Annotated in this window: 19 protein-coding genes (1 of these 19 only partly in view); 14 read left to right on the forward strand and 5 right to left on the reverse strand. The window is 71.9% G+C overall.

Annotation, left to right across the window (positions count from 1 at the left end):
* Positions 1-346 carry the 5' portion of a hypothetical protein gene (locus tag ABZ642_RS21390; RefSeq protein ID WP_360486158.1) on the reverse strand. 380 nt of this gene lie to the left of the window's left edge, so only the first 346 of its 726 coding nucleotides appear in the window; the start codon lies at positions 344-346; its stop codon lies off the left edge, out of view.
* Between the two features lie 203 nt (positions 347-549).
* Between ABZ642_RS21390 and ABZ642_RS21395 the strand changes: the two genes are divergently transcribed.
* From ABZ642_RS21395 to eccCa, 5 genes are all read left to right on the forward strand, one after another.
* Complete coding sequence (locus ABZ642_RS21395) at positions 550-3321, forward strand: WXG100 family type VII secretion target (protein ID WP_360486161.1); 2772 nt, start codon at positions 550-552, stop codon at positions 3319-3321.
* A 14-nt stretch (positions 3322-3335) separates the two neighbouring features.
* Positions 3336-3806: a WXG100 family type VII secretion target gene (locus ABZ642_RS21400; RefSeq protein ID WP_360486164.1), complete on the forward strand. Its 471-nt coding sequence runs from the start codon at positions 3336-3338 to the stop codon at positions 3804-3806.
* A 14-nt stretch (positions 3807-3820) separates the two neighbouring features.
* Positions 3821-31189 carry a lonely Cys domain-containing protein gene (locus ABZ642_RS21405; RefSeq protein ID WP_360486167.1) on the forward strand — a complete coding sequence of 9123 codons (27369 nt, stop codon included), beginning with the start codon at positions 3821-3823 and terminating at the stop codon, positions 31187-31189.
* A 97-nt stretch (positions 31190-31286) separates the two neighbouring features.
* Positions 31287-31697, forward strand: coding sequence for a YbaB/EbfC family nucleoid-associated protein (locus ABZ642_RS21410; protein WP_360486170.1), 411 nt, complete (start codon positions 31287-31289; stop codon positions 31695-31697).
* 22 nt (positions 31698-31719) lie between these two features.
* Entirely contained in the window at positions 31720-35733 is a 4014-nt protein-coding gene (eccCa, locus tag ABZ642_RS21415) for a type VII secretion protein EccCa (RefSeq protein WP_360486173.1), read from the forward strand.
* A 1218-nt stretch (positions 35734-36951) separates the two neighbouring features.
* Here eccCa and ABZ642_RS21420 read toward each other — a convergent pair.
* Positions 36952-37506, reverse strand: a complete 555-nt coding sequence (locus ABZ642_RS21420; protein ID WP_360486176.1) for a sigma-70 family RNA polymerase sigma factor — start codon at positions 37504-37506, stop codon at positions 36952-36954.
* A 307-nt stretch (positions 37507-37813) separates the two neighbouring features.
* Here ABZ642_RS21420 and ABZ642_RS21425 point away from each other — a divergent pair, with 307 nt between their 5' ends.
* Together ABZ642_RS21425 and ABZ642_RS21430 are read left to right on the forward strand one after the other, a co-directional pair.
* Positions 37814-40648: an AAA family ATPase gene (locus ABZ642_RS21425; RefSeq protein WP_360486179.1), complete on the forward strand. Its 2835-nt coding sequence runs from the start codon at positions 37814-37816 to the stop codon at positions 40646-40648.
* 383 nt (positions 40649-41031) lie between these two features.
* Positions 41032-42261, forward strand: a complete 1230-nt coding sequence (locus tag ABZ642_RS21430; protein WP_360486182.1) for a cytochrome P450 — start codon at positions 41032-41034, stop codon at positions 42259-42261.
* Between the two features lie 52 nt (positions 42262-42313).
* Here the strand turns inward: ABZ642_RS21430 and ABZ642_RS21435 are convergent, their stop codons facing one another.
* Together ABZ642_RS21435 and ABZ642_RS21440 are read right to left on the reverse strand one after the other, a co-directional pair.
* Positions 42314-42592: a cytochrome P450 gene (locus ABZ642_RS21435; RefSeq protein ID WP_360486185.1), complete on the reverse strand. Its 279-nt coding sequence runs from the start codon at positions 42590-42592 to the stop codon at positions 42314-42316.
* Between the two features lie 7 nt (positions 42593-42599).
* A complete protein-coding gene (locus tag ABZ642_RS21440; protein ID WP_360486188.1) occupies positions 42600-43586 on the reverse strand; it encodes a methyltransferase in 987 nt (328 codons plus the stop codon).
* Between the two features lie 402 nt (positions 43587-43988).
* Here ABZ642_RS21440 and ABZ642_RS21445 point away from each other — a divergent pair, with 402 nt between their 5' ends.
* The 7 genes from ABZ642_RS21445 (at position 43989) to ABZ642_RS21475 (ending at position 54588) form a co-directional block, all read left to right on the forward strand.
* Positions 43989-45323 carry a glycosyltransferase gene (locus ABZ642_RS21445; protein WP_360486191.1) on the forward strand — a complete coding sequence of 445 codons (1335 nt, stop codon included), beginning with the start codon at positions 43989-43991 and terminating at the stop codon, positions 45321-45323.
* A 342-nt stretch (positions 45324-45665) separates the two neighbouring features.
* Positions 45666-46844, forward strand: a complete 1179-nt coding sequence (locus tag ABZ642_RS21450; protein WP_360486194.1) for an acyl-CoA dehydrogenase family protein — start codon at positions 45666-45668, stop codon at positions 46842-46844.
* Positions 46845-46853: 9 nt separating this feature from the next.
* On the forward strand, positions 46854-47699 hold the full coding sequence (locus ABZ642_RS21455) for an oxygenase MpaB family protein (RefSeq protein WP_360486197.1): 846 nt from the start codon (positions 46854-46856) through the stop codon (positions 47697-47699).
* Positions 47700-47818: 119 nt separating this feature from the next.
* Positions 47819-50041 carry a serine/threonine-protein kinase gene (locus tag ABZ642_RS21460; RefSeq protein WP_360486200.1) on the forward strand — a complete coding sequence of 741 codons (2223 nt, stop codon included), beginning with the start codon at positions 47819-47821 and terminating at the stop codon, positions 50039-50041.
* Positions 50042-50201: 160 nt separating this feature from the next.
* Positions 50202-51767, forward strand: coding sequence for an NAD(P)/FAD-dependent oxidoreductase (locus ABZ642_RS21465; RefSeq protein WP_360486203.1), 1566 nt, complete (start codon positions 50202-50204; stop codon positions 51765-51767).
* Between the two features lie 161 nt (positions 51768-51928).
* Positions 51929-53038, forward strand: coding sequence for a nitronate monooxygenase family protein (locus ABZ642_RS21470; RefSeq protein ID WP_360486206.1), 1110 nt, complete (start codon positions 51929-51931; stop codon positions 53036-53038).
* Positions 53035-54588: an acyl-CoA synthetase gene (locus ABZ642_RS21475; protein WP_360486209.1), complete on the forward strand. Its 1554-nt coding sequence runs from the start codon at positions 53035-53037 to the stop codon at positions 54586-54588. Before ABZ642_RS21470 ends, ABZ642_RS21475 begins: the two co-directional genes overlap by 4 nt.
* Positions 54589-54600: 12 nt before the next feature.
* Here ABZ642_RS21475 and ABZ642_RS21480 read toward each other — a convergent pair whose 3' ends face one another.
* Positions 54601-57510: an AAA family ATPase gene (locus ABZ642_RS21480; protein WP_360486212.1), complete on the reverse strand. Its 2910-nt coding sequence runs from the start codon at positions 57508-57510 to the stop codon at positions 54601-54603.
* Positions 57511-57671 lie beyond the last annotated feature (161 nt).

Here is a 57671-nt window from a genome sequence, read left to right on the forward strand (position 1 = left end):
CCGCGGCCCGCAGCGCGCCCAGGTCGATCGAGAAGGCGTTGGTGTCCGGAAGCGGGGGTGGACTGTCGCCCGACCCGCCTCCCGGCCCGGTGGGCACCAGGTCGGGGGACGTGGTGTAGGCCATGCTCAGCTTCGGCATGGTCACCATCTCGTCCGGCGGTTCGTCGTCGTCCGAGTCGTCGGACGGGTCGGTCGTCGCCGTGACTCCATAGATCTCGGAGTAGGTTTCGGCCGCGTCTTCCTGGTCGCCGTGATCGCTCGCGTCCGGGTCCACGTTCGGTACCCAGGGGTCGCTCTGGTATTGCGATGCGTGCGGGCTTACGTCGTCGCTGTCGCTGTCGCCCATGGGACACCCCGCATTCTTCGGTCATCGGCCTTCTGATCGGCCTTTCCATGGTGCCGGGATATCGAGCGCCGCTCGACGTCCTCATTCCAGGACGTCCCCCTGGTCAGGAACAAGGATCTACGAAATCTCCTGCCATTCCACGAGCCTTAACGTGCGGACACATATGAAGTCGCCGGCGGGGCGGGGAGAGGAGAAGGGGCGATATGACCGACGCGCACACCGACGGCGAGGCGTTGATCTCCCTGGACCGGGGGCTGTTCGAACCCGCGACCGTGTCGACGGACCAGGAGAGTCAGTCGCCGGATGCATCGGATGCACCGGATTCCGGGAGTTCCACTCTGGCGGAACCGGTGGTCGACGGTCACGGTTCTTTTCCCGACGCGCCCGGTCAATCGCCTGACGGCAGCCAACTGATCGACCTGGACAGGTCATTCTTCGCCCGGGCGACCGGCGAGACAGATGCGACAGCCAACCCCGGCGATGAAGACCATGCGGACCATGGAGTTCACGAGAGCCATACGCCACCGGATCACACGGACGCGGGCAACAGGGTGTGGGTCCGCGACAACACCCGGCCCGATCACGGCACTTCGCAGCCTGAGCCGACGTCCACCGCGAACGAGGGCGAGACCCATTCGGCCGAGTCCACGTCACCACAACCGGATGCGACGACGACCGCCACGGGCGCCGGCGGCACAGATCCCGGCCAGCAGGCACCGGACGACCAGCCCCTCACCGAACGCACCATCGACGGGGAGCATGTCCTGGGCTCCGACACCCAGGACGGCGGCTGGATCTCCCAGGACGGGACGGTCTACGTCTCCGGCGACGGCACGGTGGAGCACGGCTTGACGGCACCGGACGGCGCGTTTCTGGCACATGGCGAAGTGCAGCAGATCGACGGTCAGGCCGTTTACGGCACGCGGTTGGATGACGGGTCGTTCCTGTCGGAGGACGGGACGACGATGGTCACGGCCGGTGGGGTGGTCGAGCACGGGCAGACGACGTCGGACGGGCAGTTCGTCACGGAGCGGGTTGTCGATGGCCAGGATCTGTGGGGTTCGGACACCCAGGACGGTGGCTGGATCTCCCAGGACGGGACGGTCTACGTCTCCGGTGATGGTGCGGTGGAGCACGGCCTGACGGCGCCTGATGGTGCGTTTCTGGCGAATGGTGAAGTGCGCACTGTTGATGGTGCGGAGGTGTATGGGACGCAGCTGGATGACGGGTCGTTCTTGTCGGAGGACGGGACGACGATGGTCACGGCCGGCGGCGTCGTGGAGCATGGGCAGACCACGTCGGACGGGCAGTTCCTGACCGAGCGGACCGTCGACGGTCAGGGTCTGTGGGGTTCGGACACCCAGGACGGTGGGTGGGTTTCGCAGGACGGGACGGTCTATGTCTCGAGTGAGGGCGAGATCGAGCATGGGCTGACGGCGCCGGACGGTTCGTTTCTGGCGAACGGCGAGGTCCAGCAGATCGATGGGCAGACGGTTTATGGAACGCAGTTGGATGACGGGTCGTTTCTGTCGGAGGACGGGACGACGATGGTCACCGCCGACGGCGTTGTCGAACACGGGGAGATCTCGTCCGACGGGCAGTTCCTGACCGAGCGGGCCGTCGACGGTCAGACTCTGCTGGGCTCGGACACCCAGGACGGTGGGTGGATCTCCGAGGACGGGACCGTCTATGTCTCGGCGGACGGTGAGGTCGAGCACGGGCAGACCTCGTCGGACGGATCGTTCGTGGCAGACGGCGAAGCGTCCAGTGCGGACGGCACGACAACGGTCACGGATGACGGCACCACGACGGTCGCGGACGACGGTACGACCACGGTCTCGGATGACGGCGCCACGACGGTCGCGGACGACGGTACGACCACCGTCGCTGATGACGGTTCCGCCGATGGCCAGACGACCGCGTCGGACTCGGTCGAGGTGACCGGCTCGGACGAGTCCGAGGAGTCGACGTCGGACAGCACTTCCTCGCTCACCGCGCGAACCGTCGGGGGGCAGACGCTGCTGGGCACCGGTACCCAGGACGGCGGCTGGATCTCCCAGGACGGCACGGTTTACGTCTCCCCCACGGGTGAGGTCGCGAACGGGCTGACCTCGTCGGACGGATCGTTCCTGCCGAACGGCGAGGTGCGGACCGTCAACGGTCAGCAGGTGTACGGAAGCGTCCTGAGTGACGGCACGTGGGTGTCGGAGGACGGCACGGTCGAGATCCAGCCCGACGGCACGATCCTGAACGGACAGACCACGGCGGACGGGCAGTTCCTCGTCTCACGGACCGTCGACGGCCAGACGCTGCTGGGGAGCGCCACCCAGGACGGCGGCTGGATCTCCCAGGACGGCGCCGTCTACGTCTCGGCGGACGGTGAGGTCGAGCACGGCATCAGCACTCCCGACGGCAGTTTCCTGAAGGACGGGGTGACCAGGACCCTGCCCGACGGCACGGTTCTCTACGGCTACATGTCGGGCGGCGACTTCTACTCCTCCGACGGGACCACCGTCGTCCTGGCGGACGGCACCGTGCTCACCGGCACCCTCGACACCCAGACCGGCATCTTCACCGCGTCCAACGGCTCCACCTACCTCGTCACCGACAACGGAATCGACAGCGCCACCCTGCAGAGCGACGGCTCCTATGTGCTCGCCGACGGCACGACGGTGATGACCCCCGGAGCCTGGACCGTCGACATCGGTCAGTTGGGTGAGTCCATCACCCTGGTCCGGAACCGGGCCGATGTGATCGAGGACAACATCAACACCATCCAGGATCAGTATCGCGTCGTCGAGGACGCCTGGAAGGGCCCCGCCGGAAATTCGTTCAGCGATATCTCCACCCAGGTCAACAAAGTCATGAGAGACCTCCAGGATCTCCTCACCGACATGATCGAGCGCATGATGACGAGCAAGGAGAACTACATCTCCGCCGAGAACGCCAATGTCTCCAATTCGCAGGGCTCCTGAGGAGGTATCAGCCAATGTCGCACATTCCCCACGACTACAACGCCGTCACGCTCTCGGTGGATCCGAACAGTCTCACCGCCGCCTGCGACCAGGTGTCCTCGGCCGGTCAGAACATCAGTGACGCGCTCGCCGACATCATGAACTCCCTGAGCGAACTGCGGCTTTCCTGGACCGGAGACGCGGCGGACGTCGCCAACGATTTCAATACCCGCTGGACGACGGTGACGGAACAGCTCTACGGCACGCAGGCGGAGCCCTCCAAGGGCGTCCTCAACATCCTGACCTCGGGCATCGCCAAGGCCGCGCAGAATTACGCGAACTGCGAGGGCGCCATCAAGGCGATGTTCGAGCAGTTCCACACCGGGATAGTGCAGGCCGGCAGTGGCTCGGCCTCCTCCGGTTCGCCGACCGACGTGGTGGACCAGCCGAGCGGCGCGCCGGACAAGAACTACCACACCACCGCGGTCAACGAAACCGGATTCTGAGGTAGCCCCCGATCATGTCTGACTCGTTTTCGCCCAATAAGGACTGGGACCCCAATCCGGTTTACGAACTCGGCAACGCCCTCATCGACTTCGGTGACTACCTGGACGAGCAGGCCGCCAGGATGACCAGCGCCGAGTTCGATCTGAACCTCGGGGCATGGCAGGGCGACGCCGAGATGTACATGACCCAGGCCTTCGCCGACCAGCGCGAAGCGGTGATGGAAATCATCGAAGAGTTCTGGGACACCGGCGAGATGATCAACTATTACGCCATGCTCCGTACCGAGCAGGAGGCAACGCTCGCGAAGCAGGCACTGTCGGAGCTGATCGCGGGCCTCGTCGGTGTCTTTCTGGGCGCACTCCTGTTCGTGGCACCGGAACTCCTCGGCCTCCTCGGCGCGGGGCTCGAACTCCTCGCGAACGTCGGCGGGTGGGTGGCGACCGCCGCCTCCTGGCTGCTGAGTGTGGGGACTCGCGTCGGCGAGTTCGTCGGCAGCGCTGTCACCGCAGTCGGCAACGCCCTGCCCGACTGGGTGGTGACGATGGCCGGCGTCACCGGGAACGTCGCCCGGTTCGGCATCGAGTTCATGGGTGTCAACGCGGCTTCGGTGGCGGCGGGCAACGCCGCCGCCGGTCTGCAGACGACCGCCCAGCAGCTCATCCCCGTCCCCACCTCCCTGGAACAGATCCCCGGCTTCATCTCGGACCTGGTGCTGTGGGGCGGGATCGGCGTCGCCGTGGCCTCCGCCGCCAAGGGCCTGGTCAATGTGGCCAGGGAGAAGCTGGACATCCTCAAGGCCGATCTGAACGTCGGCGACGTGAACGTCGGCGCCGGCGACGTGGGCACCTCGGTCGGCAACTCGTCGACGGGCAACGGCACCGGTAGCGGTACGGGCCTGACCCTGCCGTCCTCGGTCACCTCCGTGACCTCCGTCAGCGGGACGATCGCCGACTCCTCCAAGGGCCTCACCAAGTCCGACCTGACGCTGTCCTCGGACATCGAGGTCAACTCCGCCGTGACCCGGACGCTCACGGGCACCACGGTGCGCACGTCGGTGGACACGACACCGGCGCCGACGCCCGTCAAAGTGACGCCGACCGGCGCCCCCGACGGCCCGAGCGCCGGCGACGGGACGGCCGTACCGAACAAGGTGACCCCGGTGGACGCCGGCACCTCGCCCGGGAGCTCCTCGGCGGTCAGGACGGTCACCGACGGCGCCACCCAGTCCGTACAGCCCGCTCCGAAGACCGAGACGGCCGGCGGGAACACGAACACGATCACGAGCGGCGTGACGGACGCCTCCACCGGCCAGAGCGTCCTGCACGACGTGGGCTCCGGCCTCAGCGGTGTGGCCAGGACGGCACAGGCCGCGCAGCGGACCGTGGACGCCTCGACGGTAGGACAGTCGACGGGCGGTCAGGAGTCGGTGGGCGCGTCCGGCGCGGAGCGCGTGGTCCGGACGAACCTGGATGCCCAGCCGGCCACCGCCGCCCCGCACGAGGTGGCTCCCCAGACGCCGAGCCCGACGACGGACGCCGCCGGCGGCACGGCGCAGGACACGAGTGGCAACGCGATACCTGGCGTGGGAAAGGCGGTCGACGCCGGGGCGAGGCAGGCGCAGAGCGCGCTGCGGGCCATCGGCGACAACCATGCCGCCACGCCCGGCACGGGCGCCCGCACCGCGGGTGCCGAGGAGGCGGTGTCTGCGGTGCAGTCCGTCGCGTCGGGGAAGCCGGAGGTCGTCCATCCGGCCGGCCCGGTGCGCGAGACGTCGGTCGGGCGGATCGAGGGCGGCACCCGTACGGGCCCGCCGGACGCGACGGGAAGCACGGCTCCCAAGTCCGCGGTAGGAGAGCAGGGTGCCCGCGGAACGGCGGACGGCAGCGCCGCCGCGAAGGGGATCAGCAGCCAGGCCAACCTCGGGGACACGGCGGTACGTTCGGGGGCGGACCAGGGACAACGCGCCTCCGGTGCCGTCGAGGGGACACGCACGGTTCCGAACGCGGGACGTGAGCCGCTGAAGTCGGCCGCCGGTCTGGGCGGTCGGCAGGTGCGGCCCGTGGGCCGGGCGGACGCCAGGTCCGGGTCGGGCGACGGCGGCGACACGGCCGCGTTCGCCGGGCCGGCGAAGGACAGGACCACGCCCGTGGAGGCGGCCGAGGGGATCGTGCGGGCCGACGGAACGCTGCACGGAGCGTCGGCCAAGGCCACGTCCGAGGCCGACGGGGCCGGGCAGACCCGGACGGGTGCGCCCGGCGAGACGACACACGCCCAGCGGGGCGCGGCGGAAGCGCGGTCGGCCACCAGGTCCGAGGAGGCCGGCTCCGGGCGGACGGCGTCGGACGGGAAGTCCGCCGACGGCAGGTCCGGGCCCACCGCCGCGCAGGCCACCGACGCGACCGACGCGTCGAGGGCGGCGCAGGAGACACAGGGGCAGGTCCGGGACCACGGCTCGGCGGATCAGGCGGCGCGGCACGAGTCGGCCGCCACCGGCGCCGAGGCCGACCCGGCACATGCCCAGTCCGGGGACAGGGCCGGGGAGCAGCTCGGGCACGAGCAGGTTTCCTACGACTACCGGCACGACGTGTCGGACGCGAAGAACGCCGCGTACGAGGAATCGCAGCGCCGGCAGAACGAGACGTATGAGGGCAGGCTGGCAGAGGAGGCGGCACGGGCCGAGCAGCGGCTGCAGCACAACCAGCGCCTGTGGAACGCCTTCGAGGACGTCCGCGGCGATCTGTCGCACGAGTACCCCGCGGTCAGGTCCGAGGCGGTCAGTGACATCGAGGCCGTCGTCAGGAGCGAGGGCGTCTCGGACCGCTACGCCGAGGGGATGGCCGGCGCCTATCGCAAGGCGATGGAGGAGCACCGGGACTACCTGAAGGAACATCCGGAGAAGCGGGCCGACGAACTGCAGGTCGGGATGGACAGCGAGACCGGCGCCGTGTCGCACTCCCCGTTGCAGGCCAAGCTCGTCAAGGCACTGGAGTCGGTGCTGGACGACAGCTACCGGGGTCCGTCCCCCACCGAGCTCGTCGAGGCGATCCAGCGGTCGTCGGACGAGAGTTCCGGGCCGAAGGACTGGGCCCGCAAGCTCGGTGTTCCGGAGAACCTCGTCTCCACTGTGGCCAGTGCCTACCACGAGGCCCGCCACGAGCAGCACCGAGCGGGAGAAGCCGACCTCGGCACCGTCGCGTTCGAGCAGTCACTGGCCGCCAAGCTGGAAGACCACCTCGGGAACCTGGAACACGGCCTGTCGGCACGCTCGTTGGCCGACCAGATGATCCGTGAGGAGAACAGGGTCCAGAGCGGTCAGCCGCGGCCATGGCGGGAGGAGGTCAAGCAGCGGCTCGAAACGCGGCTGGAGGGCATCGAGGACGCCGTCCGGCAGGGTGACATCAGCGCCCGGCAGGGCGAAGCCGCGAAGCAGAGCCTCTACGAGGGACTTCCCCAGGAGTTCGCGCTGGAGGCCGCGGTACGTCAGCTGCGCGACGCGGCGTCGGAGGCCTTCGACCGCGCACTGACCCATCCGGACCGCCCCGGTGAGAACCTGTTCGTCTCCGAGGCACTGTTCGACCGGCGGCCGTTCTCGGCGAAGGACGAGGCGAACTTCCGCACCGACTTCCTGGACGAGTTCACCGCCGATCTGCGCGACATCACCCAGCAGGTGGAACTGGACGGGAACCTGGTCCACCGGGACTTCATGACGGACCTGGTCAGCGGGGCCCAGCCGCGGTTCGACGCCATGGTGCGCGGCCTGGAGACCCGGCTGACGCTGGCCGAGGACGCCACGCGCACCTTCGACGCCATGGCCGACACCAGAGGCCTGGACCGTACCTCGGACGACATCGCCACGGTACGCAAGGACTTCCTCGACGAGTACGCCCAGACCACCGGCGAACTCTCCGACGGCCGTTCGGTGCGCGAGCTCACCAGCGCCGAGTACGCGGACGCGGCCCACCAGTTCGACCGCGCCCTGAGTGAACTGACGGACCGCTGGGCGGCCCGGCTGGACGCGAAGGCCGCCGAGCGCGCCCTGCGCGAGCAGGCCGATGAGCTGCGTGGTAATCGGTACGTCGCCTCCGAGAACGTCGCCGACAAGATCCTCGCCGACCACGGCAAGGCCTTCGACGACGAGATGACCGGGATCCTCGGCTCCCGCAGGCCGGAGGAACTGTCCGCCGAGGACTGGGCGACGTACACGGCCGAACTGAGTCAGGCGCACATTCAGCTGATGCAGAAGATGGCCGCCCGGCACGACCTGCACACCGGCCTGGAGAAGGCGCTCACGCAGGCGGACGACTGGCTCCACGCGGCAGCCGGCGTGCGGAAGGGGACCGAGCTGGGCCCGCAGGCCAGGCGGGTCCAGGACGACATGCACAAGACACTCACCGACGCCTACCGCGAACGTGTCGGGATGCCCGAGGAGGGCCAGTGGTCCGCCGACGAGCTGAACGCACGGGAAACGGCCTTCGGCGATGAGGTCCTGGATCCGTACACCCGGTCCCTGGGCGACCGCCTTGCCTACGAGGGCGCCTTCGACGAGGCCCTGGCCGCCGGAGGCCGCCGGTTCAACGAGCTGACCACCAAGGTCGACGAAGAGGCCGGAACGGTCTCCGGGCGCTACGCCCTGAACGGGTACGACCTGGGCAAGGTGGCCGACGACTTCCGCAACGATGCCGCCCAGGCCCACCAGGAGATCTACGGCCCGAACGGCCGCGACGTCGAAGCCGCGCTGGACACGGAGCGGGCGGTGGGCGACGTCTTCGGCACGGCACGCGGTCAGGCGTGGCGCGACCTCGTGCACGAGGTGGAGATGCCCCGCCAGCGCGCCGAACAGGAGGCGTGGCGGGCGCAGCTGCGGCAGAGGTTCACCTCGCTGGAGGCGGAGTCCGACGTGGGCCGGCAGGTCGAGACGCATGCGTCGGCCATCGGCTCCCAGAGCGTTCGCGAGACCTTCCGGCAGGACAGCCGGCAGGTCCTGGACTCCTTCAAGGAGGAGATGACGGGGGCCCGGACGCCCGACGACCGCGGTACGGCGGTGCGCACCGCGCAGGAGAGGATCCAGTCCCTCTACGACGACGCCGCGAAGCTCGACGCGGAACACCGGCAGTGGCGGCAGAACCCCGAGTGGAAGGCCGACCTCTCCCGGCTCACGATCGAGCGGACCCCGTTCAAGCAATCCGACCGACCGCAAGAGCAGGCCGACGTGACGGCCACTCGGGGCACCGAGTCCCCCGACGCGCAGACGCAGCGCGTATCGCTGCCGATGGAAGGCCCGGGCAGGGCGCTGGCGGACCTCCGTGCCGGGATGGCGCTCCGCGCACAGGTGTACCAGGAGTTCGAGCAGCGGTTTGCCGACACCCCGGTGTTCCGGCAGACCATCCCGTACGCGGAGCAGGTGAAGTCCCGGGAGTGGTTCGCCGACCGGTGGACGCAGGCGGCACAACACCAGGACGTCGACCACGACGCGCTGCGCGCCGAACTGGACGCGAGGCTCACGCAGGAGTACGGCCAGGCGCAGGCCACGGCACAGGTGTACGAGGTCTTCGACCGCGAGGTCGCCCAGTCGTCGGGGAAGCTGCGCCTGGCGAACACGTACTTCGGCAGCTCGCCCGTGGCCCAGTCGATCCGGGAGGACTTCCGCCAGGCGATGGCCGCGGCGATCACCACAGGCAAGGAGGACTCCGCCCCGGAGCTGGTGGAGCAGTTCCGGCAGCAGTACCGGCAGGCGTCCAAGGACTGGTGGGCAGAGGAGGTCTCGCGCGAGGAGTTCCGGAAGGCGCTCTCTCTCCCCGACGGGGTCGACCTCGCGCACGGGCGCCCGTCGTGGGCCCAGGCGCAGCGTGCCTGGTACGGCAGCCGGCTTCGGGAGCTGCGCGACCAGTACACCGCGGAGTGGCTCGCCGCCGGCCAGGGCCGGCCCCCCGCGGAGACGGTGAACCGCCTGGATGCGGCTGTCCGCCGCGCGGCGGCGCGTCTCCTGATCCGGGCGGAGTCCATGGGCGACGTCGTCCAGCAGGCCGCCGAGCTGACCCGGGCCCGGAGCGTGGACTCCGACTGGTCCGAGGAGCTGGCCTTCTGGCACAGGACACAGCAGGCGGCGCTCGTCGACGACTTCGTCGCGTACGCGGCAGGCCCCGAGCCGGACGCCCGCATCCCGGCCACGGCGGAACTCGCCTTCGCGCTCGACGCGTTGCAGGAGGCGGCCCGCGTCCGTCATCTCGCGCACCAGGACCTGGCCGGCGCACTGTCCGTCGTGCGGATCGAGCCCGTGACCGTGACTTCGGACGCGGTCGCCGGCTGGGCCCGCCAGGAGATCGAACGTATCCGTGAGGAGCACGTCCGGGCGTTCGAGCAGACGTACCAGAACACGACGGCGCCGGTGCCGTCGCAGCAGGAGCCGGAACAAGAACAGGTGTCGTTCGACCACGGGCTGTCGGCCTTCAAGCTTGCCGCGCTCGAGGCCGGCGTGAACAGTGAACTGCGTCGGCAGAACTGGCCCAAGGGCCCCGTTAGTGCCGCGAAGGTGGCGCGGGTGTACGCCGCGCTGCCGTCGTACTGGAAGAAGGATCCGCAGTCGACCGCGGACGTGATCGTTCGCGCGGTGATGGCCATGAAGTCCGACGAGGAGATCGTCGACCTCGCGGAACTGAAGCTGGGCATGGGACCCGGCGGTGCCCCGCGTGGGCCTGAGCCGATGCAGGCCCGGACCGCGATCCCGGACATCGTCATCACCCCACCGGCCGAAGACGTCCCGTCCCCGCCGGTCCAGCGGCCCAGGTTCCCCGGTGCGCGGATCGACGAGGAGCTGGAGCTGCACCGGCCGGCCCGGCTGGACGGGGCCCTGCTGCCGCCGCCCGTCCACCAGGGCCCCCACCGGTTCGAGGACGGCAGCAGGATGCCGGACTACCTCAACCTCCTGACGTTCATGGCCGAGGGCGATCCGGACGTGCTCACCGACCCCGACCGCCTGGCCGTGCTCGACGACGCCGTCGCCTTCGGCCAGAGCGAGGTGACGCTGCGCGGCGCCGACCAGGTCACGGCGGAGATCGAGCGGCTGCTCGGGCAGACCGCGGCGACCCGGCCGCAGGACGCGCAACCGCGCGGAACGCGCCCGTCCCGCAGCGGCACCGACGACCTGCTCGGCCGGGTGGGACGAGCCCTGGCCAGCGCACCGCGGACCTTCGCCGGAGACGGGCGTGACTTCGTGTACCGCACCGCCGAGGGGCGGATCCGCACGCTGCACGTCAGGACCCGCAACTACGGGGAGTGGGAGCGGTTCGGCGACGGTGCGGGAAAGGTCACCAAGGTCGACAACCTGAACCGCAGCCAGGTCACCACCGGGGCCGGCAAGACGGTCGCCACCACCCGTCAGCTGGCTCCGGGCGTGCCGGCGGGGCCGCCGAGCGCGCTGTTCGCCGGGTTCGGCCGGATCTCCGCGCGGTTCGGATACACGCGGGCCTTCGACTACCTGATGAGCCAACAGGTGGTGCGCCAGAGCGAGAACCGCTCCGCCGGCTCCTCCCACCTGCATCTCGACGATGTGTACTACGAGTTGACCGTCACCGACGGGCCGCTGCGGGCCGCTCGAAAGGGCGTCCTGGGCACCCCCTGGCGGCGCAGGCCCGCCGAGCAGCCCCTTCCGGACCAGGTCTTCGGCTTCGGAGTGCGCGACGGTCTCGGGGTGCGGCTGCCGGACAGCCTCACGGACACGCCGCAGCCGGGCCGCACGCCGAGGACGATGCAGCTCAGCGCGGAGTCCGACTACCGGATGGTGTACACCGAGGACTTCGGTCCGGTCCGGGAGATCCGGGACTGGGCGACGAGCAGGATCGGTGCCCAGCCCGGCAGTTCCGCCTACCAGGAGCTCGACGCGCTCTTCTCCTCCGACAGCTTTCAGCAGTTGTCCGGGCGGCTGAGCCACTCCCGGGTGACCAGCGTGCCGCTGCTGGCCGACGACAGGAAGCGCACACCCCTGGGCGCGTTCGTGATCGACCGGGTGATACCGGGACGGGCGAAGTTCGTCACGGAGACGGACCTCCAGGAACTGCGGGAAACCGGCCAGTTGACGGTGCGGAACGAACGCAGGGAGACCAAGTCGGTCAATCAGGACTTCGCCGCGGTCGCGGGTCCGACCTTCAACCTGCCGAGCCTGTTCGGCCTGACCGACGCGGTGAAACTGCGCCTGCAGTTCGGGCCGAGCGCACGCTATGGACACTCTTCGGGGCGCGCGCAGGCGACGGGCGGTTCCGGCGCGCTCAAGACGGTGGGCCAGGTGAAGGACACCGCCACCGATCTGTACCTGGTCGAGAAGACCGTCCATGTGCGCAAGACCGGGGACGCGCAGGCGACACCGTTCGTCACCTGGAGTCTGGACCGGATGACGCACACCGAGGCGCGCCGACTGGCCGGATGGGACGACGGCACGACCCTGCGCGTGCAGACCGGCGCGGAGCCGTTCGCCCCGGCCTACCTCACCGAGGACCACCCGCCCACCCTGGGTATGAGCCGGGTGGAACAGTTCACCTTCGCCGACGGCCGGTACAGCGGCCAACCCGCCGGAACCGCCCCGGCGGTGGAGGGCGCCGACGGCATCGAGCTCGCCGAGACGGCCGGCGGACCCGGGCGGACCCTGCTCGACACCCTCATCGACCAGGTACTCGAGGTGGTCAGCCAGAAGTACCCGGAGATGGTCGCCCCGCTGGCCGAACTCGGCGATCCGTCCGTGTGGCGGAACGCCGCGCAATACCAGATGGTGCTGTCCAACACCCTGACCGTCATCAACACGCTGTCCCACCACAGCATGGCCGGGAACCTCGAGGCGATGAGCACGACCGGCATCCGGGTCGGTCTGGTGGAGCCCGGCCGGGCCACCCGCGGCTACCGGTACATCTGGCTGGACGCCGAACTGACCGGCCGTCGCTACGAGGGCACCCAGAACGACCTCAAGATGCGGCAGAGCGCGCCGGGCGCCACCTCCGTCGCCGGGCAGCAGAGCACGTCGCAGAGCGCGGGCGGCGGGTTCGAAGCGCTGGCATCGGTGCGTGACCAGGCCGTCGACAACGTCGGCGCTCCCACGCACGGTGGCACCGGGCAGGTGGGCTACCAGGCGGACAGCCGGACGCAGCACGGGACCGGCTACGGCCCGAGCGCGACGTTCGAGCCGATGGCGGTCAGCACCAAGCCGTCCCACCTGTACAGCTACGATTTCAAGATCACCGCGAGCACCGGTGGCTACTGGCGCTTCCGCAGCCTGCTCCGGGGAATCGCCTCGCTCGGCATCCTGGGCACCCAGCCCTTCGTCTTCAGCCAGGCCAAGACCGAGATCCTCGGGGACACCGCCGCCGACCCCGCCACGCGGGGCCGGGTACTGCTCAGCGTCCCCTCGGAGCACATGCCGGCCCGGAACCCGCACGCGGCGGGCGCCGTCAACCCGTACGCGGGCACGGACGCCGACCGGGTCACGCGCGAGCCCATGACCTCCGCCGAGGCCAAGGCACTGACGGAGGGCTCGCTCTCGGCCATCGATGCCGACCGCCAACCCGGGCCGCTCGGACAGCACCCCCACCACACGGTGTCCGTGCTGGCGCTGGGCGGCGAGCCCGGCATCGTGGACAGGGTTCTGAAGAAGGCGTCGGGAGGGCTGTGGCACCTCACCGAGGAGGGCGCGCCCGCGCACGACGCGGCGGTCCGCTCGGAGCGGGCGCAGTTCCTGACGGCGGACTTCGACCAGAGTTCCGGCCCGCTGGGGTCCCGCACCACCGGGCTGTTCGGCAAGGGCCCGTACCTGAACTACCTGGGGACCGTCGTGCACCGGGTGCGGGTGACCGCGCTGCGGGCCCTGGGCCGGCCCACTGCGCTGAAGACCGAGGCGACGGTCGGCGGCAGCACCCAGGCGTCGGGGTCCCAGTCCAAGTCCTTCACACAGTCCTTCGGCGGCGCCCTGATCTACAACCACTCCCACTCGGCCGGCCCGGGGGTCACCGGCGGTTACGGACTGGTGGTCCGTCCGTGGTGGCGCTCCCGGGGGCAGTCGTACCAAGTCGCCCGGACCATCACCTCGGACATCAACCGGGTCGACGCCGGGCACCAGGTGCTGGTCGCCGGTGACGCGGAACACGAGGTCGCCGCGGGGGTACGTACCGCCGGCCTGCTGTCGCCGCTCTCCCGACTGCTGCCGAGCCGGGTGCACGACTGGGCCGGGGAACGGTGGCAGGTCAGCGGCGGCTGGCTCGGACACCTTCCCGAGCGCAGCGCCCACCTGCTGAAGGTCATCAAGGACGCGGCAGGCGCGGTGCCGATGTACGACATCAGCCGGTGGACGCAGCCGGAGTGGTTCCGGAACAACCCCTTCGCCACGTATCCGGTGAACTCCCTGGACACCACCAGGGTGCTGGACGACTTCGACCGGAAGACCCGTGACCTGGGGATCGACGACGCGAGCCGGGAGGCCATCCGGCAGCTGGTCTCGGCCCGGGTCGTCCGCGCGCTGCGCCGCGAGATGGCGGGCATCGGGACCTCGGCGCCGGCCACGATCGGTGGCCCCGGCTGGAAGCGGATCAGGATCGGCGCGCGGACGGTGCGGGTGCGGGCGCGGCTGGTTCCGGACGCGAACGGTCAGGAGTTCACCGGGCTGTGGCCGGGCATCGAGCTGGAGGACCACCGGGTGGCGGTCGAGACCGTCAGCGAGGCGTTCGACGCGACGAAGGGCCGCGACATCGGCGTACTCAACACCGAAGGTGTGCACACCCCCAACCCGGAGGTCAGAGCGGCGGGACCCACGTACGCCGAGACGGGCTCCAACCGGCAGACGACGTCCGGGTCCCGGTCCGCCACCCGCACGAAGGTGCTGTCGACCTACACCAATGAGCCGCACGCCCAGTTCGCCACCCGGTACCGGCTCGAACTCAGTATGGAGATCGAGGGCGACAAGGCGGAGTCAAGCCTCGGGAAGAAGCGGAAGGCGAAGAAGAAGCAGCATGTCTTCACCGACGGCGACGTCGGCACGCTGACCGAACTGGTACCCACCAGCCTGATGCTCCCGGACACCTCGGCGACCACCGCCCAGGACGCCGCCCCCGACCCGCTGGCCCCGCCGGAGCCGGCCGCCGGCCCACCCAGCGTGAACGTGCTGACCGGAGATCAGGTCCCCACGACGCCCGAGCAGCTCGCCCAGTGGCGCGCCACCCCGCACCCCGACGGCACGACCAGGCCGTTCACGATGCCGGCCGAGGGATTCCAGGTACGCACGGTGGTCGGAGCGGAGCGGGTCCAGGCGGCGAACGTCATCGCGCTGGCCAAGGCCTACGACAACACGCTCTCCGGCACCCGAGGAGCGCTGATCGGCGCGGCGCTGGACGGGGTACTGGACAAGGCGACGGTCAACGGCCTGACCGCACCGGGCACCGGCTCCGCGCAGGCACTGGAGGACGGCACCGGGAAGGGCGCGCTGTCCGCGTTCTTCCACGACAGCGCGAGCAGCGACGGCTATCAGGTCGCCGGGCTGACCGAGGACCAGTTCGCGGACCGGTCCGACGGCGCACTGGCCATGTACTCCAGGCCGCACTTCGCCGGTGCGGAGTTGCTGACGGTGGCCGACAACGTCCGCATGGAGGCGGCCGACCGGTACACGGAGAGCGACAACGTGACCGCGTCCCAGGGCGGTACCCAGGACTCGTCGATCGGCGTCTTCCCGGCGGTCAAGACCGACATGGTCGGTCTGACCGGCCCCGGTGCGAGCGGCACGGGCTCCGACACCATCGAGACCGACGGCCGGTTGATCACCGAGGAACTGGCGCAGCAGGACCGGGTCAAGCCGAAGGCGGCCCGCGCGTTCGCGTTCGCCGTCCCGGTCACCTGGCTGAGCGTCGCCGACGTGAACCGGCAGTTCAAGGACGGCTCGATCGCCACCTGGGTCCGGGACCACCTGATGGGCCCCTTCGGCGGGGTCAAGCCGGGCCCGCAGGCCGTCGAGTCCGAGAGCCATGCCATCGCCTGGGTCCGCGAGGACGTCGCCCGCGATCTCGGGCTGATCACCGACGCCAACTTCCCGCCGCAGGTTGCCAAAGCCTGGGACAGGGTGAAGGACGCCGGCAAGGCGTGGTCCGACGCCGACGGGAAGTACTGGAAACTGCGCCGCGGCCTCGCCGATCTGCAGGACGCCCTCGACGCGGCCGGGGCAGCCAGATCCGTCAGCCGCCGTGATCGCGATCAGCTCCGCGCGGCCGCGCGGCGGGAACACATCGCCGCCCACGCCGAACTCGTCGCCGCGATCACGGCCGCCGAAGCCCGGCGCGACCGCCCGCCGTCCGAACAGCTCGCGGAGGCCCGGACCACGGCAGAGAACACCCGGGCGACGGTCGAGGCGCTCGACGCCGAGCGGGAGGCGCTGAGCGCATCGCAACCCGAGCACGACGGCTGGGCGGAGCTCGGACGCGACCAACTCGACGCGCTCGACGGGCAGATCGACCTGGCGCGCAAGGCGCAGGACGTCGCGGACAAGCGGCTCGCCGAATTCGAGAAGGACGAGTTCGAGACGCGGCGGGCCGAACTGTTCCAGACCGTCAAGGCGGCCAGGCAGGCGGCCGGCGCACGGCGGGCCGCGGCGGACCGGCAGGTGCAGGCCGCCGACGAGAACGTGGCGACCGCGGTCCGGGCCTTCCGGGCGGCGCAGGAAGCTCTGGACACCCGTGTCCGGGAGGTGGGCGAGCAGCAGACCGCCGCCGAGGGCGCGGCCGCCGCCTTCCACCAGGTGCGGGCCGAGACCGACCGGCTGACCCGCTGGCACCGGCTGCCGGACGACCCGCGGACCGGTGACGACCCGGACGCGGTCCGGACCCGGGCCGGAGTGCCCGAGCCGGTGCTGACACCCGCCACCGCCAAGGCGAAGTCCAAGGCCGCACCGCGCCCGCGCTACGCCGACGCCGTCACCTCCGACGGCTCGCCCGCGCTGATCGCACCCGAGGACGGCACGGTGCACCGCCTGGTCGACGTGCCGAAGGACGGCAGGTCCTTTTTCCACGCGCTCGGCGCGAGCCTGCGCCCGGCCGGTGACGCGGACACCCTGCGCCGGGAGTTCGCCGACCGGCTGGCCGCGCTGCCGGACGACTCACCACTGCTCGCCTATGCGACCCCGGACACGAAGGACACCTTCACCGACGCCGAGTTGCGCGCCGCCGGAGTCGACCTCGGGGCCGACACCCCGCAGCGGCGGGAGTTCGACGCCCTCGGTGTGCTCCCGCACTCGGCCGGACCGGAGCCCATCCCCGATCAGCGCCATCGGCCACTGACCGCTGCCCAGCGCCGCGCCATCGCCGTGGCGCAGCTGCGCCGCCCGGCCGGCGCGGACGACGAGACCGGCGCCGACGGCGAGACCCGCGCGGACAACGAGACCGGCTGGGACCACAGCGCCGCCGACCTCCTCGCGTCGCTCGCCGCCCAGCGGTTCGGTGTCGTCATCCGGGTCGTCGCGGCGGACGGTTCCTTCCAGGACTACGGGCCGGATCCCGATGCCCCGGCCGCGGCCGACGCCAAAAGGGTGGAGCTGTACCTCGCGGACCGGCATTTCCGCCTCGTGGAGCCGACAGCGACGGAAGGAACCGCCGGCAAGGCCGCGCCGCCCGCGAAGGCCTCGCCGCCCGCGCCCGTGGGCGACCTGCCCGCACACGCCACCCGCCCCTGGACCTGGGAGGGTCTGGACGACGCCGCGTACGAGGGCCGGCCCCGCTTCGACGCGGCGTCGCATCCCGGGCAACTGACCGACCCCGACGGGTATGTCTCCCACCTGGTGGAGCCCCCCGGTGACGGGAACCGCTTCTACGCGGCCGTGACGACGGCGCTGGCGTCCGCCCGGGACCAGGCTCCCGACGCGTCCGCCGTGACCGTCCCCGGGCAGGCCGAGGCACTGCCCGCCACCGCCCGGCTCGCCCCCCGGACGACGTTCCGGCTGCCGGAGCTGACGGCCGCCGGGCTGAAGCTCACCCCGGAACAGCTCCGTGAGTTCCGGCAGAGCGGGGGCCGGCTGCCCGCGTCCCTGACGCTCACCCGCCCGCAGGAGGAGGCCCTGATCCGGGCCCAGCTGACCGCGGCCCGGCGCTGGGACGGGGCCACGGCACTGCTGGCCGCCGAGCTGACCGCGCGGGCCAACGGGATTCATCTGACCCTCGTCCACGAGGACGGCACGGTAGACACCTTCGGCACCGTGGCCGTCCGCGGTGCGAACACGGCGACGGTGTACGAGCGCGGGGACGAGTACCTCGCGGCCGTTCCGGTCGGCCTTCTCAACCCCGCCCCGCCCCTGAACCACCGCTCCGACAGCGGGCGGTCTCCGGAGCAGGACCAGCTCCTGACGCCGGACCCGGCCGCGGAGCGGCGGACCGGCACCACCGGCCCCGACGCCGCGGCACAGCCCCCGACGACCTCCGGGCGCGCCGAAGAGCAGTCTCCCGCCGGGCGCGGCAAGCAGGCCGTGCGCGACGAGCGCCCTCCCGCTGTGCGCGACGAGCAGACCGTGGCGCAGACACCGGAGGAGCGCGCGGCCGCTGTCACCGAGGCATGGGAGGAGCGAGCGGCCGCTGCCGCGGAATGGGAACGGCTGAACGCCGTGCTCCGTACGGCGGAGGAGGCCAGGGGCACCGGTGCCAGTTCGTCCAGCGCACCCGACCCGCGGGTGGCGCCGCGGCAGCGTCAGGACGATGCGGCGGCCCGCATGCAGGCGGCCGAACGGCGACTGGCCGAACTCGGGGTCGACGTCCAGCAGAGCCTCCGGGCCCCGGCCCCCAGGCCACCGGTCATCCGTGACCTGCAGGACGTACCGCAGCCCGAGCCCCAGGCACAGGACACCGAGCCGCAGCCGACGCCTACGGCCGAGCCGCTGGTGCATCCGTCGCAGGAGAACCTCGTCGCCGCGCCGCTCCCGGCGGTCGACGGGCGGACGGTCGTCCAGGTACCCGGCCAGGAGGGGCTGCTTCTGCAGGCTCCTCGCGGCGCGGCTCCGAAGCTGCTGGGGAGCGGTGCCGATTCGGGCTTGTTCACTGTGGCGAACGTGAGCAACAAGGTCGTGGTCCAAGGGCTGGCGGCGGCCGGTGGTCCGGCCGTACACACCTGGACGTTCGCTCGCCTGGGCGGTCTGCGCCTCGCGGAGGAGAACGTCAGGCTCAGCGAGGGCTCCTTCCACGGCTCCGTGATCACGATCGCGGCCGGAAACGTCGGGGACGTACCCGCCGACGGTGCCGAATGGCCGGCCAAGCTGGGCGAGGGCGACGAGATCGTCATCGCCTCGACGACCGGCAACCAGATCTACCGCCGGACCACGGGTGAGTTGGTCAGGGTGTCCGCACCGGATCTCGCCCCACCGGTACGGCCCGCACACTTGCCCGACGCGCAGGGTGAACGCTGGGACGCGGCCGTGAGCCTGGCCCGGACCCATCTGGCCGCGGCCGCGGCCGACCAGCAGCTGATGATGTACATGCGGGATGTCACCGTCAGCGCGTTCACGTCCAAGAAGGGCTACGGCGGTTACGTCACTCCCCGCGCCCTCGCGGACGACACCGACCTGGTGGCCAAGGCCCGGACCTTCAGCAAGATCACCAGGGGTCTGCTGTACGAGGGTCCGAACCAGCGCGTCACCCTGTGGCGCGGTGTGTCCATGGACCCCGATGCCGCACAGGCCGACCAGTTCATCGAGCGGCTGCCCGCCTCCACCTCCAACTCCCGTGCGTTCCAGGCCACGTGGGCCAGGCACGGCATCAACAGCAACCGCGTGATCTTCGAGATCGACGTCCCGGCCGACCACGGCAAGCTCGCCATGGCCTACCCGCCCGGTTACGCCGCGACAGCCGATGACGCACCCCCGATCAACCAGGGCCAGTGGGAGGTGACCCTCGCCGCGACCAGGCTGATCCGCACCGGCCCGTCCTGGCGCGAGGAGGGCATCACCGTCATCCCGGTCCGCGCGGAACAGATCCCGGCCGGTGAGCTGGAGAGCGTGATCACCGAGCCGTGGCCGGGTCTTCCGTCGGCGACCGCGTTCGACGATTTCGGCAGGGCGTTCGAACAGGACTCCCTCCGCAGGTGGCACGGTCTCCAGGACGCGACGGTCCGCGAGGTGGGCACCGACCCGCTGGTCCGGTCGTTCGTGGTGAGCCGCCCCGGCCTCGCCGACGAACTCACCATCACCGTCACCCACAAGCCGGCCGACGACGCGGTCTCCCTGACGTTCTCCGGCGACGGCGTTCGGCTCTCCAGCCAGGAGTGGAGCGGAACCGGCTTCAGCGATCTCGCGTCCGACCTGCGCGGCGACGTTCTGTACAACAACGATCTCTTCCCAACGCTCCCGACCCCCGCCTCCTGGCAGGACCTCGCCGCCGGTCCCGAACTGATCCCCAGCATGTCCGCCGGCCCCCTGACCGGCCCGGGGAAGAGTGCCCTTGCGACCCCCGCGCAGTCGGACGCGGCCGCCGGCGGCACCTTCGCCGGTGGCCGGAGCGCCGTCGATCCTGCCGTCACCGAGGGGACCGCGTCGTCGGAGCCGTGGACCACCGGAAAGGTCACCTTCAAGGAGGGCTCCGAGGACGTCGACGCCCTCCAGCGCGGCTACCTCGCCCATCTGGCCCGCAAGGTGGTGAAGGCGGGGCTGCGCGACATACGGGCGGGACTGCCGGCACCCTGGATCACCATCACCGGGCATGGCAACGGCTCGTGGCTCACGCCGGGGCGCCCCGGTTGGGGCGCCCAAAGCAGGGGCCAAGGGCGCGCGGACGCCGTCGCCACGTTGTTGCGGACCGAGATATCGAACGCCCTCCACCAGCTCCAGCAGAACGACCGGTCGGACAGGCACGTCGATTCCAGTGCCTTCATGATCGTCAGCGACAGCGGGGGGCGGAACGTCGCCGCCGACGGTCCGTCCGGTGGCGCCGACGTGGAGGCCCTGCGGCGGCAGGCGACCATCGAGATCGACCTGGCGCCCCGCTCGCAGGCTGTCGCACGCCTCGACGCCCTACGGTCGGCCGACACCGATCCCGGTCTGCGCGAAGGCGCCTTCGATCCGGATCCGCTCGCCGGGCGGATTCTGCACCTGGACGCGCAGCACACGGTGCAGGACACCGACCGGCACGCGCTGTACGCATTGGTGGACGAGGCGATCGCGGCGGGCCGGGCCACGAGTCTGGCGGCGCTGGGCGCATACGACCTGTGGCGGCGGGGAGCGCTGTCCGACGCGAGCCGGATCACCGGCGCGGACGGCCGGGCCCTGGGCCGCAACTGGACGGGCACCCCGGCAGGGGACCTGCCCACGGAGTCCTACCTCGTGCTGCGCGAGGGCAGCGCCGCCGAGAGCCCGACGGCGTTGTGGCTGCAGCGGGGACCCGATGACAACCGACCGTACGTCGTCGCGGCCAAGGGTGATCACGACCATGTCGGGGTTCGGCTGGCGGACGGATCCCTGACCCGGGTGCCGTTGGAGGAGTTCGCAGAACTGCTGGCCATGGACCCGGACCTGGCCGCGCTCGACGACCAGCTTCCCGTCGTCCTCGCCGTCCCGCACGCGGGCGCCCGGAGTCCGCGCCTGCCGCGCACCGCCGCTGCCCGGACCGGCAGGACCGTGTGGTCGCACACCGGCGAGGTGAGGCTGCATGAAGACCCGTCGACGCGGACGACCCGGATCGCGGTGGTCAACCGCCGGTCGGCGGGGGAGCCGTTGGGAAGCTGGTTCGCCAGCGAGCCGGACCGTCCGGGGCTGGTGGACCGGGCGCCCGGGACCGAGGAGCGATTCCTGCGCGCGATCGATGGGATGCCGGTCCCGGACGACGAGATCATGAGCCACACCCTCGCCACCAAGGGGCGCCCGTACGGCCGTGCCATCCTCACCAAGAGCGATGTGATCGAACGGGAGCGGCACTTCGATTCGGTGCCGCATGCGAACGAGTACATACACATCGACCCCGTCTCCCAGAATCAGTACGGTGACGCGGAGGACGTGCCCTGGTTCGGCCGGGACGCGTACTTCTTCTACCTGCACGGGAACCCGGGCTCGTTCCAGATCGTGAGGGCGGACGGGACTGCCAGGACCACGCCGGGCGACCAGATCGGTGGATATCTGCAGCGGCGCCCGAGTCTGCGGCGGCTTGCCGCCGACGGCGTCGTCGTGCTCATGTCGTGTTGGGTCGGCGCGGCCTCCGACGACATCTCCGTCCCCAGCGAGGCCGCCCGCGCCCCCTTTGTCGCCGACCCGCTGGCGACCGTTTCCGAGGCCCAGCAGGTGGCCGACCAGGTCGACCGCACCGTGTTCGCGGTCGATCGGGTCCACTACGTCTCGCGCATCGGAGGGCAGAGCCGGCAAGGCATCGCCATGACCGCCGAGGGGGAGCGGAGCGGCTGGAAGGAGTTGCGGCCGGAGCCGACCGGGGCGGCGCTCGACGAACTGGCCCGTACGGCGGGCCTGCACACGGGCGCGGACCCGGCTTCGGAGGAGAACAGGGCCTCGACCCTGCGGCTGGTGCGGGCACTGCGACAGGTGTTCGGCGCCGCGGTCGAGGATGACAAGGACGATGCCTACGGGGAGTACCAGCGACTGCTCCGCGGTATCGGCGCACTGGAGACGATGCGCCGCGACGATCCGGACCTGCGGGACAACGGTGCGTTCACCATGGATCTGCTGGACCGGGTCGCCCGGTCGCATCTCGAGCAGTCCGCGGGACGCGCCAAGCCCCCGGGTACGGCCTTGGACTCGACCGAGATCCTGACCGTGCTGGAGGCGGCGGGGACCCAGCCGGCCGGGGTGGCTCTGCGGGACTTCGTTCCGCTTCCGTCGGTGGACGCGGCCCTCTCGTTGCTGGCGAAGGACGATCCCGAGCAGCGGGCCGTCCAGGTCCTGGACCTGGGGTCCGGTCCGGTCACGGCGGTCCACCGGCAGCGGCTGCTGTGGGCGACGGCCAAGGCTGTCGAGGGCCTGCTGGCCGCCGCCGACGTGAACGCCCTGGCGGTGCAGGTCCTGCACCTGGATGGCTCCGCCCTGCCCGTGGACGACGCACGGCGTGGGGAACTCCTGTGGACGATGACCGGAGCGGCCGCGGCCGGCCGTGACGTCCACAACCCGACGGCGCTCGCCGCGTACCACCTCGAACAGGTCGGTGCCCTGTCTCCGGACACGCTGTTGCTGTCGTCCGGTGGCCGGGGGGTGGGCCGCAACTGGACCGGCAGGCCGATGACCGATCCCCTGGTCAGGGACAAGTACCTCGCCGTGGACTCGAACGTCGGTGCGAGCAGCGCCGTGCTCCACCGTATGCCGTGGCGCGTCCGCGGAGCCGGCACAGGTGGGAACGCCTTCTTCGTGCTGGCCGACGGTGGTCGCGACCACATCGACATGCCCTGGCCCGACGGCTCCAGTCGCCCCGTTCCCCCCGAGGAGATCGCCGAACTACTCGCCAACGATCCGGTGTTGAGCGCTCGCCCGCCGGAGGACCCGATCGTGCCGATCATGCCGCACATCCGGCGGAGCGGCCCGCTGATGAGGGCCCTCACGGACCGGGCGGCGACCGGCAGGACCGTGTTCATGCCCGTGGTGAACGTCGAACTGTTCCACGACCCCAGGAGGAACGAGTACGACATCATCGTGGAAGAGCCCACCAACCCGAGCTCCACGACCGGCTGGGTCCGCAAGGACCCTCCGGCTCTGGTCCCACCCGCCTCCGCGTCACCGGCGGCGCCCGTCACCACCGCGGTGTCGGCAACCGACGCGCCCGCCACACCGCTCACGCGGTACGTCGAGGCGAAGTCCGCGGCCGGCGCCATCGGGTCCTCGGACCTCGGCGCGCGTCCCGAACTCCTCCCCACCATGCCCGCCCCGTCCCCGCGGAACCTCCGCCCGGAACAGACGAGCGCGGTCGGCACAGTCGGCTCGGCCACGGGCCAGGGTGCCGTCGATCCGGTCATCGCCGACGCGGCCGCGTCATCGCAGCCGTGGACCAGGGGAAAGATCACCTTCGAGGAGGGCTCCAAGGAGATCGACTCCAGCGGCCGCGGCTACCTCAGTACTTTCGCCCGCAAGGTGGCGGAGGTGGGGCTGCGTGACGTACGGGCCGGGCTCCTGGCCCCCGAGATCACCGTCACCGGGTACGGCAACGGCTCGTGGCTCACGCCGGGACTCGGCGACTGGGGCGCCCTACGCACGGGCCAGGAGCGCGCGGACGCCGTCGCCAAGAAGCTGCGGACCGAGCTATGGAACGCCCTGTACCTGCTCCAGCAGAACGATCCGCCCTCCGCCAGGCGCGTCGGCGACGGCGAATTCGTGATCACCACGCGCAGCCGGGGCCAGGACGTCGTCACCGACGGCTCGTCCGGCGGCGCGGAACTGCGGGCCCTGCGGCGGCAGGCGACGATCGAGGTCGAGGTGGCGGCTCGCTCGTCGGCCTTCGAGCGGTTGGACGCCCTGCGGCTGGCCGATCCCGATCCCGCGCTCAACCAAGGCCTCTTCGATCCGGATCCGCTCGCCCGCCGGATTCTGGGCCTGTCGCCGGCCCAGAAGGTGACGAGCGCCCATCGGCGCGAACTGCACGCGGTGATGGACGCGGCCGCCGCGGCCGGCCACGCGACGAGCCTGGCGGCGCTGAGCGCGTATCACCTCGTACGGCAGGGAGCGCTGTCCGCCGCGACCCGGATCACCGCTCCGGACGGCAGCGCCCAGGGCCGCAACTGGACGGGCGAGCCGGTCGTGGACCTGATCTCGATGTCGTACGCCACCGTGCGCGCCACCCGCCTCGTCGACCTCGATCCCGCCCTGTGGCATGCGGCGCCCGGTGACCACCACCCCTTCGTCATCGCCGCCGAGGGGGACCAGGACCATGTGACGGTGCGCCTGGCGAACGGTTCCCGGCAGCGCGTCCCGATGGCGGACTTCGCCGAACTGCTCGCCATGGACCCGGACCTGGCCGCGCTCGACAGCGGGGCCGCCGTCGTGCTGGCGGTACCGGGAGCGGGCGCCGGGAACCTGCGTCTGCCGCGCACGGCCGCCGCCCGGACGGGCAGGACCGTGTGGTCGCACAGCGGCGCGGTGTCCTTGTACCAGGACCCGAAGGACAAGCGGACCCGGATCGCGGTGACCCATCGCGAGGACGCGCAGGAGCCACTGGGGAACTGGTTCGCCGGCAAGCCGGACGAACTGACGGCCGGGGACCCGGCGGTGGAGGCCGAGGACCGCGTCGTACAGACGATCGACGGCACGCTCGTCCCGGACGACGAGATCCTGAGCGAGACCATGGCCGACGACGGCGTCCCGCACGGCCGCGCCGTCTTCGACAAGGCGGACATGCTCAGCCGGGAGTTGTACTTCGTCGCGGCGCCCGTGATGACGGAGAACCGGCATCTCGACCCCCTCACCGGGGAGCGGCACGGTGCCGTGGACGACGTGCCCTGGGCGGGCCGTAAGGCGTACTACTTCTTCCTGCACGGGCAGCCGGGCGGGTTCTCGCTCGAACGGCGGGACGGCACCGCCAAGTGGGCCCGCGGCGACCAGGTCGGCGGGTATCTGCGGCGCAGGCCGAGCCTGCGCGGGCTGGCCGCCGACGGCGTCATCGTGATCATGTCGTGCTGGGCCGGCGCCCCCGCGGAGCGGTCCACCACCGTGAACGCCGCCAGTCGCGCACCCTTCGTCGCCGACCGGCTGGAGACCGTCTCCGAGGCCCAGCGGGTGGCCAACCAGACCGGCCGCACCGTGTTCGCGGCCGACCGGTCGCACTACACGGCCAGGGACTCCCTGCCGCCACAGCACGGAATCGCCACGACCGCGGACGGCAAGCGCGGCCAGTGGGCGGAGCTGCGCCCCGAGCCGGGTGAGGCGGAGCTGGACGCGCTGGCCCGCACGGCGGGTCTGCACACCGCCCAGGGCCCGGCCTCGGCGGAGACCAGGGTCGCGACCCTGCGGCTGGTGCGGGCCCTGCGAGAGACCTTCGGCGTCTCGGTGGAGGACGACAAGGACGAGGTATCGGGGCGCTACCAGCGGCTGCTGGGCGGTTTCGGCGCGCTGGAGACGATGCGCCGGGACGATCCGCTGCTGCGGGACACCGGGCAGTTCACCCTCGACCTGCTGGACCGGGCCACCCGGTCCCGGCTCGGACAGTCCCCGGCCCCCGGCACCGCCGTGGCACCGGACGACGTCGAGACGCTGCTGGACGCGGCACGGACCCAGCAGCCCGGAACGGCCCTGCGTGACTTCGTTCCGCTGCCCTCCGTGGAGCAGGCCCTCGCCACGCCCGCGGACGCCGATCCCGACCTGAGGGTGCGGCACGTCCTGCGTCTGGGATCGGCACCGGTCACCGCGGCGCACCGGCAGCAGCTGCTGTGGGCGATGGTCGAGGCCGTCGAGACACTGGAAGCCGCCCCGAACGTGGACGCGCTGGCCGCCAAGGTCCTGCACCTGGGTGCCCTGACCGGTCCGGTGGACGACGCGCGGCTCGAGGAACTCTTCTGGACGGTCGCCGGGGCCGCCGCGGCCGGCCGCGACACCGGCAACCCGGTGGCGCTCGCCGCCTTCCAGCTCGAACGCAACGGCGCCCTGTCGTCCCGGACGCTGCTCCGGTCGGCGAGCGGCGCGGTGCTCGGGCGCGACTGGACCGGCGGGCAGCCGACCGACCCGCTGGCCACGGAGAGGTACCTCTCCGTGGCGTCCGGCGCTGATCCGGCCCGTGCCCAGGCCAGGAGTGCTCCGTGGCACGCCTCCGCGAACAGTGGAGACCGGACCCCTCAGGCCTACTTCCTGCTGGCCGACGGCGGTGCCGACACCATCGACATGCCCTGGCCCGACGGCACCCGGCGCCCGGTACCGCACGACGAGATCGCCGAGCTGCTCACCAACGACCGGTACCTGACGGCCGTCGAACCGACCAGGCCCGTCGTACCGGTCGTGCCGCACTCCGGCAGCGGCACCTCCCTGACGAAGGCCCTCACCGACCGGGCGGCGACCGGCAGGAAGGTCTACTCGCCCGCCGTGGACATCCAGCTGTTCCACGACACCACGGCCGGCGAGCACGTCATCGTCGTGACCACGCCGCCTGTCGGGCCGGGCTCCGCCGACTGGGTCCACACCCGCCCCCCGAAGCTGGCCGCGGCGGCCGCGGCAACGACCGTCGCGAACGGCGGGACCGACGTCGCCGACGGGATCGACGAGGCGTTGCACGCCTCCGCCGCACCGCCCGCGCCGCACGTCGAGCCGACGCCCGTCGTCGACGCCACCGGTTCCCCTGACTCCGCCACCACGGAGACGACCGTGGCTTCGGGGCCCTGGCCCACCACGAAGGTCACCTTCGCGGAAGGCTCCAAGGAGGTCGATCCCGGCCAGCGTGGCAACATCGCCGCTCTGGCCCGCAAGGTGGTCGAGGCGGGTCTGCGCGACATACAGGAGGGGTTCGCGACACCGTGGATCGCCGTCACCGGGCACGGCAACGGCTCGTGGCTCAAGGTGAGAAGCAGTCATCGGGGCGCCGTACGCACGGGCCAGGAGCGCGCGGACGCCGTCGCCGACGTGCTCCGGACCGAGATCGGCAATGCCCTGGACCTGCTTCAGCGGAACGTTCCGCGCGCCGACCGTGTCGGCGCCGACGCTTTCAGGGTCGTCAGCCGTAGCAAGGGGCGGAACGTGGCCGCCGACGGCTCCGCCCTGCGGGACCTGCGTCGGCAGGCGGACATCGACATCGAGCCGGAGCCCCGCTCACCGGCCATCGAACTGCTGAACAGACTGAGGCTGGCCGAGCCCGGATTCGGTCTGGCCGACGGGGCCTTCGACCCGAATCCGCTCGCCCGCAGGCTCCTGCACCTGGATCCGCAGGAGCCGGTATGGCAGGCACAACGCCACGCACTGTACGACCTGGTGGACGAGGCGAACGCGGCCGGCCGGGCGACGAGCCTGGCGGCGCTCGGCGCCTTCGACTTCTGGAAGCGGGGGGCGCTGTCCGACGCGACCCGGATCACCGGGCGCGACGGCAGGGTCCTGGGCCGCAACTGGACGGACACGTCGGTCCGGGACATGATCACGGCGTCCTACCACCAGGTGGGCGGGAGCAGCGTGCAGACCCCCCCGGCGTCGTGGGAGCAGCAGGGAGCCGGTGACCACCGCCCCTACGTCGTCGCGGCCAAGGGCGATGACGACCATGTCGTGGTGCGGTTGGCGGACCGTTCCCGGCCGCGCGCGACGCTGGAGGAGTTCGCCGAACTGTTGGCCATGGACCAGGACCTGGCCGCGCTCGACGGCCGGCTCCCCGTCGTACTCGCCGTTCCGCGTGCGGGTGCCGGGAGCCCGCGTCTGCCGCGCACGGCCGCCGCCCGGACCGGCAGGACCGTGTGGTCGCACAGCGGCAAGGTGAAGCTGTACGAGGATCCGTCGACGCGGCAGACCCGGATCGCGGTGATCGACGACCAGTCCCAGGGGGAGCCGCTGGGAAGCTGGTTCGCCAGCGAGCCGGACGATCCGCCGCTCACGGCCCGCCGGGCCTTGGGGCACGAGCACTTCGTGCGCATGATCGACGGGACGCTGGTACCCGACGACGAGATCATGAGTCACACCCTCGCCGCCGACGGGCGCACGTACGGCCGCGCCGTCCTCACCACGAGCGACCAGCTCGAACGCGAGCGGTACTTCGGTTCTCTGCCGACGATGAACGAGTACATTCACATGGATCCCTTCTACTGGGATCAGCAGGGTGATGCGGAGAACCTGCCCTGGGTCGGCCGGCCGGCGTACCACTTCGTTCTGCACGGGACCCCGGGGGCGTTCTCCCTGGTGAAGTCGGACGGGACGCGCCGACAGGCACGCGGCGACCAGGTCGGCGAGTACCTCCAGCGGCGTCCGAGTCTGCAGGGGCTCGCAGCCGACGGAGTCGTGGTGCTCATGTCGTGCTGGGTCGGCGCGGCCGCGGAGGGCCTCCCGAGCGTTCACGAAGGCAGCCGCGCCCCCTTCGTCGCCGACCCGCTGGCGACCCTTTCCGAGGCTCAGCAGGTGGCCAACCAGGTCGACCGCACGGTGTTCGCGGTCGACCGGGTCCACTACCTCACACAGGCCACCGGGGTGAACCGGCAGGGGATCGCCACGACCGCCGAGGGAGAGCGGCGCACGTGGCTCGAGCTGCGGCCGGAGCCGACGGGGGCGGCGCTCGACGACCTGGTCGGTACGGCGGGTCTGCACACCGTCCAGGGCCAGGGCTCGGCGGAGACCAGGGTCGCGACCCTGCGGCTGGTACGGGCCCTGCGTCAGGTGTTCGGGCCCTCGGTCGAGGACGACAAGGCCGATGCCCACGGGAAGTACCAGCGGCTGCTGCGCGGAATCGGCGCGCTGGAGTTGATGCGCCGCAACGACCCGACGCTGCGGGACACCGGACCGTTCACCATGGACCTGCTGGACCGGATCGCCCGGTCGTATCCCGGACGGTCCGCGGGCCCGGCCTTGAAACCGGCGGACGTCCAGGCCGTTCTGGAGGCGGCGGCGACCCAGCCCGCCGGGGTGGCGCTGCGCGACTTCGTTCCGCTGCCCTCGCTCGACGAGGCCCTCGGGTTGCTGGCGGACGGCGATCCCGACCAGCGGGCCGTGCAGGTCCTGGACCTGAAGGCCGGCCAGGTCACGGAGGTCCACCGGCAGCGGCTGCTGTGGGCGACGGTCAAGGCCGTCGAGACCCTGGAGGCGACCACCGACGTGGATGCCCTGGCGGTCAAGGTCCTGCACCTGGACGCCTCCAGCCAGCCCGTGGACGAGGCACGGCGAGCGGAACTCCTGTGGACGACGGCCGGGGCGGCCGCGGTGGGCCGTGACCTCCGCAACCCGACGGCACTCGCCGCCTACCACCTGGAACGCAACGGTGCCCTGACCTCGCGCACCCTGCTGTTGTCCGACGACCGCGAGATCCTCGGCCGCGACTGGCTCGGCATGCAGATGGCCGACCCGTTGGTCCCGGACAGGTATCTCACCTCGGCCAACGGCACCGACGGAGCCAACGCCAAGGTGCACGATGCGCCGTGGCGCGCCGACGGAGCCTACCGGGGCCAGCGGCCTCCCGCCTATTTCGTGCTGGGCAAGGGCGGTCCCGACCACTTCGACATGCCCTGGCCCGACGACTCCCGGCGCCCGGTGCCCCTTGACGAGATCGCCGAACTGCTGGCCAATGACCCGGTGCTGAGCGCTCGCCCGCTGCACGAGGCACTCGTGGCGGTCGTGCCGCACACCGGCCGCGGTGAGGCTCTGGCGAAGGCCCTGTCCAGCCGGACGGCCACCGCCAGGACCGTGTACACGCCCGCGGTGGACGTCGATGTCTTCCGCGACACCTTGAGGGAAAAGAACTTCGTCGTCGTGGCCCCGCAGCCCCAAGGATCCGCATCCGGATCCGACTGGGTCCGCACCGACCCGCCCAAGCTGGTCACCCGCGTCCCGGCCGCGCCGGCGGCACCCGCTCCCGTTGTGACCACGGCCGGGGCGCACAGCACCGGCGGCGAAGAGCTGCGGCCGCTCGCGGCCGGGCGGGCGGTGGAGGCCGCCCCCGCCGTCCTGCAGCTGGTCGAGGGGCCGATGCCGAACGCCGCGATCCCCACGGACGCGGCCGACATCATCCCGCCGCCGATCCCGTACCCGGGACGGCCGGTCTTCGTCGCGGACACTGGCAACCCCGAGACGGTCCGCACCCAAGGGCTGGTGCCCGGCGGCACGGGCCTCGACCTCGTCGCCTATGCCCAGGTGGGCGGGGCCGGCCATGGATTCGTGAGCGCCGACACCTCGCCCGAGGCGGCGGCGCAACGGCTGGGCGAGGGCCATGTCTGGGAGGTCGACACGCCGGGCGGTATCGACATCACCGCGACGCTCGACGCCTACGGGATCCGGCCGGACACCACCGGCCGGGACGAGGTCCTCTTCGCGGGCGGCGTCGCTTCCCGGTTCGTCAAGGGCGGCTGGGCGATCGTCCCCGGCGGCGAGGCGAACACCCTCGGCGAGTGGATCCCCAACCCGCACTACCGGCCGCACACCGACGTCCCCGACGCGACGCCGACCGCTCCCGGGCGTCGGCTGCCCGTCGAACCGCTGCTCGAAAAGCGGGTGTTCCGCGTGGAGGACGTGGTGACCCCGGCTGAACTTCAGGTCCTGTCCGAGGCGCTCGCCGCCGTGGACCCGGCATCGGGCGAACAGTACGCGCACGAGCTGGGCACCAGGCTGACCGAGCACATCGAGGCGGGGCTGGCGGCGGAGGACCTGGCGGTCGGCCATGTGGACCTGCACGTGAGCATGGAGGACCCCGACCACTCGATGGCGGGCATGGCACTGGCCCGCACCGTGGCCAACGGTCTCGGCCGCCGGGCCATGCTCACCGTCGGCGCCCTGCGGACACCCACCGACATCTGCCCTTCACGAAACTGACACAGACCCGTTCTGACCTCGGATCCGTATCTCTGAGTGGAACCCCTGAGCGGAACCCCCCGAGCGAACAACGGCCCCCAGGAAGGGAGACGCCCGCATGCCCGAGTACGAGCAGATCGACTTCTCCGCGCTCGCGAACCATGCCCGCCGGATGCAGGGCAGTGTGGCGGACGCACAGCTCGACCTGCGGAACATCGAGGCCACGGGCCACAGCACGGACGGCATGGTCAGTGCGACCGTCTCGGCCGAGAGCCGGGTCGTGGACCTGCGCATCGACCCGTCGGTGATCGACCCCGACAACCCGGAGCGGCTGGTCCGGCTCCTCGTCGAGGCCATCGACAGTGCGCACGACACCGTCGCCGAGCAGCGTGCCGAGGTCATGTCGGGGATCACGGGCGGCCTGCAGGACATCCTGGCCGGCCTGAACGGCGAGAAGAACGAGAAGAAGACGCCCTCCGTCGTACCGCGCTTCCCCGAGCGCCGTCCCCGGCGACGACCCCGCCCGTGAGCCCGACCGACGAGGAGATCTGATGTCCCGGGTCATCTTCCACCGGCCCGCCAGGGTCGTACCGCCCCCGCTGCCCACCGACCCGGTGGTGCTCTCCGCCCCGCCGCAGCCGGTCGGCAAGGACAGCAACGCCAGCTGGCTCATGCTGCTGATGCCGCTGCTGTCCAGCATCAGCATGGCCGCCTACCTGATGTCCGGCGGCCGTCGGATGCTGGTCCTGCTGGGCATCGCGTTCGTCGTGATGTCCATCGGCGTCACCGTCGGCGTGCGGATGCAGATGCGCGGCCAGGCCCGTAAACAGAAGGTGCGGGCCCGGGACCGCTACCTGGACCATCTGGTCGAGGTGCGGCGGACCGCCCGCCAGGTGGCGGAGAGCCAGCGCACCGTCGCCGCCTGGCAGTTCCCCTCCCCGCACCGGCTGTGGGCGATCGCGTCCCAGCGCCGCCGGGTGTGGGAACGCCGGGTCACCGACGCGGACTTCCTCAAGGTGTCCGTGGGAACGGGCAACGCGCCGCTGTCCACGCCCATCCGGATGTCCACCCGCAACGACCCGACGGTGGAGTACGACCCGCGCGCCAAGACCGCGGCCGACCGGCTGGTCGACTCCATGTCCGTGGTCGGCGACCAGCCCGCCGTGCTGGACCTGGCGAAGGCCGGTGTGGTCAGCGTGCTCGGGCCGGCCAAGGCGGCCCGCGCGGCCGTGCGCGCCCTGCTCTGCCAGATCGCCGTGCTGCACGCCCCGGACGACGTGGGCATCGCCGTCGCCACCGGCGGCGAGGACTGGAACTGGGCCAAGTGGCTGCCGCACACCCATGAACCGGACACCACCGGGGACGCCGGCGTGGTGCCGCTGGTCGCGGAGGACTTCGAGGGCATCGCCGACCATGTGCAGCAGGCCCTGGAGGCCGCCGTCCCGCAGCCGTCCCGCCGAGTGAGCCTCACCGACCGGGACGCCCCGGACACCCGCCGCCGCCTCGTGGTCGTCCTCGACCGCTACCTCCCGCGGGCCGCCTGGGCCCGATCGCCGGTCGCCGCCGAACTCCTCGCGGCGGCCGGCCCGCAAAGCGCGATCACCGTGATCTGCCTGGTGGAGCAGGAGAACGACGAGCCCACCCGGGCCGACGTACGGGTACGGCTCGACGCGCACGGGGCGGTCACCGTGGAGGGCCGCCGCGCCGACACCCGTTCGGCGGTCGAATCGGCCGTCGCGGCCCGCGCGGAACTGCCGCTGTGCGAGGCCGTCGCCCGGACGCTGGCCCCGCTGCGGCTGTCCGCGGAGGGCGAGGAGATCCTCGCCCAGACCATGTCGCTGCCCAGCATGCTCGGCATCTCCGACCTGGAGAACTTCAGCCCCGAGTCGCTCTGGGTCGACGCGCAGGACGAGGAGGTGCTGCGCATGCCGATCGGATTCGACAGCAGCGGCCAGCAACTCGTCCTGGACCTCAAGGAGTCCGCACAGGGCGGCATGGGCCCGCACGGCCTGATCGTCGGCGCCACCGGCTCCGGCAAGAGCGAACTGCTGCGCACCCTGGTCACCGGCCTGACCATGACCCACTCGCCGGAACTCCTCAGCCTGGTCCTGGTCGACTTCAAGGGCGGCGCCACCTTCGCCGGCGTCACCGACCTGCCGCACGTGGCGGGCCTGATCACCAACCTGGTGGACGAGGTCGCCCTGGTCGACCGGGTCAAGGACGCCCTCGTCGGCGAACAGCAGCGGCGGCAGAAGCTGCTCCGCGACGCCGGAAACATCGACAACGTCCGCGAATACCAGCTGCGGCGGGCCGCCGGGGCCACCGGACCGGACGGGCGCCCGCTGGAGCCGCTGCCGTATCTGCTGGTCATCGTGGACGAGTTCGGCGAACTGCTCGCCACCCGGCCCGACTTCATCGACCTGTTCGTCCAGATCGGCCGAGTCGGCCGATCGCTCGGCATCCATCTGCTGCTCGCCACCCAGCGCCTGGAGGAGGGGCGGCTGCGCGGCCTGGAGGCCAACCTCTCCTACCGGATCTGCCTGCGCACCTTCTCCGCGGCGGAGTCCCGGGTCGTCATCGGCACCCCGGACGCCTACCGGCTGCCGCCGATCCCCGGCTCCGCCTACCTCAAGGTTGCCGAGACGGTCCTGGAGCGCTTCCGCGTCGCCCATGTCTCCGGCACCCACCTGTCGGAGGAGCAGCGCGCCCTCGCCGCCGGACCGCCGCCCACCGACCCTGTGCACTTCGCGCTGCGGCTGCCGCCCGACCCCGACGCGGAGCCGGAGGAGGAGCGCGAGCGGGTGCGGCCCATGCTGGACGGACCGAGCGAGATGCAGGTCATCGTCGAACAGCTCGGTACGGCGGGCCAGTTGGCCCACCAGGTGTGGCTGCCCCCGCTGCCCGCCGCGCTCGCCCTGGACGACCTGACCGGCCCGGTCGCGGTCCGCCCGGAGCGGGGCATGTCCGCCGACTGGTGGACGCACAAGGGCGCACTGCGCACCCCGGTCGGCGTCCTGGACGTACCGCTCCAGCAACTCCAGCAGCCGCTGGTGCCCGACTTCGCCAAGGCCGGCCACCTCGCGGTGGTCGGTGCCCCGCAGTCCGGCAAGAGCACCTTCCTGCGCACCCTGATGCTCTCCACGATGCTCACCCACACCCCCGCCGAGGCACAGTTCCTCTGCCTGGACTTCGGCGGCGGCTCGCTCCAGCCCTTCGAACGGGCGCCGCACGTCAGCGGAGTCGCCGGCCGGCACGACCCGGCCCGGGCCCGGCGCGCGCTGGCCGAGGTGCGCCAGCTGATCGCCGAGCGGGAGCGGCTCTTCCGGCACCTCGGCATCGACTCCGCCGACGAGTTCCGGCGGCTGCGCAACACCGACCGGCTGCCCAAGGGGATACGCTCCGCCGACGTCTTCCTGGTGATCGACAACTGGGGTGCGATCCGCGGCGAGATGGACGGCATCGACGCGGTCGTCCTGGACATCGCGGGCCGCGGCCTCGGCGTCGCCGTCCACCTGGTGCTGACCGCGGGCCGCTGGGCCGATATCCGCACCGCGCTGCGCGACGCCATCTCGGCCCGCCTCGAACTGCGCCTGAACGACCCGGGCGACTCGGAGATCAACCGCCGTGCGGCCCGTGCCTTCGGGCTCTCCGCCCCCGGCCGCGGCATGGCGCCGCCCGGCATCCAGTTCCAGGTCGCCCTGCCCCGACTCGACGGCAGGGACACCGCCGACGGCCTCGCGGACGCGCAGGAGGAGGCGATCGGCAAGCTCGCGGCCTCCTGGTCCGGGCCGGTGGCGCCGCCGATCCGGATGCTGCCCGAACGGCTCACCGCCGCCGAGTTGGCGAGCCGGATCCGTGAGGACGACATCACCCCGGGCGTGCCGATCGGCATCGCCGAGACCGACCTCGCCCCGGTCCGCCTGAACCTCACGGACGCCGACCCGCACTTCCTGGTCTTCGGCGACGCCGGCTGCGGCAAGTCCACCTTCCTGCGCGGCTGGATGAAGGGCCTGGCGGCCCGGCGCTCCGCCTTCGAAGCGCGTTTCATCGTCGTCGACTACCGGCGGGCCCTGATGGGCGCGGTGGACGAGGAGTACATCGGTGCCTACATCGGTGACGCCAACGCGGCCCAGGTCTACGTCGAACAGGTCGTCGCCAAGCTCACCGAGCGGCTGCCCCCGGCCAACGTGACCATGGAGCAGTTGCGCAACCGTGACTGGTGGACCGGCCCGGAGTTCTACGTGGTCGTCGACGACTACGACCTGGTTTCCAACGGCCGTACGTCACCGCTCAATCCGCTCCTGGACTTCCTGCCGCAAGCGCGTGAGATCGGCCTCCACCTGGTGGTGGCCCGCCGGGTCGCCGGCAGCGCCCGTGGCTCGATGTCCGAGCAACTCCTCACACGGGTCAAGGAGTTGGGGACCGCAGGCCTGGTCCTGTCCGGCGATCCCCGCGAGGGCGTGGTGCTCGGCAGCGAGCGAGCGGCCCAACGGCCGCCCGGCCGCGGGGTCCTGGTCGGCCGCCAGGCGGCGCCGACCCTGGTCCAGGTCGCTCTGGACGCGTGAGAGAGAGCCCGGCCGGACGGAGGGGAAGCGGGAAACGTTCATCTCCGCGGAACCTCCGTCTTCCGGGTGATCGCTACGCTCCGCCGCGTGGCGGTGCACACGACGACCTGGATCGTCGGCCGGGGGGCCGAACTCACCCTGAAACGCGCCTTTTTGCCGGATCCCGGCATGCGGCGTGGTCGCGCTGTGCCCATCGGAGGCGGCGAGCCGGGGCCTGGCCGGCCCGCACCCGTCCTGGCCGGCCTCGGTGCCGTGCGGGGATCCGTACGCCAGGTGCCGTGCACGACCCGCGACGAACCGGCCCGGCGGTCGCCGTTCCAGGTCCGGGTGAGGGTGCGGGTGAGGGTGCGGAGACCGGACGCGCGGCCGATGCCGGGTGGCCGGACCGCGACCGAAGAACCGGTGACCTCGGTGGTCGGGCAACTCGCGGGCCTGACCGACCGGTTGCGCCGTAACCGCCCGGAGACGCCCGTTGCGGGGGACCCGCACCGACTGCCGGGTCGCCCTCGCCATGGCACAACGCCGACCGCCCCTCGGCCGGCGGTGCTTGCGGCGGCCGAGGAGCGGTCGGCGGGCTGGATCGCGGAGAGAGCGGAGACCGTGCAGCGCACGGAGTACGCGAAGACCCCCGAGTACGCGAAGACCCCGGAGTGCACGGAGGACGTGGAGAAACCGGACAACCCAGGGGGCACGGAGAACGTGGACGCTCCGGCAGCCGGTGTGTCCGAGAACGTGAACCGGGTGGGCCGGGCCGTTGCGCGGGATGTCGGCTCGGCGGCGTCGCGCGGCCGCGGGTGGCCGGCCGCGGGCTCGGTCCCAGCCGCATCCGGTGACAACGTTGTACATCCGGGGCGAGGCGACACCGCAGCCCTGCGGTCGACCGCCTCCGTCCGTACGGTCCGCGACCGGCGGGTCAGGCAAGCCACCGGGCGGACCCGGCACCGATCAGGGCGCGACCGGACCGACCAGGTCGGCCGGGGTCGTCGGAGTCGCCGGATCGGGTCGGCCGAGTCCCGGTGCGGCCGGGTGACCGGCGCCGTCCCGGCGAACGTTGGCGGCTCCTGGCTCGTGGCGGGAACTCATCGAACCGGAGACCGGCTTGCCTCGCGAGGACACCTGGACGCGGAGGCCCGTGTCGGTCCGGAGCGGGGAGTGGTGGGCCGGGATCCGGTACGGTCACGGCCCCGGCGTACCGGATCAGTACGCGGCGACGCCGGTTCATGCAGCCGGACGCAGGCCCGGGTGTCGCGGCGTCGGCGCCGAAAGACCGTGCCGGGCGCGAAGGGTCGCCCCGTTGCGGTCGCCGAGCGCCTCACGCAGGGCCCGCAGCGCGTTGTGGGTGCGCGACTTGACCGTGCCCTCCGGGACGTTGAGCACCTCGGCCGCGTGCCGCACCGGCTGGTGCAGGAAGTAGACCTGGGCCAGCACAGCACGGTGAGTGGCGGACAGCTCGGCGAGCGCGGTGCGCAGCACCTGGCGGTCGAGGACCTGCTCCAGCGGTTCCGCCGCCACCGGTATCGACTCCAGCGGATCGTCCTCCACCTCGGTGGGGCGCGAGGAGCGGGCCCGCAGCATGTCGATCGCGAGCCGTCGCGACACTGTCAGCAGCCAGGGCCGTACCGCGCGCGGGTCGTCGGGCAGGATGTCCAGATTGCGCCAGGCCCGGAGCATGGTCTCCTGGACGAGGTCTTCCGCCGTCTGCCGGTCGCCCTGGGTCCAGCCGAGCAGACTGCGCATCAGGGAACCCTTGTTGACGTCGTAGATCATCCGCATCCTCTGCTCCGGGGACCCCGGGGTGGGAGACGCCTGCGGTGCGGAAGTGTGTGCCTCGGGTGCCAGTGCCGTCGTCATGAGCTGCCCCATCTGTTGCCGACCGATGGAACGAGCCTGCGGCAGCGCGGATACGGAGACATCCGTGAGCCTCACTGAGATCCCGGGGGCTCCGGGGACCGCCGACTCAGTGAGCCGGGGGACCGCCGACTCGGTGAGCCGGGAGCGACCGTGTGGGTGAGGCCGCAGTTTCCCCAGACGTCATCTGAAACGGAGTGGGACCTCACAGAAAGGCTCTAGAGTCATGCGCATGCTCGGGCAACAACTGCACCCGGTGATCGGGCGGGAAGCGGAGCGGGCCACGTTGGATCGCTTGGTCTCCGATGTCGCCGCAGGCCGCGGCGGGAGCCTGCTGATCGAGGGTGAGCCGGGCATCGGCAAGTCGACGTTGCTTGCGCACGCCCTGGCCAAGGCCCGCGCGGCCGGTTGCGAGGTCTCGACCGGCCAGTGCGACGAGCTGGGCGGACGGCTGCCGCTCTCCGTGATGACCCGGCTTCTCGGGGTCGAGGCCGGCTCGCCCGATCCCCGTCGCGCGGAGGCCGCGCTCGCCCTGGAGCAGCCCCAGCAGGCGCCGGGCTGGACGATGCGCCTGCTCGCCGGGGACCCGGTGGTGGCGGCGACCGAGCAACTGCTCGTCCTGGTGGACCGGTTGTGTACGACCGGCCCGCTGGTGCTGGCGGTGGAGGACCTGCACTGGGCCGACGAGGCGAGCCTGCTGATGTGGCGCCGGCTGTGCCGGGCCTCGATCCAGCTGCCGCTGCTGGTCGTCGGCACCTGCCGCCCGGTGCCCGGGCGTACCGAACTGGAGCCGCTGCGGCGCGATCTGCGGTCCCGGGGCGGGCAGTTGATCTCCCTCGACCGGTTGCCCGAGGAGCGGGTCGCGGAGCTGACCGGCCTGCTCGCGCGCGGCGAACCCGGGCCGGTGCTCACCGAGCGGCTCCGCTCCGCGGCGGGCAACCCGCTCTACGTAAGGGAGTTGCTGGACGCCCTGGCACGGGTCGGTGCCCTGCGGTCCGCGGACGGCCGGGTGGAGCTGACGGCGGGCGGCCGGGACGTGGAGAAGCTCACCGAACTGCGGGACGTGATCGCGGACCGGCTGGCCGGGCTCTCCGCCGACACCCAGGAGGCGCTGCGCGCCGCGTCGCTGCTCGGGCCGGAGTTCTCGGTGCGGGACGTGGCGGCGGCGGTGGGCCGCGGCACGGGATCCCTGCTGGTCGTGGTGGAGGAGGCGCTCGGCGCCGCCGTCCTGGAGTCCGCGGGGTCCCGGCTGCGCTTCAGACACGGCCTGCTGAGGGAGGTGCTGTACGAGGCCATGCCGCCCGCCCTGCGGACCGTGTTCCTGCGGCGCGCGGCGCAGGAGCTGATGGCCTCCGGAGCCCCCGTCGAGCGGGTGGCCGAGCTGATCCTCCCGGTCCTGGAGACGGCCGAGGACCGGGAGTGGGAGTGGCTCGCGGACAACGCCGAGCGACTGGTCGTACGGGCCCCGATCGCCGCCGCGGAACTCCTCGAACACGCTGTCCGCCAGGCGGGCCCGGACGATCCGCGGCTGTTCGTGCTCACCGCGCAACTGGCCGCGCTCTACTTCCGCATGGGGCCCCTGGACCGTGCCGAGGAGCTGGCCCGGACCGTGCTGCGGCAGTCGTCCGACCCCGAGCTGCTCGGCCGGGTCAGATGGCTGCTCAGCACCATCGGGATGCGGACCGGCCGCTACGAGATCGTGATCGACAACTGGCGCGCGGCCACCGGCGACCCCCGGATCGGACCGGTCTGGCGGGCCCGGCTGCTGGCCCTGGTGGCGCTCGCCCGGCACGTACTCGGGCAGATCGGCCGGGCCCGGCTGGCGATGGCGGAGGCGCTGGACGAGGGCAGGAAACTGGGCGACCCGATGGCCGTCGGATACGCCCTGAACGCCGCCTCCGTCATCCGCAGCTGGCACGGTGACCAGGCCGGCGCCCTGGCCCTGAACGACGAGGCGCTGGCGGAGGTCGGCAACGACCCGGACCTCGTCGACCTGCGGCTCATCCTGCTCGGTCACCGGGCCACCGACCTGGACGGCGTCGACCGTCTCCAGGAGGCGGAGGAGACGCTCACCCAGGCCCGCACCCTCGCCGAACGGGTCGGCGCGACACGGCTGTCGATGACCCTCGTCCAAGGGGCCGAGCGATACTACGAGCACGGGCGCTGGGACGACGCGCTGGCGGTGCTGGACGAGGTCACCGACCTGCCGCCGCTGTGGCGGCTGGCCCGCCGGGGCCTGCAGGCGCTGATCAGCGCCCGCCGCGGGCAGTGGGAGAAGGCGGCCGGCGTCCTCGACGCCCCGGGTGGCGGCCGGACTCCGGGGCAGGGCCCCGTCGCCGCCGGTCATCTGCTGCTGGCCCGCGGCCTGGTCGCCGAACGGTCGGGCCGGCTCCCCGAGGCCCTCTCGGTACTCACGGAGCTGATGACCGACACCTACGCACACGACCTCGGCAACCACCCGGAGTGGCTGCCCGCCCTGGTCCGGCTGACGCTGGCCGCCGACGACCGGCAGACCGCGGCCGCGGCCACGCTCGCCGCCCGCCAGGCCGCCGACCGCCGGCCGCGGCCACGCACCCAGGCCGCCGCCGACTGGTGCTCCGGACTGCTCGACCAGGACCCGGCCCCGCTGCTCGCCGCCGTCGGCTACCACCGCATCGCCGACCGACAGCCGGATCTGGGCAACACCCTGGAGGATCTGGCCGTGGTCCAGGCCGGGGCCGGGGACCTCGACGCGGCCCGTGCCTCGTTCGGCGAGGCCCTCGCGGTCTTCGGCGAACTGGGCGCCGACTGGGACGCCCGCCGGGCCGCCGCCCGGCTGCGCCCCTGGGGCGTGCGCGCCGGGAGCCGGGCCGCGCACGTGCGCCCGTCCTTCGGCTGGGAGGCGCTGACCGCGACCGAGCGGCGGGTCGCCGATCTGGTCGCCGAGGGCCTGTCCAACCCCGACATCGCCACCCGGCTGCTGCTCTCGCGGCGCACCGTGGAGACCCATGTCTCGCACATCCTCACCAAGTTGCAGGTACGGTCCCGTCGTGAGGTCGGCCCCGCCGCTCCGCCCCCTGCGCCGTAGACCGTCGGGAAGAACCCGCGCCGCCGTTCCGGCCCCGAAGGACGTGCGGCGCCAACCTTCCCTGATGCGGACGCGGTTGACACAGCACAAAAGGTAGGAACCCGGCCCCACGGTCCGACAGGTCCCCGTTCGGGGATCTGTGCCTGTCCTCGTGGTGCGGCCGTACCGTGGCGATGCGCTCGAAACGCCGAAGGCGCTCACCGAACCCGGCCGTGTCACCTCGCGCGGACGCGGACTTCGCAGCCGGCGGGCAGTCCACGCCAAGCCCGCCCCGAACCGCCGGGCGTTGCCGGGCGGTTCGCGCTCCGCCGGCGCCGCGCTCGCTCTCGCCCGCACTCCCCATCGTGTGTCCACACCGCCGCCCACACCCCAGGAGGTACCGCGTGACCAGCCCCCACCCCGAGGCCGTGACACTCGACAGCGACGGCGGCAGACGCCTGTACGAGCAGGCCGACGAGCTCCGTGCCGCCGGCCCCGCCGTCCGCGTGCGCATGCCCGAGAACGTCGTCGCCTGGTCGGTCACCCGCGGCGACATCGCCAAGGAACTCCTCATCCACCCGCACGTCTCCAAGGACGCGCGCAAGTCCTGGCCCGGACATCGGCCAGGGGCCATACCGTGGCTGTATCCGTGGGTCGACGTGGTCAGTATGTTCACCTCCGACGGCGACGACCACACGCGGCTGCGGCAGCTGCTCGGCAAGGCGTTCACCCCCCGCAGGATCGAAGCGATGCGGCCCGCGATCGAGTCCGTCGTCACCGGCCTCCTGGACGCCCTGGCGGACCGGGGTGCCGACGAACGCGTAGACCTGCGTGCCGAGTTCGCGCACGGGGTGCCTACCCGGGTCATCTGTGAACTGTTCGGTATCCCCGCCGACCAGCGGCCCGGGATGATCCGCGTGATAGGCGCCGTGTTCGCCACCGACGTCACGCCCGAGCAGTCCGAGGCCGTGGCCAACGACCTCTACCGCGCGATGCAGACCCTCATCGAGGCCAAGCGCCGCGCCCCCGCCGACGACATGACCAGTGTGCTTCTGACCGCCCAGGAGGAAGACGGCGACCGGCTCAGCGAGACGGAGCTCATCTCCACCCTCATCGCGGTGATCGGCGGCGGCTTCGAGACCACCGTCGCACTGATCGGCGCCGCCGTGCGCGAACTCCTCACCCACCCCGACCAACTCGCCGTCGTCCTCGCCGATCCGGCCCGCTGGACCGACGTGATCGAGGAAACGCTGCGTCTGCACCCGCCGATCATGCACATGCCGCTGCGGTACGCCACCGAGGATATCGACCTCGGCGAGGGTGTCACCGTGCGGGCCGGCGACGCCATCCTCATAGCCTTCGGCGCCCACGGCCGCGACCCGGGCGTCCACGACGACCCCGCCGCCTTTCAGATCGACCGTGCCGACAAGCAGCACCTGGCCTTCGGCCACGGTATCCACTACTGCGTCGGCGCCCCGCTCGGCAGACTCGAAGCCGAGATCGCCCTGCCGGCCCTGTTCGACCGCTTCCCGCGGCTCACCCTCTCCATCGCCCCGGACGAACTGGAGCCCCAGCACTCCTTCATCGGCAACGACGTCGCCGGGCTGCCCGTGATCCTGGGCCCCGCCGCATAGCGGAAGCGCCACCCCCGGCCGGGCTCCCCAGGCCGGGGGTGGCGCCGCTCTGTCAGGCGACCCGCACCTCCAACGTGCCGAAGCCGCGCAACGCGTTCTTCAGAGCCGGCTCGGCCTCGATCAGCTCGAACCGCTCCACCCGCGGAATCAGCGCCTCGAACAGCGCGCTCGTCTCCAGCCGGGCCAGGTTCATGCCCACGCAGGCGTGCTCCCCGCGCCCGAACGCGAGATGGTCCGACGGCCTGCGCCGGATGTCGAACCGGTCCGGATCGGGGTACTTGCGCTCGTCCCGGTTGGCCGAGCCGTGCAGCAGCGGGTCGAGACTGTCCATCGGAGGGTCAGACCGCCTTCGCCTCGGCGATGCGCATGGTGCCGGAGGTCTCGGTCATGCCGGTGAAGCGGAAGCCGGCGCCGTCGAAGAGCGCGGACAGCTCGCTCTCCGTGCGTTCCCGGCCAGGGGTGAGGGCGAGCATGATGACGTCCATCGTGACCGCCGCCGGGGTCGGGTGCACGTCGGGCAGCACGTTCTCGATGACGAGCAGGGTGGCTCCCGGCGCGGCGGACTTCCGGACCGTGGCGAGGATCCGCGCCACCTGCTCGTCGCCCCAGTTGTGCAGGACGTGCATCAGGATGAAGGCGTCGGCGGCGGGCACCGTGTCGAAGAAGTCGCCGGGCCGCAGCGCCAGGCGCGGGTGGTCGGGGAAGGTCAGGGCCTCGATGACGCTCGGCTGGTCGAACAGGACGCCCTCGGCGCCGGGCACGGCGTCCAGGACGGCGCGCAGCAGGTGCCCGCGGCCGCCGCCGATGTCGGCGATCACCCCGAACGGCGTGAAGTCGTAGGCGCCGACGACCGCCGGCACGTCGGCGGCCGCCTTGGAGGTCATGGCCCGGTTGAAGATCTCGGCCTGGTCGGGGTGCTCGGTGAGGTAGGCCCAGATCCCGCCGGGCTGGAGTTTGTCGAGGGCGGGCTCCCCGGTCAGCACGGTGTGCTGGAGCAGCGTGAGGCTGTCCAGATGCATCGGCAGACCCGTCAGCCGGATCAGCGGACGTGCGCTCATCGGGTGGTCGTCGCGCAGGACGCGGGAGGCGACGGTGTGCGCGAAGCCGCCGTCCCGCTCCTCGAAGACGTCGAAGGAGGCGAGCAGGCGCAGGATCCGGGTGAGCGTGCCGGGGTCGGCGCCGCAGGCCGCCGCGAGCTTGCCGACGGGCACGGGTTCGTCGTCGATCCGGTCGGCGACCCCGATCTCGCAGACGACCTGGAGACAGCGCGCCGGGTAGGCGCCGTAGGCGAGCGCGTGGACGGTTTCGACAGGTTGCTGTGTCATGACGGGCGGGGGCTCCATCTCGTGGGTGTGACACGCCGCGTCGACCCGGGTGCGGGCTCGGCGGCCCGGCGGAGCGGCGGGGACGCCGCGGCCGGCCACGTCCGGGTCGCGTGGGACAGAAAGGTAGGAGCACGGCCGTGCCGGCCGACAGGTCTTCGTTCGGGGATCTGTCGGTGTCCCCGTGGTGCGGTCGTACGGTGTCGACCGGCATCACCCCAGGGCCGCGGCACGCTTCCGGGCCCGGGTCCCGGACCGAGAGGCGGCCGATGAGCTCGCACCGCAACGGGTTCGTCCGCGGCACGGCGACGACCGTGCCCGCCGGAGAACCACCCCTGCGCGAAACGGAGTTGTCCGACACCGTAGGCGGCCTGCGGCTCCCGCTGTCCGGGCGGGGGCCGGCCCGTGCCTGACGACGTCCGGGTCCTCTTCGTCCCCGGCGCCGCCGCCTGGGGGCCGTACAACGCGCTGCGGGCGATGGCCGAGGTGGTCCGCGACCGCGGCCAGCGACCCGTGTTCGCGATGGACGGCAGCTTCCGTGGGGTCGCCGCCGCGCACGGCTTCGACGAGGAGATGTACGACGCCTCGCCCCCGCCCGCCGACCCGGCCGAGGCCGGACCGGAGATGTGGGCCGCCTGGGTGCGCGAGAACGCCGTGCACTTCCGCGGCACCACCCTGGAACAGCTCAGCACCGTGATCCGGCCGCAGTGGGCCGAGCTGGCACGGGCCGCCGAGTACGCCCACCCCCGGCTGCGCGCGATCATCGACGAGGTGCGCCCCGACCTGATCGTGGTGGACGACGTCGGCGCGGACCCGTCGGTCGCCGCCTCCGGCATACCCTGGGTGCGGTCGATCTCGGCGAACCCGCTGGAGCTGACCGACCCCGAACTGCCGCCCGCCTTCTCCGGCTACCCGCTGCACGACCGCTCCGGCTGGGACGCCTTCCGCGCCCAGTACGCGGCCCTGCACACCGGCCTGCACGCCGAGTTCGACGCCTACTGCACGGCCCAGGGCGCCCCGCCGCTGGAACCGCTGCGGTTCTCCTACGACTCGCCCTGGCTCAACCTCTACACCTACCCGAGCGCACTGGACTACCCGCGCCCGGCTCAGTTCGCGCAGCGCTGGCACCGGCTCGACACCGTGGTCCGTACCGGCGAGCGCAGGTTCCGGGTGGCCGACCACCTGCCCGGCACCGGACCCGTCATCTACCTGTCCCTGGGCTCCCTGGGGTCCCTGGACACCCGGCTCCTCCAGCACGTGGTGGACGTCGTGGCCCGTACCGGACACCGCACCGTCGTCTCCATGGGCCCCTGCCACCACGAGGTGACGCTCGGCCCGAACATGTACGGCGAGCCGTTCCTGCCGCAGCCCAGCGTGCTGCCCGACTGCGATCTCCTCATCACCCACGGCGGCAGCAACACCCTGGGCGAAGGCGTCGCCGCGGGCCTGCCGATGATCGTCCTCCCGCTGTTCCGGGACCAGTACGACAACGCGCAACGCGTCGCCGATCTCGGGTTCGGGGTCCGGACGGACACCTACGGCTTCGACCCCGACGTCCTGGTGGACACCGTCGAGGACCTGCTCGCCGACGACGACCGCCGGCAGCGCCTCGCGGAGGTCGGCGAGAACATCCGCCGCGCACCGGGCCGCGAGACCGGCGGCACACTGATCGCCGACCTCGCCGCCTCGCTGACCGCCGCCCCGGCCCGTGGCGTGGCGATCCCGCGGACCGGCACCTGAGGAAACCACACCGCCATGTCCCTCGAACCGGTCAGCGGAGTGGTCGCGGACCGGTTCGGCGCCCAGTACGTCATCGCCGCGTCCTGTCTGCTCACCGCGGCCTGCGAAGGCGCCCCTGCCACCATCGGCATCCGCCCGGACCAGTCGCCGCGGTATTCCTGGCCGTCTGCGTGTCGCTCCTCGCCCTGGCACCGAAGGAGGTCCGCACGGACGTGGGCTGGGCCGGGGGCCACGGCTGACCGGAACGGACCGGGTCGCGCACCCGCGTCGCCATTCCCAATTTCTGGAACACGTTCTACGGTGTGCGCCGTCAGGACCGCCCGTGGGGACCCTGGAGGCGCCGTGCACCTCGACCACACGCCCGAGCAGCAGCGGCTGCGCACCGAACTGCGCGCCTACTTCGCCGGCCTGGTGCCGGACAACGCCTACGCCCGCTACGCCGACCCGGCCGCGCAGAAACGCTTCTACCGGGAGACGATCCGCCGGCTGGGCACGGACGGCTGGCTCGGCGTCGGCTGGCCGAAGGAGTACGGCGGCCGTGGCCTGACCGCGATGGAACAGTTCATCTTCTTCGACGAGGCCGCCCAGGCGGGCGTACCGCTCCCGCTGATGGCGCTGAACACCGTCGGCCCGACGATCATGCGCTACGGCACGGAGGAACAGAAGGCGTACTTCCTGCCCCGTATCCTCTCCGGCGAGATCGACTTCGCCATCGGCTACAGCGAGCCGGACGCCGGCACCGACCTGGCCGCGCTGAAGACCCGGGCCGTACGAGACGGCGACGAGTACGTGGTCGACGGTCAGAAGATCTGGACCACCAACGGCGACACCGCCGACTGGGTCTGGCTGGCCACCCGTACCGACCCCGAGGCCCCGCCGCACAAGGGCATCACCATGCTCCTGGTGCCGACCTCCGACCCCGGCTACTCCTGCACCGTGATCAACACCCTCGCCTCGCACGACACCACCGCCAGCTACTACGAGAACATCCGGGTCCCCGTCTCCCGCCGGGTCGGCGAGGAGAACCAGGGCTGGCGGCTGATCACCAACCAGCTCAACCACGAGCGGGTCACCCTCGCCGCCCACGGCACCATGGCGATCCGCGCCCTGCACGACGTCCAGCGCTGGGCCATGGAGACCAAACTCGCCGACGGCCGCCGCGTCGTCGACCTGCCCTGGGTGCGCCGCAACCTCGCCCGTACCCACACCCGCCTCGACGCCATGAAGCTGCTGAACTGGCAGATGGTGACCGCCGTCCAGGAGGGCACCCTCACCCCGCAGGACGCCTCAGCCGTCAAGGTCTACGGCTCCGAGGCCCGCCGCGACGCCTACGCCTGGCTGATGGAGATCGCCGCTGCGGCGGGCCCGCTGAAGGAGGGTTCGGCCGGCGCGGTCCTCCACGGCGACCTGGAACGCGGCTACCGCTCGGCGGTCATCTTCACCTTCGGCGGCGGCAACAACGAGATCCAGCGCGAGATCATCTCGTGGATCGGACTGGGGATGCCACGGGTCCGGCGTTAGTCTGCGGTCATGGGCGGCGACCCCGGGCTGTTCACCCCGGACTCCGTGACCTGGCAGGCGCACGGCGACCCGATGATGTGGGTCGCCGGTATCCGCGCGCTCTACCTCCAGGCCCTGCACCCGCGCGCGGTGCGCGGCGTGATGGAGAACTCCGACTTTCGCCGGGACGCCTGGGGGAGGCTGATGCGGACCGCGAACTTCGTCGGCACGACGACCTACGGCACCACGGAGGCCGCCGAGCGGGCCGGGGCCCGGGTCCGGAAGATCCACAGCATGCTGGGCGCGACCGACCCGGGCACCGGCGAGCGGTACGGCGTGGACGACCCCGAACTGCTGCTGTGGGTGCACTGCGCCGAGATCGACTCGTATCTGCACGTCCTGCGCCGCTCCGGTTTCCCCCTCACCGACGCCCAGGCCGACCGCTACCTCGCCGAGCACCGGGTCAGCGCCCGCCTGGTGGGCCTCGACCCCGCCGCCGTTCCGGCCGACCGGGCGGACATGGCCGCCTACTTCCGGAAGGTACGGCCGCTGCTCGCCGCCGGAGCCGACGCGCGCGCGGTGGACGACTTCTTGCTCCGCCCCCCGACGCACCCGCTCCTGATACCGGCGCGCGAGGTGCTGTGGCGGCGCGTGGCCCACCTGGCGTACGCCTCTCTGCCGCCGTACGCCCACGAGTTGTACGGCAGACCGGCCCCCGAACCCGCCGTCGTGACCCGTCGACTGCGCGCCACCGGCACCCTGCTGCGCAGTGTTCCCGCACGTCTGCGCTGGCAACTCCCGCCCAAACACATCCTGCGCGCCATGGCGAGGCTCGGCCCCGACGCGCGCCCGGCACCGTACAAAGTCGGGCATTAGACCGCCATACTGGACGACCGGGGGAGTGTGTCACGGAACGGGCCGGTTCGGCGCGGCCGCACCTTGACCGCGACCCCCTGGGAGGGCGGGGCTGCAGCGACGGGGGGCGACGGCGCGCGATGGCTGACACCAGGCTGGTCCAGGGGCGGTACCGGCTGCTCGACCTCATCGGACGGGGCGGGATGGGCGAGGTGTGGCGGGCCCGCGACGAATCCCTCGGCCGCCAGGTCGCCGTCAAGTGCCTCAAACCGCTGGGCCCGCACCACGACCAGGCCTTCACCCGCGTCCTGCGCGAACGGTTCCGCCGTGAGGCGAGAGTGGCCGCCGCCCTCTCCCACCGCGGGGTGACCGTCGTCCACGACTTCGGCGAGCACGACGGCATCCTCTACCTCGTGATGGAGCTGCTGGACGGCCGCAACCTCAGCCAGCTCATGGAGGACAACAAGCACCATCCGCTGCCCGTCGGTGACGTCGTCGACATCGCCGAGCAGGTCGCCGCCGCCCTCGCCTACACCCACCAACAGGGCATCGTGCACCGGGACCTGAAACCCGCCAACATCATGCGGCTCACCGACGGCACGGTGAAGCTCTGCGACTTCGGCATCGCCCGCCTCGGCCACGACATCGGCCTCACCTCCCGGCTGACCGGCACCGGCATCGCCATGGGCACCCCGCACTACATGTCACCGGAGCAGATCGGCGGCACCGAGGTCGACCAGCGCAGCGACCTGTACTCCCTGGGCTGCGTGCTGTACGAGATCGCCACCGGGGCGCCGCCGTTCGACCTGGCCGACGCCTGGGCGATCCTCATCGGCCACCGTGACACCCCACCCGCTCCGCCCCGCGACCACCGCGCCGAACTGCCGGGCTGGCTGGAGAAGGTCGTCCTGGACCTGCTGGCCAAACGGCCCGAACAACGGCCCTACGACGCCAAGGAGGTGGGCCGCCGGATCACCTCCGGGCGTACGACACCCACGTACATCCCCACCGTCGTCACCCCGCGGCCCCAACTCAAGGCCCCGGAGCCGGCGTTCCGCGAGGCCCGGCTGCCGTCCTGGACCCGCTCCATGACCACCGGCCACAAGGCGATCGGCACCGGTCTGCGCACCACCCCGCCCGACCCCGCGGCCGGGCTCACCGGGGAGTGGACGCCGCGGCCGGGCGCCGGCCCCGCCGAACCCCTTCCCGCGGCCCCGGAGGCCGTCGCCGCCCTGGCCGGGCGGCACAACGCCGGGCTCAGCCTCGGCCGGCTCGGGCGCTGGGCCGAGGCCGGCGAGGTACACCGCGCGGTCGCCGCCGAGCGCGCCCGCCTCCTCGGCCCCGACCACCCGGACACCCTCGCCAGCCGCTACGAGATCGCCTTCACCCTGAGCCGCACCGGGCGCGCCGCCGACGCCCTGCGCGAGTACACCGAGGTCGCCCGCGCCCGGGAGCGCCTGCTCGGCCCGGACCACCCCGACACCCTCGCCGCCCGCCAGGAAACGGCCTACGTCCTGGGCCAGTTGGGCCGCCACTTCGAAGCCCACCAGGCGTACACGGCCGTACTCGCCGCCCGGCAGCGGCTGATGGGCCCGGACCATCCCGACACCCTGCGCTGCCGCCACAACCTCGCCTTCAACCTCAGCAGGCTGGGCCGGCTGGAGGACTCGTACCGTATGGCCCACGACGTGGCCGTCGCCCGCGCGCGCGTCCTCGGCCCACAGCACCCCGACACCCTGGTCACCCGCTACGAAGTCGCCTACGCGCTGGGTCAGCTGGGGCGCTGGGAAGAGGCCCTGCGGACCTACCGCGAGGTCGCCGAGGATCGCGCCCGGGCCCTCGGCCCCGACCACCCCGACACCCTCGCCGCCCGCTACGAGGTCGGCATCAGCCTGGGCCGCCTCGGCCGCAGCGCCGACGCGCTCACCCTCTACCGCGCCCTGATCGACGATCGCACCCGCGTCCAGGGCCCCGCCCACCCCGAGACCCTGCGCGCCCGCCACGGCCTCGGCGTCAACCTGGGCCGCCTCGCCCGCTGGGAGGAGGCCCTCGCGGAGTCCCGGGACGTATGTGCCATTCGCGAACGTGTCCTCGGCTGCGACCACCCCGACACCCTGGTCAGCCGCCGTGAGGTCGCGGTCGGCCTGGGCTGGCTGGGCCGCTGGGCGGACGCACTGACCGAGTATCGGCGCGTCGCCGGCGCACGGGAGCGCGTCCTCGGTCCGGACCACCCGGACACCCTGGCCAGCCGGAACGACGAGGCGCACTGTCTGGAGCAATTGGGCAGAGGTGCCGAGGCGGTCGAGCTCTACCGACGCGTGGCGGTACTGCGCCAACAGCAGGCATCGGGCGGACGTCTGTAGAACGGGCGCGCCTGTCAGGGGCGCGGGGGTGTATCCGTGTGCGGCTCCGCCGCGTGGGCGCGACCGGCCGTACACAACCGGCACTGTCCGAACGGCCCTCCCCGCACAACGAACCGGCAAGCCTCTTACCCGCCTAGATCATCATGTGTTACGAAGAACCATGCCCCCTGCCACCGAACCATCCAGGACCTACGACGCCATCATCGTCGGCGGCGGCCACAACGGCCTGGTCGCGGCGGCCTATCTGGCCCGGGCCGGACGCACCGTGCTGGTGCTGGAGCGGCTGGCCCGCACCGGTGGCGCCGCCGTCTCGACCCGCCCCTTCACCGGTGTCGACGCGCGGCTGTCGCGCTACTCCTACCTGGTCAGCCTGCTGCCCAGGAAGATCGTCCGCGACCTGGGCCTGGACTTCCGGGTCCGCGGCCGCACGATCTCGTCGTACACGCCCGTGGAGCGCAACGGCCGGTCGACCGGACTGCTGGTCGGCGGCGGCGAGCGACGCATCCGCGAGGCGTTCGAACGGCTGACCGGGGGCAAGCAGGAGTACCAGGCCTGGCAGCGGTTCTACGGCATGACCGGCCGGGTCGCCGAGCGCGTCTTCCCGACGCTCACCGGGCCGCTGCCCTCGCGCGAGGAGCTGCGCCACCGGATCGACGACAAGGAGGCCTGGCGGGTCCTGTTCGAGGAGCCCATCGGGGTCGCCATCGAGGAGAACTTCACGGACGACCTGGTGCGCGGGGTCGTCCTCACGGACGCGCTGATCGGCACGTTCGCCGACGCCCATGACCCCTCGCTGCGGCAGAACCGCTGCTTCCTCTACCACGTCATCGGCGGCGGCACGGGCGCCTGGGACGTGCCGGTCGGCGGCATGGGCGCCCTCACCGACGCACTGGCCGCCGCCGCACGCTCGGCGGGCGCGGTGCTCGCCACCGGGCACGAGGCGGTACGGATCGACACGGACGGCCGGGCCGCCGAGGTCACCTACCGCACCGCCGACGGCGAGGGCGTCGTCGCCGCCCGGCACGTACTGGTCAACGCCGCCCCGCAGGAACTCGCCGCCCTCACCGGCGACCCGGCCCCGGAGCCCGCCGAGGGCGCCCAGCTCAAGGTGAACATGCTGCTGAAGCGGCTGCCCCGGCTGCGCGACACCGCCGTCGACCCGCGCGAGGCGTTCTCCGGCACCTTCCACGTCGCCGAGGGGTACGAGCAACTGGCCACCGCCCACGCCCAGGCGGCGGCCGGCCGGCTTCCCGCCGCCCCGCCCTCGGAGATCTACTGCCACTCCCTGACCGACCCCACGATCCTCGGCCGGGACCTGGTCGAACGCGGCTACCAGACGCTCACCCTCTTCGGCCTGCACACCCCCGCCCGGCTCTTCGCCGCCGACAACGACGCCGTACGCGCCGAACTCCTCAGATCCACCGTGGCCCAGCTCGACGCCCATCTCGCCGAGCCCCTCGTCGACTGTCTCGCCCTCGACGCGGACGGCCGACCCTGCATCGAGGCCAAGACCCCCCTGGACCTCGAACGCGACCTGCGCCTCCCCGGCGGCAACATCTTCCACCGGGACCTGTCCTGGCCCTACGCCCAGGACGGCGCCGGCCGCTGGGGCGTGGAGACCCGGCACGCCAACGTCCTGCTGTGCGGGGCGGGCGCGGTGCGCGGGGGAGGGGTGAGCGGGGTCCCCGGGCACAACGCGGCGATGGCGGTGCTGGAGGGGGAGTGACGGGCGGCCCGCCCGGCCCGGTGGCCGCCGGAGAAACAGGCAGAGCCGAAATCTGCCACAGCAGAAAACCGACACAGCAGAGAACAGGCGGCAGAGCAGAAATCTGACGGAGCATCAGAAAACCTCTTCCGTCGGCCGGTCGACTGCGGCATCCTGCGCCCATGCAGACGGAGCTGAGCAAGACCCTGGGAGTCGAGCACGCCGTCTTCGGCTTCACGCCGTTCCCCGCCGTCGCCGCGGCCATCAGCCGGGCCGGTGGGTTCGGGGTGCTCGGCGCGGTCCGCTACACCGCCCCCGACGACCTCAAACGCGACCTCGACTGGATCGAGGAGCATGTCGACGGGAAGCCCTACGGGCTCGACGTCGTGATGCCCGCCAAGAAGGTGGAGAACGTCAGCGAGGCCGACGTCGAGGCGATGATCCCGGACGGGCACCGGCAGTTCGTGCGGGACACCCTCGCCAAGTACGGGGTGCCCGAGCTTGCCGAGGGCGAGGCGTCCGGATGGCGGATCACCGGCTGGATGGAGCAGGTCGCCCGCACCCAGCTCGACGTCGCCTTCGACTACCCGATCCGGCTGCTCGCCAACGCCCTCGGCTCCCCGCCCGCCGACGTCATCGACCGCGCCCATGACCAGGACGTCCTGGTCGCCGCGCTCGCGGGCAGCGCCCGGCACGCCCTCAAACACCGGGACGCGGGCATCGACGTCGTGGTGGCACAGGGGTACGAGGCGGGCGGCCACACCGGCGAGATCGCCACCATGGTGCTCACCCCGGAGATCGTCGACGCCGTGGCCCCGCTGCCCGTGCTGGCGGCGGGCGGCATCGGCAGCGGCCGGCAGGTGGCGGCCGCACTCAGTCTCGGCGCCCAGGGTGTATGGCTGGGCTCCATATGGCTGACCGCCACAGAGGCCGACCTCTCCTCGCCCGCCGTGACGCGCAAACTGCTCGCCGCCGGCTCCGGCGACACCGTCCGCTCCCGCGCCCTGACCGGGAAACCGGCACGTCAGCTGCGCACCGAGTGGACCGACGCCTGGGACGACCCGAACGGTCCCGGCACCCTCCCCATGCCGCTGCAGGGCCTGCTGGTCGCCGAGGCCGTCACCCGCATCCAGAAGTACGAGGTCGACCCCCTGCTGGGCACCCCCGTCGGCCAGATCGTCGGCCGCATGACCAGCGAACGCAGCGTCCAGGCCGTCTTCGACGACCTCACCCGCGGCTTCGAGCAGGCCGTCGACCGCATCAACCGCATCGCCGGAAGGAGCGCCAAGTGACCAGCACGCCCCCCGCCGGATTCTGGGCCCAGGCCGCCGACGAGCCCGACCGCACGGTGCTCGTCGCACCCGACGGCGAGGAATGGACCGCGGGCCGCCTGCACGCCGCCGCCAACAGACTCGTCCACGGACTGCGCGCCGCGGGCCTGGAGCGCGGCGACGCCTTCGCGGTCGTGCTGCCCAACGGACCCGAGTTCTTCACCGCGTACCTGGCCGCCACCCAGGCCGGCCTCTACCTGGTCCCCGTCAACCACCATTTCGTCGGCCCGGAGATCGCCTGGATCGTCTCCGACTCCGGCGCCAAGGTGCTCCTCGCCCACGAACGCTTCGCCGGCCCCGCCCGGCACGCCGCCGACGAGGCCGGCCTCCCGGCCACCCACCGGTACGCCGTCGGCGCGGTCGAGGGCTTCCGGCCGTACGTCGAACTCCTCCACGGACAGCCCGAGTCGGCACCCGCGGACCGCGAGCTCGGCTGGGTCATGAACTACACCTCGGGCACCACCGGCCGCCCCCGCGGCATCCGCCGCCCGCTGCCCGGCAGGCTCCCCGAGGCGGCCTACCTCGGCGGCTTCCTCGGCATCTTCGGCATCCAGCCCTTCGGCGACAACGTCCACCTCGTCTGCTCGCCGCTCTACCACACGGCCGTACTGCAGTTCGCGGGCGCGTCCCTCCACATAGGCCACCGCCTGGTCGTCATGGACAAGTGGACCCCCGAGGAGATGCTCCGCCTGATCGACGCACACCACTGCACCCACACCCATATGGTCCCCACCCAGTTCCACCGCCTGCTCGCCCTCCCCGAACAGGTGCGTTCCCGCTACGACGTCTCCGCCATGCGGCACGCCATCCACGGCGCCGCCCCCTGCCCGGACCACGTCAAGCGGGCGATGCTCGACTGGTGGGGGCCCAGCGTCGAGGAGTACTACGCGGCCAGCGAGGGCGGCGGCGCCTTCGCGACCGCCGAGGACTGGCTGAAGAAGCCCGGTACGGTCGGCAAGGCCTGGCCGATCAGCGAACTCGCGGTCTTCGACGACGACGGCAACCGGCTGCCGCCCGGTGAACTCGGCACCGTCTACATGAAGATGAACACCGGCGGCTTCTCGTACCACAAGGACGAGGCCAAGACGGAGAAGAACCGCATCGGGGACTTCTTCACCGTCGGCGACCTCGGCTACCTGGACGAGGACGGCTACCTCTTCCTCCGCGACCGCAAGATCGACATGATCATCTCGGGCGGGGTCAACATCTACCCCGCCGAGATCGAGTCCGCGCTCCTCTCCCACCCCGCCGTCGCCGACGCCGCCGCCTTCGGCATCCCGCACGACGACTGGGGCGAGGAGGTCAAGGCCGTCGTCGAACCCGCACCGGGACACGAACCGGGACCCGACCTCGCCGCCGCCCTCCTCGCCCACTGCGCGGAACAGCTCGCCGGCTACAAACGGCCCAAGACCGTCGACTTCATCGCCGAGATGCCCCGCGACCCCAACGGCAAGCTGTACAAGCGGCGGCTGCGCGACCCGTACTGGGAGGGCCGCACCCGTCCGGTGTGAGCCCCGACGGCCTCAGACGTGCCGGCGAGGATGGTCCTCCAGGAACCCGGCGAGGCCGGCGGCATCGGTGCCGATCTTGCGGTAGACGCGGGACAGCAGCTGCCGTACGCCCTGCTCGGTGAGGCGCAGCTCCTTGGCGACCACGGCCACCGGGTGCCCCTGGACGGTCAGTTCGGCGGTCCGGAGCTCCTGGGCGGTCAGCGTGTCCGCCTGCACATAGCGCAACGGCAACGGGCGCATCCCGGCCGCCGACAGCTCCCCCCTGGCCCGCGCAGCGAGCACCTCGGCCCCGCAGTGGACGGCTCCTTCCAGCCCCTGGTACAGCCGGTCGGCGGCCTCCTGGAGCCGCCCGTTGCGGGACAGCGCGGCACCGTGGCCCACCTGGGCACGGGCGAGTTCGTAGGCGGCGGGCGACTGTTCCAGATGGCCGACGGCCTCCGCGTACAGATCGACGGCCGCGGGCCCGCCGGTCACCTCGGCGAGGGTGTGCAGGGCCTGGCCGATGGTGGAGGCGGCCCCGAACTCCCCGGCACGCCGCACGGCGTCCTGGGCGTGACCGATCGCCTCCTGGGGGGAGGTGGGGGCGAGCGCCGAGGCGAGCCGGAGCTGCCACGGGCACCACGCCGGATTGCGCCAGCCCCGTGCGTCCAGCCAGTCCCCGACCGAGGACAGCAGCCGGACCGCTTCGGCGTGCCGTCCCTCCGCCAGGAGCAGTTCCGCGTACACGGTGCGCGGGTCGGGATAGATGACGGCGTTCACAGGTGCCTCACCGAAGTTGTGCTCGTCGGCGAATGCGCGAGCTTCGGCGATGCGCCCGCGGGCCAGCAGGGTCTTGATGAGAATGCTCACGCCGAACCACTGGGCGGCCACCACTCCGTCCACCTTGTCGGCGATGCGCAGACCCTCCCGTACAAGGTCCTCGGCTTCGGCCAGGAAGCCACGGCGGTAGCGGATGTAGCCGGCGATGGTCTGGCCGAAGGCCAGGTGGGAGCCGTGCCAGCCCTTGGCCACGCATTCGGCGATCCCTTTGCTGAACAGTTCCTCGGCCCGTTGCGGACGGTCGCCGTACATGAACACCAGGGCGACGGAGAGGGGCACCTCGAACCCCCGGTTCTCGTCGGTCCAGCTCATGCCGCCGCTCAGGGCCTTCTCGGCATACGCGAGGGACGTCTGCCTCGGTTCGCCGCGCATGGCCGCGTCCCAGGCCCGCAGTCCCAGGATGTAGCGTTCCTCCAGGCTGCGACCGGGCAACTGCTCGGCCAGACGTGCCAGTGTCCGGGAGCGGGCGGGCGAGTTGCCGTCGTCCGGACGCACCATGCTCCACACGAACTGATCGGCCTGCATACGCAGTCTGATGCGCGGATTCGTGGCCTGCCGTGCCTCTTCGGCCGCCACGGTCACGGCCTCGGCCAGCTGATCGGTGTGGGCCATGGCCGTCGTCAGCCGATAGACGATGGAGGCGCGCAGATCGGGGTCGACGTGGGGCTGCGCCAGCGCTTGGCGCAGATGCCGCACCGTGGCCGTGGGCTCGATCAGGAACGTGGCGCACGCGAGTTCGTGAAGTACCGCGGCACGGTCCTCGGGCAGGGGTGGCTCCTGCAGCGCGCGGGTCAGCAGACGCCGGGCCGCCTCGGTGGCCCCGGAGCGAAGGTATTCACGAGCGGCCTCGCGCAGACAGGCGACCGTCTCGGGACGGTCGTCGCAGGGGACTTCCAGAAGGTGCCGGGCGGCTTTGGTGGGGCCGTATCCCGCGGCCAGGACGGCCTGCGCGGCCGTGTTGTGCAGACCGGTGCGGAAGCCTGTGCGGATGGACCGGTAGATCGTCGTGGTGATCAGGGGGTGCACGAACGCGAGTTCGCCTTCGGGGCCGTGACCGTCGGCCAGGATCCGGGCCGCGCGCAACTTGTCGGTCGCCTCGGTGACGGCCTCGTCGCCGAGCACCGCGATGGTCGCGGCGAGCTGTGGCGAGAAGGGCGACCCCAGCACGGCAGCGGTGTGCGCGAAGCGGACGGTCGCCGTGCCGAGCTGCTCCAGACGCTCGATGAGCCCAGGGCCCTTGATCGTCGCGGCCAGCTCACGCATCGCGGGCAGGTCGCCCTCGGTGCCGCTCAGTTTCCGCTCGGCCAGTCCGATGGCGAGCTCCACCGCTTCGAAGGGGCTCCCGCTGGTGGCCGACCAGCATTCCTTGCAGAACTGGTCCTCGGCCTCCTCTCCGATCTCGTTCCTGACGATCTTCGCCACGCCCTCGGGACTGAGCAGCGCCAGGTTGTGGGGGCGGTCCCCGTGATCTCCCACGAGCGTGCGCAGTTCGCCCGCCTCGGACGGCAGCTCGTCGGGCCGGTAGGCCACCACGATCAGCAGGGGGAGGTCGTCGACCCGTGGTGCGAAGGAGGCGAGCCAGCTCAGTGACTCGAGGTCCGTCCAGTGCAGGTCGTCCAGGAGCAGGACGATCGGAGCCTTCCTCACCGCGAGGCGCGTCATGACCCAGTCGAGGCCTTCGCGGACGCCCGTCGGATCCGGCGCGGGGGCGGGTCCCTTCGCTTCGAGACCGAGCACGGCGGCGACGGTGTCGTACCAACTTCCCAGGAAGGTGTGGAGCTCGGCCGCGTCCATCCTCGCCAGTGAGGGCTGCATCAACTGGCGCACCACGCGGAACGCCGAACCCTGTTCCGTCTCGCCACCCTGGCCCGACAGTACGGTGAATCCGTGTGCCGCGGCCCGGGCGCGAGCTTCGGTGATGAGTGCGGTCTTGCCCAATCCGGCCGACCCGGTGAAGGCGAGCCGTCCTTTGCGCCCTGCGCGTGGCCTGCCGTCCGTGGTGCGGCGCAGCTCCCGGAATGCGGCGTCGAGGGCTTGAAGTTCCCGTCGGCGCTCGATCAACGTCGGTTGGTCCGTGATCGATTGCCGCGGCTTCGTTGCCATGTGCCGTACCGCTTTCTGTCGTTCGGCCTGCGGGAAAGCCGAGCGTACGCCTCGTCGAGGCGCGGTAGGCCGGATTGGTCACCATAGGGTGAATCATGAACTGTGGAGGGGACAATGCCCGCCCAGTGGGTACGGGCGATTGAATGGACATCTCTGATTGC

Origin of the sequence: Streptomyces sp. NPDC007157, assembly GCF_040634235.1 — a bacterium.
GTDB lineage: Bacteria > Actinomycetota > Actinomycetes > Streptomycetales > Streptomycetaceae > Streptomyces.

Excerpts from the sequence above, each read along its gene's own strand:
- ABZ642_RS21395 (WP_360486161.1), top strand. The coding sequence starts at position 550 with ATGACCGACGCGCACACCGACGGCGAGGCGTTGATCTCCCTGGACCGG.
- ABZ642_RS21400 (WP_360486164.1), top strand. The coding sequence starts at position 3,336 with ATGTCGCACATTCCCCACGACTACAACGCCGTCACGCTCTCGGTGGAT.
- ABZ642_RS21405 (WP_360486167.1), top strand. The coding sequence starts at position 3,821 with ATGTCTGACTCGTTTTCGCCCAATAAGGACTGGGACCCCAATCCGGTT.
- ABZ642_RS21410 (WP_360486170.1), top strand. The coding sequence starts at position 31,287 with ATGCCCGAGTACGAGCAGATCGACTTCTCCGCGCTCGCGAACCATGCC.
- eccCa (WP_360486173.1), top strand. The coding sequence starts at position 31,720 with ATGTCCCGGGTCATCTTCCACCGGCCCGCCAGGGTCGTACCGCCCCCG.
- ABZ642_RS21420 (WP_360486176.1), bottom strand. The coding sequence starts at position 37,506 with ATGCGGATGATCTACGACGTCAACAAGGGTTCCCTGATGCGCAGTCTG.
- ABZ642_RS21425 (WP_360486179.1), top strand. The coding sequence starts at position 37,814 with ATGCTCGGGCAACAACTGCACCCGGTGATCGGGCGGGAAGCGGAGCGG.
- ABZ642_RS21435 (WP_360486185.1), bottom strand. The coding sequence starts at position 42,592 with ATGGACAGTCTCGACCCGCTGCTGCACGGCTCGGCCAACCGGGACGAG.
- ABZ642_RS21440 (WP_360486188.1), bottom strand. The coding sequence starts at position 43,586 with ATGACACAGCAACCTGTCGAAACCGTCCACGCGCTCGCCTACGGCGCC.
- ABZ642_RS21455 (WP_360486197.1), top strand. The coding sequence starts at position 46,854 with ATGGGCGGCGACCCCGGGCTGTTCACCCCGGACTCCGTGACCTGGCAG.
- ABZ642_RS21460 (WP_360486200.1), top strand. The coding sequence starts at position 47,819 with ATGGCTGACACCAGGCTGGTCCAGGGGCGGTACCGGCTGCTCGACCTC.
- ABZ642_RS21465 (WP_360486203.1), top strand. The coding sequence starts at position 50,202 with ATGCCCCCTGCCACCGAACCATCCAGGACCTACGACGCCATCATCGTC.
- ABZ642_RS21470 (WP_360486206.1), top strand. The coding sequence starts at position 51,929 with ATGCAGACGGAGCTGAGCAAGACCCTGGGAGTCGAGCACGCCGTCTTC.
- ABZ642_RS21480 (WP_360486212.1), bottom strand. The coding sequence starts at position 57,510 with ATGGCAACGAAGCCGCGGCAATCGATCACGGACCAACCGACGTTGATC.